The sequence below is a fragment of the Micromonospora sp. RTBAU3-60 genome (genome assembly GCF_054963695.1).
On the sequence record NZ_JBUEGB010000013.1, the window covers coordinates 55942 to 109354 of the forward strand.

The 53413-nt window shown below is 72.6% G+C and carries 60 protein-coding genes and 2 pseudogenes (2 of these 62 running past the window's edge); 28 read left to right on the plus strand and 34 right to left on the minus strand.

What is annotated here, in order from left to right; all coding sequences use genetic code 11:
- Both ACY34I_RS15325 and ACY34I_RS15330 read right to left on the minus strand, forming a co-directional pair.
- On the minus strand, positions 1–118 hold the 5' portion of the coding sequence (locus ACY34I_RS15325) for an alpha/beta hydrolase (RefSeq protein ID WP_462755705.1). The gene continues 521 nt to the left of window position 1, outside the view; only the first 118 of its 639 coding nucleotides appear in the window; its start codon is at positions 116–118; the stop codon falls past the left edge of the window.
- Between the two features lie 14 nt (positions 119–132).
- The gene (locus ACY34I_RS15330; protein ID WP_462755706.1) at positions 133–1251 is read right to left on the minus strand and encodes a hypothetical protein; all 1119 of its coding nucleotides are present in this window, start codon (positions 1249–1251) and stop codon (positions 133–135) included.
- A gap of 70 nt (positions 1252–1321) precedes the next feature.
- Between ACY34I_RS15330 and ACY34I_RS15335 the strand changes: the two genes are divergently transcribed.
- Positions 1322–1831 carry an NUDIX hydrolase gene (locus tag ACY34I_RS15335; protein WP_462755707.1) on the plus strand — a complete coding sequence of 170 codons (510 nt, stop codon included), beginning with the start codon at positions 1322–1324 and terminating at the stop codon, positions 1829–1831.
- A 23-nt stretch (positions 1832–1854) separates the two neighbouring features.
- Here ACY34I_RS15335 and ACY34I_RS15340 read toward each other — a convergent pair whose 3' ends face one another.
- Positions 1855–2505 (minus strand): LysE family translocator, encoded by a 651-nt coding sequence (locus ACY34I_RS15340; RefSeq protein WP_462755708.1) that lies wholly within the window; start codon positions 2503–2505, stop codon positions 1855–1857.
- 191 nt (positions 2506–2696) lie between these two features.
- Between ACY34I_RS15340 and ACY34I_RS15345 the strand changes: the two genes are divergently transcribed.
- On the plus strand, positions 2697–3245 hold the full coding sequence (locus ACY34I_RS15345) for a GNAT family N-acetyltransferase (protein ID WP_148802676.1): 549 nt from the start codon (positions 2697–2699) through the stop codon (positions 3243–3245).
- Between the two features lie 183 nt (positions 3246–3428).
- Here the strand turns inward: ACY34I_RS15345 and ACY34I_RS15350 are convergent, their stop codons facing one another.
- On the minus strand, positions 3429–3872 hold the full coding sequence (locus ACY34I_RS15350; protein ID WP_462755709.1) for a YkvA family protein: 444 nt from the start codon (positions 3870–3872) through the stop codon (positions 3429–3431).
- A gap of 151 nt (positions 3873–4023) precedes the next feature.
- Between ACY34I_RS15350 and ACY34I_RS15355 the strand changes: the two genes are divergently transcribed.
- Complete coding sequence (locus tag ACY34I_RS15355) at positions 4024–4512, plus strand: DnaJ family domain-containing protein (RefSeq protein ID WP_462755710.1); 489 nt, start codon at positions 4024–4026, stop codon at positions 4510–4512.
- Positions 4513–4519: 7 nt separating this feature from the next.
- Here the strand turns inward: ACY34I_RS15355 and ACY34I_RS15360 are convergent, their stop codons facing one another.
- The 3 genes from ACY34I_RS15360 to ACY34I_RS15370 all read right to left on the minus strand — a co-directional run bounded on the left by ACY34I_RS15360 (position 4520) and on the right by ACY34I_RS15370 (position 6788).
- A complete protein-coding gene (locus tag ACY34I_RS15360; RefSeq protein WP_462755821.1) occupies positions 4520–5086 on the minus strand; it encodes a maleylpyruvate isomerase N-terminal domain-containing protein in 567 nt (188 codons plus the stop codon).
- Between the two features lie 14 nt (positions 5087–5100).
- Positions 5101–5496: an SRPBCC family protein gene (locus tag ACY34I_RS15365; protein WP_462755711.1), complete on the minus strand. Its 396-nt coding sequence runs from the start codon at positions 5494–5496 to the stop codon at positions 5101–5103.
- An 89-nt stretch (positions 5497–5585) separates the two neighbouring features.
- A complete protein-coding gene (locus tag ACY34I_RS15370) occupies positions 5586–6788 on the minus strand; it encodes an erythromycin esterase family protein (RefSeq protein ID WP_462755712.1) in 1203 nt (400 codons plus the stop codon).
- Positions 6789–6846: 58 nt separating this feature from the next.
- On the opposite strand from ACY34I_RS15370, the gene ACY34I_RS15375 reads away from it, so the two are divergent.
- From ACY34I_RS15375 to ACY34I_RS15385, 3 genes are all read left to right on the plus strand, one after another.
- Positions 6847–7632, plus strand: coding sequence for a TioE family transcriptional regulator (locus ACY34I_RS15375; protein ID WP_462755713.1), 786 nt, complete (start codon positions 6847–6849; stop codon positions 7630–7632).
- A 240-nt stretch (positions 7633–7872) separates the two neighbouring features.
- Positions 7873–9507: a ribosomal protection-like ABC-F family protein gene (gene abc-f, locus ACY34I_RS15380; RefSeq protein ID WP_462755714.1), complete on the plus strand. Its 1635-nt coding sequence runs from the start codon at positions 7873–7875 to the stop codon at positions 9505–9507.
- 79 nt (positions 9508–9586) lie between these two features.
- Positions 9587–11299: an ABC-F family ATP-binding cassette domain-containing protein gene (locus ACY34I_RS15385; RefSeq protein WP_462755715.1), complete on the plus strand. Its 1713-nt coding sequence runs from the start codon at positions 9587–9589 to the stop codon at positions 11297–11299.
- Positions 11300–11437: 138 nt separating this feature from the next.
- Here the strand turns inward: ACY34I_RS15385 and ACY34I_RS15390 are convergent, their stop codons facing one another.
- A complete protein-coding gene (locus tag ACY34I_RS15390) occupies positions 11438–12127 on the minus strand; it encodes an alpha/beta fold hydrolase (RefSeq protein ID WP_462755716.1) in 690 nt (229 codons plus the stop codon).
- Between the two features lie 51 nt (positions 12128–12178).
- On the opposite strand from ACY34I_RS15390, the gene ACY34I_RS15395 reads away from it, so the two are divergent.
- The 4 genes from ACY34I_RS15395 to ACY34I_RS15410 all read left to right on the plus strand — a co-directional run bounded on the left by ACY34I_RS15395 (position 12179) and on the right by ACY34I_RS15410 (position 15290).
- Positions 12179–12874 (plus strand): helix-turn-helix transcriptional regulator, encoded by a 696-nt coding sequence (locus ACY34I_RS15395; RefSeq protein ID WP_462755717.1) that lies wholly within the window; start codon positions 12179–12181, stop codon positions 12872–12874.
- Positions 12875–13075: 201 nt separating this feature from the next.
- Positions 13076–13684 carry a dihydrofolate reductase family protein gene (locus tag ACY34I_RS15400; RefSeq protein ID WP_462755718.1) on the plus strand — a complete coding sequence of 203 codons (609 nt, stop codon included), beginning with the start codon at positions 13076–13078 and terminating at the stop codon, positions 13682–13684.
- A 53-nt stretch (positions 13685–13737) separates the two neighbouring features.
- Positions 13738–14061: a YciI family protein gene (locus ACY34I_RS15405; RefSeq protein WP_462755719.1), complete on the plus strand. Its 324-nt coding sequence runs from the start codon at positions 13738–13740 to the stop codon at positions 14059–14061.
- Positions 14058–15290, plus strand: coding sequence for an RNA polymerase sigma factor (locus ACY34I_RS15410; RefSeq protein WP_462755720.1), 1233 nt, complete (start codon positions 14058–14060; stop codon positions 15288–15290). Before ACY34I_RS15405 ends, ACY34I_RS15410 begins: the two co-directional genes overlap by 4 nt.
- A gap of 74 nt (positions 15291–15364) precedes the next feature.
- Here the strand turns inward: ACY34I_RS15410 and ACY34I_RS15415 are convergent, their stop codons facing one another.
- Positions 15365–16093: a sulfotransferase family protein gene (locus ACY34I_RS15415; protein ID WP_462755721.1), complete on the minus strand. Its 729-nt coding sequence runs from the start codon at positions 16091–16093 to the stop codon at positions 15365–15367.
- Between the two features lie 27 nt (positions 16094–16120).
- Between ACY34I_RS15415 and ACY34I_RS15420 the strand changes: the two genes are divergently transcribed.
- The 5 genes and pseudogenes from ACY34I_RS15420 to rox all read left to right on the plus strand — a co-directional run bounded on the left by ACY34I_RS15420 (position 16121) and on the right by rox (position 20168).
- Positions 16121–16270, plus strand: a complete 150-nt coding sequence (locus ACY34I_RS15420; RefSeq protein WP_462755722.1) for a hypothetical protein — start codon at positions 16121–16123, stop codon at positions 16268–16270.
- Between the two features lie 220 nt (positions 16271–16490).
- A pseudogene (locus ACY34I_RS15425) lies at positions 16491–16687 on the plus strand (transposase); the annotation flags it as partial.
- Positions 16688–16844: 157 nt separating this feature from the next.
- The gene (locus tag ACY34I_RS15430) at positions 16845–17444 is read left to right on the plus strand and encodes a class I SAM-dependent methyltransferase (protein ID WP_462755723.1); all 600 of its coding nucleotides are present in this window, start codon (positions 16845–16847) and stop codon (positions 17442–17444) included.
- Positions 17445–17579: 135 nt separating this feature from the next.
- Positions 17580–18073, plus strand: a pseudogene (locus tag ACY34I_RS15435) (IS5 family transposase); the annotation flags it as partial.
- Positions 18074–18743: 670 nt separating this feature from the next.
- Positions 18744–20168 (plus strand): rifampin monooxygenase, encoded by a 1425-nt coding sequence (gene rox, locus ACY34I_RS15440; RefSeq protein WP_462755822.1) that lies wholly within the window; start codon positions 18744–18746, stop codon positions 20166–20168.
- Positions 20169–20266: 98 nt separating this feature from the next.
- Here rox and ACY34I_RS15445 read toward each other — a convergent pair whose 3' ends face one another.
- From ACY34I_RS15445 to ACY34I_RS15475, 7 genes are all read right to left on the minus strand, one after another.
- Complete coding sequence (locus ACY34I_RS15445) at positions 20267–21412, minus strand: RNA polymerase sigma factor (RefSeq protein ID WP_462755724.1); 1146 nt, start codon at positions 21410–21412, stop codon at positions 20267–20269.
- Positions 21409–21813, minus strand: a complete 405-nt coding sequence (locus ACY34I_RS15450) for a YciI family protein (protein WP_462755725.1) — start codon at positions 21811–21813, stop codon at positions 21409–21411. Before ACY34I_RS15450 ends, ACY34I_RS15445 begins: the two co-directional genes overlap by 4 nt.
- Before the next feature lie 163 nt (positions 21814–21976).
- Entirely contained in the window at positions 21977–22456 is a 480-nt protein-coding gene (locus tag ACY34I_RS15455; protein ID WP_462755726.1) for a hypothetical protein, read from the minus strand.
- A 24-nt stretch (positions 22457–22480) separates the two neighbouring features.
- A complete protein-coding gene (locus ACY34I_RS15460; protein ID WP_462755727.1) occupies positions 22481–22624 on the minus strand; it encodes a hypothetical protein in 144 nt (47 codons plus the stop codon).
- A 162-nt stretch (positions 22625–22786) separates the two neighbouring features.
- Positions 22787–23071: a hypothetical protein gene (locus ACY34I_RS15465; RefSeq protein ID WP_148800559.1), complete on the minus strand. Its 285-nt coding sequence runs from the start codon at positions 23069–23071 to the stop codon at positions 22787–22789.
- A gap of 44 nt (positions 23072–23115) precedes the next feature.
- Positions 23116–23424: a hypothetical protein gene (locus ACY34I_RS15470; protein WP_462755728.1), complete on the minus strand. Its 309-nt coding sequence runs from the start codon at positions 23422–23424 to the stop codon at positions 23116–23118.
- Between the two features lie 71 nt (positions 23425–23495).
- Positions 23496–24530: a LacI family DNA-binding transcriptional regulator gene (locus ACY34I_RS15475; RefSeq protein ID WP_462755729.1), complete on the minus strand. Its 1035-nt coding sequence runs from the start codon at positions 24528–24530 to the stop codon at positions 23496–23498.
- Positions 24531–24812: 282 nt separating this feature from the next.
- Here ACY34I_RS15475 and ACY34I_RS15480 point away from each other — a divergent pair, with 282 nt between their 5' ends.
- Both ACY34I_RS15480 and ACY34I_RS15485 read left to right on the plus strand, forming a co-directional pair.
- Positions 24813–25763 (plus strand): LamG-like jellyroll fold domain-containing protein, encoded by a 951-nt coding sequence (locus ACY34I_RS15480; protein ID WP_462755730.1) that lies wholly within the window; start codon positions 24813–24815, stop codon positions 25761–25763.
- A gap of 38 nt (positions 25764–25801) precedes the next feature.
- Positions 25802–27910, plus strand: a complete 2109-nt coding sequence (locus ACY34I_RS15485; protein WP_462755731.1) for a PQQ-dependent sugar dehydrogenase — start codon at positions 25802–25804, stop codon at positions 27908–27910.
- Positions 27911–28017: 107 nt separating this feature from the next.
- Here the strand turns inward: ACY34I_RS15485 and ACY34I_RS15490 are convergent, their stop codons facing one another.
- Entirely contained in the window at positions 28018–28446 is a 429-nt protein-coding gene (locus ACY34I_RS15490; RefSeq protein ID WP_462755732.1) for a YybH family protein, read from the minus strand.
- A gap of 66 nt (positions 28447–28512) precedes the next feature.
- Here ACY34I_RS15490 and ACY34I_RS15495 point away from each other — a divergent pair, with 66 nt between their 5' ends.
- Positions 28513–28854, plus strand: a complete 342-nt coding sequence (locus ACY34I_RS15495; RefSeq protein ID WP_462755823.1) for a winged helix-turn-helix transcriptional regulator — start codon at positions 28513–28515, stop codon at positions 28852–28854.
- A gap of 50 nt (positions 28855–28904) precedes the next feature.
- On the opposite strand, the gene ACY34I_RS15500 is transcribed toward ACY34I_RS15495, so the two are convergent.
- Genes ACY34I_RS15500 through ACY34I_RS15530 form a run of 7 tightly spaced genes read right to left on the minus strand, consistent with a single transcriptional unit; the run spans position 28905 to position 35913 of the window.
- On the minus strand, positions 28905–29999 hold the full coding sequence (locus ACY34I_RS15500) for a glycerate kinase (RefSeq protein ID WP_462755733.1): 1095 nt from the start codon (positions 29997–29999) through the stop codon (positions 28905–28907).
- Positions 29999–30838, minus strand: coding sequence for a sugar phosphate isomerase/epimerase family protein (locus ACY34I_RS15505; protein ID WP_462755734.1), 840 nt, complete (start codon positions 30836–30838; stop codon positions 29999–30001). The genes ACY34I_RS15500 and ACY34I_RS15505 overlap by 1 nt, the downstream gene beginning before the upstream one ends.
- Positions 30835–31998, minus strand: coding sequence for a dihydrodipicolinate synthase family protein (locus tag ACY34I_RS15510; RefSeq protein WP_462755735.1), 1164 nt, complete (start codon positions 31996–31998; stop codon positions 30835–30837). The genes ACY34I_RS15505 and ACY34I_RS15510 overlap by 4 nt, the downstream gene beginning before the upstream one ends.
- Positions 31995–33146, minus strand: a complete 1152-nt coding sequence (locus ACY34I_RS15515; RefSeq protein WP_462755736.1) for a Gfo/Idh/MocA family protein — start codon at positions 33144–33146, stop codon at positions 31995–31997. Before ACY34I_RS15515 ends, ACY34I_RS15510 begins: the two co-directional genes overlap by 4 nt.
- 26 nt (positions 33147–33172) lie before the next feature.
- Positions 33173–33994 (minus strand): ABC transporter ATP-binding protein, encoded by an 822-nt coding sequence (locus ACY34I_RS15520; RefSeq protein WP_462755737.1) that lies wholly within the window; start codon positions 33992–33994, stop codon positions 33173–33175.
- Positions 33995–33998: 4 nt separating this feature from the next.
- Entirely contained in the window at positions 33999–35018 is a 1020-nt protein-coding gene (locus ACY34I_RS15525) for an ABC transporter substrate-binding protein (protein ID WP_462755738.1), read from the minus strand.
- A 16-nt stretch (positions 35019–35034) separates the two neighbouring features.
- Entirely contained in the window at positions 35035–35913 is an 879-nt protein-coding gene (locus ACY34I_RS15530) for an ABC transporter permease (RefSeq protein ID WP_462755739.1), read from the minus strand.
- A 195-nt stretch (positions 35914–36108) separates the two neighbouring features.
- Between ACY34I_RS15530 and ACY34I_RS15535 the strand changes: the two genes are divergently transcribed.
- Both ACY34I_RS15535 and ACY34I_RS15540 read left to right on the plus strand, forming a co-directional pair.
- Positions 36109–37137 (plus strand): LacI family DNA-binding transcriptional regulator, encoded by a 1029-nt coding sequence (locus ACY34I_RS15535; protein WP_462755740.1) that lies wholly within the window; start codon positions 36109–36111, stop codon positions 37135–37137.
- Between the two features lie 14 nt (positions 37138–37151).
- Entirely contained in the window at positions 37152–38318 is a 1167-nt protein-coding gene (locus ACY34I_RS15540; RefSeq protein ID WP_462755741.1) for a mandelate racemase/muconate lactonizing enzyme family protein, read from the plus strand.
- A gap of 14 nt (positions 38319–38332) precedes the next feature.
- Here ACY34I_RS15540 and ACY34I_RS15545 read toward each other — a convergent pair whose 3' ends face one another.
- The 4 genes from ACY34I_RS15545 to ACY34I_RS15560 all read right to left on the minus strand — a co-directional run bounded on the left by ACY34I_RS15545 (position 38333) and on the right by ACY34I_RS15560 (position 42353).
- Complete coding sequence (locus ACY34I_RS15545) at positions 38333–39796, minus strand: hypothetical protein (RefSeq protein ID WP_462755742.1); 1464 nt, start codon at positions 39794–39796, stop codon at positions 38333–38335.
- A 123-nt stretch (positions 39797–39919) separates the two neighbouring features.
- Positions 39920–40600, minus strand: a complete 681-nt coding sequence (locus ACY34I_RS15550) for an ankyrin repeat domain-containing protein (protein ID WP_255472302.1) — start codon at positions 40598–40600, stop codon at positions 39920–39922.
- Positions 40597–41229, minus strand: coding sequence for a response regulator (locus tag ACY34I_RS15555; protein ID WP_462755743.1), 633 nt, complete (start codon positions 41227–41229; stop codon positions 40597–40599). The genes ACY34I_RS15550 and ACY34I_RS15555 overlap by 4 nt, the downstream gene beginning before the upstream one ends.
- Positions 41226–42353, minus strand: coding sequence for a sensor histidine kinase (locus ACY34I_RS15560; RefSeq protein WP_462755744.1), 1128 nt, complete (start codon positions 42351–42353; stop codon positions 41226–41228). Before ACY34I_RS15560 ends, ACY34I_RS15555 begins: the two co-directional genes overlap by 4 nt.
- A gap of 183 nt (positions 42354–42536) precedes the next feature.
- Between ACY34I_RS15560 and ACY34I_RS15565 the strand changes: the two genes are divergently transcribed.
- Positions 42537–43079 (plus strand): GlcG/HbpS family heme-binding protein, encoded by a 543-nt coding sequence (locus tag ACY34I_RS15565; protein ID WP_462755745.1) that lies wholly within the window; start codon positions 42537–42539, stop codon positions 43077–43079.
- Positions 43080–43333: 254 nt separating this feature from the next.
- Positions 43334–44800, plus strand: coding sequence for a vWA domain-containing protein (locus tag ACY34I_RS15570; RefSeq protein WP_462755746.1), 1467 nt, complete (start codon positions 43334–43336; stop codon positions 44798–44800).
- A 50-nt stretch (positions 44801–44850) separates the two neighbouring features.
- Here ACY34I_RS15570 and ACY34I_RS15575 read toward each other — a convergent pair whose 3' ends face one another.
- The 5 genes from ACY34I_RS15575 to ACY34I_RS15595 form a co-directional block, all read right to left on the minus strand.
- Complete coding sequence (locus tag ACY34I_RS15575) at positions 44851–45267, minus strand: hypothetical protein (RefSeq protein WP_462755747.1); 417 nt, start codon at positions 45265–45267, stop codon at positions 44851–44853.
- On the minus strand, positions 45267–45557 hold the full coding sequence (locus ACY34I_RS15580) for a hypothetical protein (protein WP_462755748.1): 291 nt from the start codon (positions 45555–45557) through the stop codon (positions 45267–45269). The genes ACY34I_RS15575 and ACY34I_RS15580 overlap by 1 nt, the downstream gene beginning before the upstream one ends.
- 66 nt (positions 45558–45623) lie before the next feature.
- Positions 45624–46439 (minus strand): TIGR04222 domain-containing membrane protein, encoded by an 816-nt coding sequence (locus ACY34I_RS15585; RefSeq protein ID WP_462755749.1) that lies wholly within the window; start codon positions 46437–46439, stop codon positions 45624–45626.
- Positions 46440–46495: 56 nt separating this feature from the next.
- Positions 46496–47329 (minus strand): DUF2785 domain-containing protein, encoded by an 834-nt coding sequence (locus tag ACY34I_RS15590; protein WP_462755750.1) that lies wholly within the window; start codon positions 47327–47329, stop codon positions 46496–46498.
- Positions 47330–47542: 213 nt separating this feature from the next.
- Positions 47543–49084: a glycosyltransferase family 39 protein gene (locus ACY34I_RS15595; RefSeq protein ID WP_462755751.1), complete on the minus strand. Its 1542-nt coding sequence runs from the start codon at positions 49082–49084 to the stop codon at positions 47543–47545.
- Positions 49085–49213: 129 nt separating this feature from the next.
- Between ACY34I_RS15595 and ACY34I_RS15600 the strand changes: the two genes are divergently transcribed.
- Both ACY34I_RS15600 and ACY34I_RS15605 read left to right on the plus strand, forming a co-directional pair.
- Positions 49214–49735 (plus strand): N-acetyltransferase family protein, encoded by a 522-nt coding sequence (locus ACY34I_RS15600; protein ID WP_462755752.1) that lies wholly within the window; start codon positions 49214–49216, stop codon positions 49733–49735.
- Positions 49725–50120: a cupin domain-containing protein gene (locus tag ACY34I_RS15605; protein ID WP_462755753.1), complete on the plus strand. Its 396-nt coding sequence runs from the start codon at positions 49725–49727 to the stop codon at positions 50118–50120. The genes ACY34I_RS15600 and ACY34I_RS15605 overlap by 11 nt, the downstream gene beginning before the upstream one ends.
- A 9-nt stretch (positions 50121–50129) precedes the next feature.
- On the opposite strand, the gene ACY34I_RS15610 is transcribed toward ACY34I_RS15605, so the two are convergent.
- Entirely contained in the window at positions 50130–51365 is a 1236-nt protein-coding gene (locus tag ACY34I_RS15610; RefSeq protein ID WP_462755754.1) for an MFS transporter, read from the minus strand.
- A 68-nt stretch (positions 51366–51433) separates the two neighbouring features.
- On the opposite strand from ACY34I_RS15610, the gene ACY34I_RS15615 reads away from it, so the two are divergent.
- The 4 genes from ACY34I_RS15615 to ACY34I_RS15630 all read left to right on the plus strand — a co-directional run.
- Positions 51434–51937, plus strand: coding sequence for a MarR family winged helix-turn-helix transcriptional regulator (locus tag ACY34I_RS15615; RefSeq protein WP_462755755.1), 504 nt, complete (start codon positions 51434–51436; stop codon positions 51935–51937).
- An 81-nt stretch (positions 51938–52018) separates the two neighbouring features.
- Positions 52019–52585 (plus strand): isochorismatase family protein, encoded by a 567-nt coding sequence (locus tag ACY34I_RS15620; protein WP_462755756.1) that lies wholly within the window; start codon positions 52019–52021, stop codon positions 52583–52585.
- Positions 52586–52768: 183 nt separating this feature from the next.
- Positions 52769–53278, plus strand: a complete 510-nt coding sequence (locus ACY34I_RS15625; protein WP_462755757.1) for a GNAT family N-acetyltransferase — start codon at positions 52769–52771, stop codon at positions 53276–53278.
- A gap of 76 nt (positions 53279–53354) precedes the next feature.
- Positions 53355–53413, plus strand: the beginning of a protein-coding gene (locus ACY34I_RS15630; protein ID WP_148800621.1) for an Hsp20/alpha crystallin family protein. The gene runs 373 nt beyond the window's last position; only the first 59 of its 432 coding nucleotides appear in the window; the start codon lies at positions 53355–53357; its stop codon lies off the right edge, out of view.

Genomic DNA, 53413 nt, shown 5'->3' on the forward strand with positions numbered 1-53413 from the left:
AGAGGATCTCCCGTTCGTGGCTGCCCCGGCCGTGCAGCAGCACGACCAGCGGCGCCGCCGGGTCCGGATTGCCGGCGGTGGCCACCACCGGCGACGGGAACGTCAAGTGGTTGTGCATTCAACCAAAATACGTCAGGTGGCGCGGGTCCCGAGCCTGGCCAGCGCGCTGGCCAGGTCGCTGACCTGGTCGGCCAGCTGGGCGGCCCGCTGCTGCGCCGCGTCGCGGTCGGTCTCGGCGGCACGCAGCCGTACCGTCAGCTCCGCCAGCCGGGCCTCGGCGGCGCCGGCGGCCTCCCGCGCGGCGGCCAGGTCCGCGGCGAGAGCGTCCCGCTCGCCGGCGCGGGCCGCCGCCTCCTGCCGGGCTGTCGCGGCGGCCGCGACGGCCTCCGTCCGGGCGTCCTCGGCCCGCTGCGCGGCGGTCCGCGCCTGCTGTTCGGCCCGGCGTGCCTCGGCGGTCTCCGCGCCGGCCCGTTCGGCGGCCGTGCGGGCCGCGTCGGCGTCGGCCCGCGACCGGTCCGCCTCGGTACGCATCCGCTCGGCGCGCTCCACCGCCTCCGCGGCCGAGCGGGTGGCCCGCTCGGCGTCGCCGCGGGCGGCGTCCCGCTCGGCGGTCAGGTCGGTGACCTGTCGCCGCTGCGCGTCGAGTTCCGTCCGCACGGTGCGCAGCTCGTGGCGGGCGGCGTCGCGGTCCCGTTCGGCCTGCACCCGCAGCGCCTGCGCGGCGCTGGCGTCCCCGCGCGCCTCGTCCCGGGCCGCCTCGGCGTGCCGCGCCCGCTCGCCGGCCTGGGCGGCCTCCGCCTCGGCCCGCTCGGCCCGCTGCCGGGCCGCGTCCCGTTCGGCGGCCGCCGCCTGCGCGTCCTGACGGGCGCGGGCGGCGGCCGCGGCGGCGTCCTCGGCGTCGCGGCGGGCGTCGTCGCGTTCGGTGTGCGCGGCCGCGACCTGAGCGGCCGCCTCGGCGCGGACCTGCGCGACCTGCCGCTCCACCCCGGCCGGCGACAGCTCGGCGTGCAGCGCGTCGGTGAGGGTCTCCACGATCTGGTCGAGCCGGTCCACCGCCTCCCAGGTGCGGGCCACCTGCCCGGGCAGGCCGGGGGCGTTGCGGTGGCGCATCCGGGAGTTGCGGGAGGCCCGCTGGCAGGCGCCGTCGTTGTCCCGGCAGTACCGGAACGGGCGGCCGGCGCCGGCGCGCTGCGGCACCTCCCGCCCACAGTGGGCGCACGGGCGGGTGTCGGGGGTGGGCTGGGCGTCCATCGGGGCCGAAGTCTAGTGGCCGGTCCGGGCGGCGCGGCCGGCCGCGCCGGCGGCGGGTAGGTTGCCGGGCATGCCCGTCTCGCCGTACGTCGCGCGGCTGCGCCAGCACATCGGACACGACCTGCTCATGCTGTACGGGGTCAGCGCGGTGGTGACCGACGACGCCGGGCGGCTGCTGCTGGCCCGCCGCGGCGACAACGGCCGCTGGTCGCTGCCGGCCGGGATGGTCGACCCGGGTGAGCAGCCGGCCGACGCGCTGCTGCGCGAGGTGTACGAGGAGACCGGGGTGCGGGTGGCGATCGAACGGATCGGCGGGGTGGCCACCCATCCGGTGCGCTACCCGAACGGCGACACCTGCGAGTACCTCAACGTGTGGTTCCGCTGCCGGGCCGTCGGCGGCGTCGCCACCGCCGACGGCGACGAGTCCGTCGCCGTCGGCTGGTTCGCCCCGGACGAGCTGCCGGAGCTGGACGGCTGGAGCCGGCTACGGATCGACACGGCGCTGGCCGATCAGGCGCGGGCCTGGTACGCCGCGCCGGGTGAGCGGCACCCGGCGCTCAACCGACCCGACAACCTCTGAGCGTCCGGTCAGCAGCGAGGCGGTCAGGGGGTGGCGACGGCGGCGCGGGACCGGTCCGCGGCGATCCGGACCGCGAGGCCCGCCAGCACGCTGCCCATCACGTACCGCTGCGCCCGCGCCCACGCCGGCCGGCGGGTGAGGAACGCCGACACCGTGCCGGCGGTGAGCACGATCAGCCCGTTCACGGTCAGCGCGATGCTGATCTGGGTCAGCCCCAGCAGCAGGCTCTGCACCGCCACGTGCCCGCGCGCCGGGTCGATGAACTGCGGCAGCAGCGACACGTACAGGATGGCGATCTTCGGGTTGAGCAGGTTGGTGACCAGGCCCATGGTGAACAGCCGCCGGGGGCGGTCCGGCGGCAGCGGCGCCGGCGTGAACGCCGACTGCCCGCCCGGGCGCAGCGTCCGCCACGCCAGCCACAGCAGGTACGCCGCCCCGGCCAGCTTCACCGCCAGGTACAGCGGCGGCACCAGCACGAACACCGTGGCGATCCCGGCGACCGCCGCGACCAGGTAGACCAGGAACCCGACGGCCACCCCGAGCAGCGAGATCAGCCCGGCCCGCCGGCCCTGGGTGACCGACCGGGACACCAGGTAGACCATGTTCGGGCCGGGCGTGAGCACCAGCCCCAACGCCACCAGGCCGATGCCCACCAACGCGCCTGCAGTGACCATGACGCCCCCCGTTCCGGTGAATCTGCCGGCGACCCTACGCCTGGGCGGTCACGGCCTGACCAGGTGGACCATGGCCGTCCCACCCGTCGGGCCGGCGTTCCGTGGCGTCGGGCGGTTCAGGCGCCCAGGAGGCGGAGGAACGGTGATCGCCCCGCTTCCGGCGGGCGGGACCGAGGCGCGAGAATGCGGGAATGTCCATGGTCCTGCGCGCCGCCGCCACGGCCACCGCCCCCGAACTCGTGCTCCGGCCATGGCGCGCCGACGACGCCGACGCGCTGCTGGCGGCGTACCGGGACCCGGTGCTGCGCAGCTGGACCCGGTTTCCGGTCACCACTGCCGCGGACGCCCGGGCGTTCCTGCGCCGGGCCCGGCAGGGCTGGGCGGCCGGCCGGCGGTTCAGCTTCGCGGTGCTGGAGCCGGGGCCGCAGGGGGAGCGGCTGGTGGCGAACGTGGTGCTCAAGGAGGTCACCCCCGGCCGCCCGGACGCCGAGGTGGGCTACTGGACGGCGGCGCCGGCTCGCGGGCGCGGGGTGGCGCCCCGCGCGGTCACCGCGGTCAGCGACTGGGCGTTCGCCCGGTTCGCCGCCGGCGGGCTGACCCGTCTCGAGCTGCTGCACCAGGTGGACAACCTGGCCTCCTGCCGGGTGGCGGAGAAGAGCGGGTACGCCTTCCAGGAGGTGCTGCCCGCCCAGCCGCCGTTCCCCCGCGACGGGCACCGGCACGTGCGCTGGCACCGCTGACCCGGCTCACCAGCCGGCGACGACGAGCGCCCGCGGTGGTGCGGGGCGGCACCGGCACGGCGCCCCGCCGCCCGGACAGGGCGGTGGGCACCGGCAGCAACCGGACCGCACCGCCGAAACCGGTCATCGCGGACGGCAGGGCCGGCTGGAACGCCGCCGCCGCGAGCAGCGCGCCGGGCGCGCTCAGCGACCGGCCAGGTCGCTGCCGGAGCCGGTCGCGGTGGCGTCGTCGGACGCGGCGCCGGCCGGTGCCGGGCCGAGCAGGCGCAGCAGCAGCCGCGGCTCGCCCGGCCACGCGTCGAGCAGCACCTGCCGGGGCACCTGCCGGCCGGCGTACCGCAGGGCGAGGGCCACCACGACGATGTCGTCCAGCGGGCCGATCACCGGCAGGAACTCGGGGATCAGGTCGATCGGGCTGGCCACCCAGAGCCCGGCGAAGACGATCGCGGCCTTCGCCCGCCGGGGGACCCGCGGGTCCTTGCGGAGCCGGCGCACGGTGGTCAGGCAGTCCGGGACGAACGCGGCCAGGTCGCGCAGGATGCCCGGCGCCAGCCGCCGGGCCAGCAGCGCCCAGCTCGCCAGCAGGCAGGCCACCGCGACGCCGAGCCCGGCCAACCAGTCGCGCATCCCGGTGGTCCTTCCCCTCGACGGTACGAGCCCCTGCGGGCCCACCAGGAATGTACGCGGGCCCGCCAGCCGGGTAGGGAATGGTCCACCGCCGGCCGGCGCTGACCTCGTGGATGACCGGCGGATACGGTGGGAGCGGGAGGTGACGGCGGTGACGACCAGCTGGGAGGCGGCGGTCGAGGCGCAGATCCGCTCAGCTCAGGAGCGCGGCGTGTTCGACAACCTGCCCGGCGCCGGCAAGCCGATTCCCGGGCGGGGCCTGCCCTACGACGAGTCGTGGTGGATCAAGAGCTTCCTGGAGCGGGAACGGATTCCGGGCGACCTGCTGCTGCCCACCCCGTTGCAGCTGCGACGCCGGGTGGAGCGGCTGCCCGGCGAGGTGCGGGACCTGCCGACCGAGGAGTCGGTGCGGGCGGTGGTCGCGGCGCTGAACCGGGAGATCGTGGACTTCCTGCGCGCGCCCAGCGGGCCCCGGGTGGCGGTCCGTCCCGTCAACGTCGACGAGACCGTGCGCATCTGGCGGCAGGAACGCCAGCGGGCCGCCGCCGAACGGGTCACGGCCGGCACGGCGGCGGAAACCGCCCCGGCCACGGCACGGGTGCGCCGCCTGCGCTGGCGACTGCCGTGGCGCCGCCGCTGACCCTGCCTCAGCCGAGCGCGGCCCGCCACGTCCACGCGGTACGCCGTGGCCGGTCGCCGAGCGGCGCCCGGCCGGTCATCCAGAGCAGCACCGCGACGGGATCGCCGTCCGGCGCGTCCGGGAACAGCCGGCCGAGCACTCCGGCGCACAGCTGTGCTGGCGGCGACCAGTCCAGCCCGAGGCCGCCGGTGATGTCCCGGGTGTGCAGCAGGATCTCGGCGACGCCCATCGCCGCGAAGCCGCCCGGGTCGCACGGCCCCCAGTGCCAGGCGCGGCTGTCGGGGGCGGCGGTGTCGATGGCGGCGGCGAGCAGCCCGGCGCTCGCGGTGACCACGGTCAGCACGTCGGCCGGTGTCGCGTCGGCGCGTACCCGCAGGTCGAGGGGGAGGTAGCCGCCGGCCGGCAGGCCGGTCAGCTGCGCGGCGTAGGCGAGCAGGTCGTGGGCGACGTGCGCGGCAGCCGTCCAGCAGGTCCACTCCAGGTCTGCCGCCGGCACGGTCCAGTCGCGGTCCACGGCGGGCCGCAGCACCCGGGTCATCTCGGCGGCGGCGCGCCGGACGTCCGCCGCGGTCATCCCCGTCATGCCGTTCACCGCTGGTCGAGGGCGGCAGCGACCTGGTCCAGGTTGCGCCGCCAGTACGCCCGCTGTTGTTCGCGCTCTTCGGCGCTGGCCAGGCGCTCCTGGTGGAAGCGGAGCATCGTCCGGGCTCCGTCGGCGGCGGGGGAGAGGGCGACCTGGATCGTGGTGGTGCCGTTGGTGACCCGGATCCGGTCCGCCGGGCGGTAGCCGCGCACCTCGCCCGTCACGCTGGCGGCCGTCCGATAGGGGGCGCCGCGTTGCGGGGTGAGGACCGCGCCGGGGCCGAGCCAGAGGGCGAGCCCTTCGGGGCCGCTGATGAAGTCCCAGACGACGGGCGCGGGGTGGGCCAGCATGCGGGACACCCCGATCTGCCAGCCGGCGTCCCTGGTGAGTCCGGTGGGCATGACGGTCATCCTTCCTGCAAAGGTGCGGGCGCTGCGCGCCCGCACCTTTGTGGCGGTTGCCGCAGTGCTTCATGGAGCGCTGCAGGGGCCTAGCTCGGCGGGGCGTCCTTGACGAACACGATCCCGTCATAGCTGGCCAGGTGGGCCGGGTCCAGCGGGGCGTAGCCGAACCAGGGGGACACGCGGGAGGCGGACGTCACGCCGCCAAGGACAGCGGCCAGTCGGCGGGCGTCGACGACGTAACGGTCCTCCGGGAGCGCGTACAGGAGCCCTTCGATGGTGTCCGGGGGTGGGGCCTGCACACCGTGGTGGCGGATCGTGCCGAGGGCGGTGGCCAGGAAGGCGTACCCCTCGCCCAGGTGCGCGCTGACGATCGCCCCGGCGCTCCACCACTCCACCGGTCCCTCCCACATCTGCATCGTGCTCTTGTCCCGCTGGAGATGCCCGTTGTGGGCGTGCACCAGCGCCGGGCCCCGTTCCGCGACGGCGAGCAGGTTGGCGGCCATCATCGAATCTCGCACGCCCAGCAGCCGCGCCATGCGGCTCGGGGACGTGTCGGCCATCCAGAAGTGGTAGCGCAGCAGCCCGGTGGCGGTGCGCCCGTACATGCGTGCGCGGTCCCAGTCGTCGCGCGAGGACGCCGCGATCAGGTGGGGCGTCTGCGCGTCGAGCAGGGCCGCCAGGTCGTCGGCGAGCAGCCGCAGCTGTTTGGCCTCGGGCGTCTGCCCGAGGGACTGGGTCGGGTCCATCATCGCGGCGGGGTTGGTCCACCGGTCGTCGGCGCCGAGCAGGCGGTCGAGCGTTTCCGCGGTGCAGGGGAGCAGGCCGGGGTCCACCCGGGCGGTGAGGTAGGCGTGGAGTGCGGTGAGGGCCTGCCGAGGGCTCGCGGCGCCGGTGATCTCCAGCGGGCCGTCGAAACCGGCGAAGCGCAGCCGCTCGGACGCGGGCCGGCCGTCGTTGTACGCGCGCATCCAGCGCACCAGTTCGCGGTTGGCCGCGGACGCGCCGAACCCGTGGCTGAAGCCGCGCTCCATGGCCTCGTCGAGGGTGCCCGTACCCGCCGTGACGTAGTCGTCCACGAGCAGGCCCATCATGCAGTCGCTCTCGATCGTGATCGTCCGGTAGCCCTCCTGCTCGACGAGTTGCCGGAAGAGCTCGTTGCGTACGTCGAGCAGAACGTCCTCGCCGTGGGTGGGCTCACCCAGGGCGAGCAGGCGCGGCCGGGCCGGGAGCAACCCCATGACGACGGCAGCGTCAACGGCGTGGGCGGTGTCTTTGATGCCAACGGTCATGTCATCAACGGTATCGTTGAACCGACGGTTGAAACTTCTGCGCGATAATGGCAGGACAGTGAGACGAAACCTTCAAGACGGTGGGCGGCTCAGGCCGATTGACCTGGCGCGCGGGCACGGTCTGTCCACGCAGGCGATCAGGAACTACGAGGCGGCGGGCATCCTTCCGGGCGCGGAACGCAGCCCCCACGGCTACCGCACCTACACGCCGCTGCACGCGAAGGCCCTGCACGCGTTTCTCGCCCTCGTGCCCGGACACGGCCATCAGACGGCCACGTCGATCATGCAGGCGATCAACCGGGACGCGACCGAGAACGCGCTTCGGCTCATCGACGAGAGCCACGCCCAGCTTCTCGACGACCGCCGCACCCTCCAGGCCGTCGAAGCCGCGCTTGGCGACCTCGAGCCCGTGCCGCAGGAACGCGGCGACACGTTCGTCGGCCCTCTGGCGAGAAGGCTCGGCATCCGCCCGGCCACCCTGCGGAAATGGGAACGCGCCGGTGTGGTCCAGCCGCGCCGCGACCCGCGGACGGGCTACCGGGTCTACAGCGCGGCCGACGTCCGCGACGCCCGGCTGGCCCACCAGCTCAGACGGGGTGGCTACCTGCTCGAGCAGATCGCCCCGCTGATCGCCCAGGTCCGCTCCGCCGGAGGCGTCGCACCGCTTGAGTCGGCACTGCGTGACTGGCGCACCCGCCTCTCGGCCCGCGGCCGCGCCATGCTCAACGGCGCCGCCGCGTTGGACACCTACCTCGGCTGCCGGCCGGCTCCGCCCGCAGGCGAGCCGAGTGCCGCACCAGCGCCGCCGGGCGCCCGGCGGCCGGTCGAGGCCCCGGCCGGGTGACCCGTCGCGTCTCCGGTCCAACGCCCCCTGCTGCTACAGTGGGAGCGGCGTTGATCGTTTGTTGAGGAGCCCAGACATGGTGGTGGACGACGACATCTCCGGGTGATACCCGGACCCGACAGGCCACCGGACCGGCGCGTGGAAGCGCCGCCGCCGTGGCCTCGCTGTCGTCCCCTCTTTTCCCTGTCTGTTGCCGGGGCGGAAGTGTCTTCCCTGCCCCCTCCCCATGAGGTCACCTCCATGTCCGATGCCTGCATCGTCTGCTCGAACCTGTCCTTCACCTGGCCCGACGACACTCCCGTCTTCCAGGACCTGTCCTTCACCGTCGGCTCCGGCCGCACCGGCCTCGTCGCGCCCAACGGCACCGGCAAGAGCACCCTGCTCAAGCTCATCGCCGGTGAACTGCGACCCGACACCGGGTCGGTCTCCGTGGCCGGCACCCTCGGCTACCTCCCGCAGAGCCTGCCCCTGGCCGGCGACCTCACGGTCGCCGAGGTGCTGGGCGTCGCCGCGATCATCCAGGCCATCGACGCCGTGGAGTCCGGGGACGTCGACGAGAAGCACTTCACCACCATCGGCGACGACTGGGACATCGAGGAACGCACCCGCGCCCAGCTCGACCGCCTCGGCCTGGCCGACCTCACCCTGGAGCGCAGCCTGAGCACCCTCAGCGGCGGCCAGGTCATCTCCCTCGGTCTCGCCGCCCAGTTGCTGAAGCGGCCCGACGTGCTGCTGCTCGACGAGCCCACCAACAACCTCGACCTCGAAGCCCGGCACCAGCTCTACGACGTGCTGGAGGACTTCACCGGCTGCCTGCTCCTGGTCAGCCACGACCGCGCCCTGCTCGACCGGATGGAACGCATCGCCGAACTCGACCGCGGCGAACTGCGCTTCTACGGCGGCAACTTCACCGAGTACGAGGCGGCCGTGCGGGCCGAACAGGAAGTCGCCGAGAAGAACGTCCGTAACGCCGAGCAGGAGCTGAAGCGGGAGAAGCGGGAGATGCAGCAGGCCCGCGAGCGCGCCGAACGCCGGCAGAGCAACGCCGCCCGCAACCTGAAGAGCGCCGGTCTGCCTCGTATCTTCGCCGGCACCATGCAGCGGGGCGCGCAGGAGTCCGCGGGCCGGGCTGGCCAGATGCACGCCAGCCGGGTCAGCGAGGCGAAAGCCCGGCTGGACGAGGCCGGGCGCGCGCTGCGCGACGAGCAGCGCATCACGCTGGACCTGCCGGACACCAACGTGCCCGCCGGACGCAACCTGTTCCTCGGCGCGCAGCTCCGCGTCCGCCTCGGCGACAAGGACGTGTTCGCCGGCCAGGGCGTCGACCTGACCGTCCGGGGCCCGGAGCGCATCGCGCTGACCGGTCCCAACGGTGCCGGCAAGAGCACCCTGCTGCGCCTGATCAACGGCGACCTGACACCACAGAGCGGCGAGATCAAGCGGGCCGACGGCCGCATCGCCTACCTCTCGCAGCGCCTCGACCTGCTGGACCCGGACCGTACGGTCGCCGAGAACTTCGCCGACCACGCCCCGCAGCGGCCGGAGGCCGAGCGGATGAACCTGCTCGCCCGCTTCCTCTTCCGGGGGCCGCGCGCCCATCTGCCCGTCGGGGTGCTCTCCGGAGGCGAGCGGCTGCGCGCCACCCTGGCCTGCGTGCTGTGCGCGGAACCAGCTCCGCATCTGCTGCTCCTGGACGAGCCGACGAACAACCTCGACCTGGTCAGCGCGGGCCAGTTGGAGAGCGCCCTGAACTCCTACCAGGGGGCCTTCGTGGTGGTCAGCCACGATGAGCGGTTCCTGCGCGACATCGGCGTGAACCGGTGGCTGCGGCTGGCCGACGGCGAGCTGAAGGAGACGGGGGCCCCTGAGGTGTGAGCCGCCGGCGTGTCGACCTGGCCCGTGTCCGAGGCATGCCGCCCCGCGGGCCGAGCACCGATCACGTTGGACGGACCCCATGCCTCAGCCCGCTCTGCTCGCTCACGACCTCGTCCACACCCTCGGCGACCGGCGGGTGCTCGACGGTGTCTCCCTGACCGCCTCGCCCGGGCACCGCATCGGGCTCATCGGCGAGAACGGCGTCGGCAAGTCGACCCTGCTGCGCCTGCTGGCCGGGACGGACGACCCCGACGCCGGCACCGTCACACGCCCGCCCGACCTGGGCTTTCTTCAGCAGGAGATGCCGTACGACGCCGACGCGACGATCGCTGACGTACTCGACGACGCCCTGCGCGAGGCCAGGGAGGACCTCGCCGAGCTGGAACGGCTCACCGAGCAGCTCGCGCGGACCGCGCAGGACGCGCCCGAGTACGCCGGCCTGCTCGACGCGTACGGCATCCGGCTCGAACAGGCCCAGGAACGGGAGGCCTGGGACGCCGACCGGCGTGCCGCGCTCGTGCTCGACGGCCTCGGCCTCGGCGCCTTCGGACACGACCGCACGCTCGGGTCGCTGTCCGGCGGGCAGCGCGGCCGGCTCGCGCTGGCCGCGCTGCTGGTCCGGCGGCCCTCCGCGCTGCTGCTGGACGAACCGACCAACCATCTCGACGACGGTGCCGCCGCCTTCGTCGAGGAGCAGCTGCGCACCCTGCCCGGGGCCGTCGTGGTGGCCAGCCACGACCGGGCCTTTCTGGACGCCGTGTGCACGGACCTGATCGACCTCGACCCCGCGCTGGACGGCCCGGTCCGCTACGGCGGCAACTACAGCACCTACCTGGCCGAGAAACGCGCCGAGCGGGACCGCTGGGAGCGACGCTGGGCCGAGGAACAGGAGGAACTGGCGGCGCTGCGGGTCAACGCCGGGGTCACCGCGCACCGTGTCGCGCCGGACCGGGGGCCGCGCGACAACGAGAAGATGGGCTACGGCCACCGCGCCGGCCGGGTGCAGAGCCAGATCTCCCGACGGGTACGCAACGCCACCCGCCGCCTGGAGGAGCTGGAGCGCTCGCAGGTCGGCGAGCCGCCGAAGCCCCTGCGGTTCGCGAGCACGGCCCTCGCCGCACCGGCGGGGGAGGGCGACGGTCCGCTGGTGTCCCTGGACGGCGTACGGGTGCCGGGCCGGCTCGCACCGGTGAGCGCGGCGGTGTCGGCGACCGACCGTCTGCTGGTCAGCGGTGGGAACGGGGCTGGGAAGTCGACCCTGCTGGCCGTGCTCGCCGGGCGGCTCGCACCCGAGGGTGAGGTGCGGCGGCGGCGCGGACTGACCGTTGGACTGCTCACCCAGAACACCGTTTTCGACCGGCTGGACCGGTCCGCCCGGGGCACCTATGAGCTGGCGCTGGGCGCCGAGCGGGCCGAGGCGGTGCCGCTGGGCTCGCTGGGTCTGATGCACGAGGCGGATCTGGACAAGCCGGTCGGCCGGCTCTCGGTGGGACAGCGCCGGCGGCTCGCGCTGGCGCTGCTGGTGGCGCGACCGCCGCAGTTGCTGCTGCTCGACGAACCCACCAACCACCTGTCGCCGCGCCTGTGCGACGAGCTGGAGGCGGCGCTGGGCCCCGGCCCCGGCGCGATCGTGCTGGCCAGCCACGACCGCTGGCTGCGGAAACGCTGGCAGGGACGGGAGATCCGGCTCGGCTCCGACCGCGAGCGCTCGGACAGCGCGGGGCACACGCTGTTCGCCAGCGCAACGCCGCCACACGCGCAGGGGGCTGGCCGAGATGACGGCCGGAGCTGACCGAGTTCCATCCGCCCGCCTGCGTACTCGTGAGGGCTGGCCGTCGCTCGCGCAGGTCCCGTCCGTTCCGGGCCTGCGCACCGCGGCTCCTTGCGGGTCTCTTCCTACCGAGGCCTCCTGCCCGTCAGTCGATCGGTGTCACGGCCGTGCGTCGAGGAATCGCGTGATCGCAGCCGCGACGGCTTGGTGGTCTTCGAGCATCGGCAGGTGCCCCGTATTCAGGTCGTTCTGCCAGGCTGCGCCGAGTCGCTGGGCGCATCGTTGTTGCAGCGCCATCGGCAGCTCGTGGTCGTCGGTGGTGCGCAGGTAACCGCGCCACCCGTTCCACGACCGGTGAGCGGTCCGGTCTCGGTAGAGGGCGGGTGACTCGGGGGTGAAATCGGCGATGATGCGGTCGGTGACCTTTTCGTCCAGACCATGGGCGAGGCCCCGTCTGATCGCCGAGTCCGGCGGCCGGGTCCCGGCGACTCGCATCGCGGCGCTGAGCACCCACCGGTTCGGCACCGGCATCGCCGAGATGAAGGATCCTCCCGGCTGCGGGATCACGGCACTGATCGCCAGGAACGCGCTGACGCGTTCGGGCACGAGCCGGGCGACTTCGGCGCCGATCACACCACCGGCCGAGTGCGCGACGATCGCGTACCGACCCGGCGGTGCGGAGTCGATGACCGCCTGGGCGTAGTCGCGCAACCGGGCTCGGCTGCCCTGCGGTCGGGCAGCGACGCAGGTCTGCTGCCCTTCGCCGAGGTCGCGGCGGACGTCATCCCAGATCCAGGCGGGAAGCCCGGCGCCGCTGAGGAACATGATCGGATCGCGTGAACTGCTCATGGACGCCATCGTCACTCGCAGCGATGTCACCGGTATGTCACTATTTATTGGATGAACCGCACCGACCGTCTCTACGCCTTGCGTGAGGAACTGCGGCGCGCGGGGCCCGCCGGCCGCTCGGCGGAACGACTCGCCGCGATCTTCGACGTCAGCGTCCGCACGATCAAACGAGACATTTCGACTCTGCAGCACGGCGGCTTCCCGGTCTGGGCTCGACCCGGACCCGGTGGTGGCTACGTCGTTGACGCCGCCGCGACCCTCCCGCCGGTTAACTTCACCGACGCCGAGGTTTCCGGCCTCGCCGCCGCCGTGGCCGCCCACCGCGGGCAGCCCTTCGACAGCCACGCCCGCGCCGCCCTCGTCAAGGTGCTCGGCGTGATGGACACCCGCGCGCGAGAAAACGCCACCGCGTTGAACGGTCGTGTCTGGATCGACCACACCGACACACCCGGCGATGCCCGGATTCGGCACGCGATCGAGCAGGCACTCCACGCACAGCGCGTCCTCGTCGTGGACTACCGCGACCGGCATGGCACGCCGACCACCCGGCAAGTCGATCCCGTGCTCCTGGCCCGCACCCAAGGACACTGGTACCTCGTCGGGCACTGCCACACTCGTCAAGCGATCCGCTGGCTCCGCCTCGACCGTGTCAGCGCCGCACACCTGACAACCCAGCCCGCCGCTCGTATCCCCGTCGAAGCCGTTGGCACACCGCCCACCACCGCGGAGGCCATCGCCGAACTGTGACGCCACCCGCTGGCAGTACCTCAGCTCACCTGGCGGACGACAGCAGCAGCGGGCGGGGCGCCGGCGGATCGCTGACGACCGGCGTCCTGGAAAGTTCTTCAAAAAAAATCCGGGTGGCGGTGTCGGATCGGGGCGGTGGTGTTCGTAGCAGGGGTGAGGCCGCCCGCAAGGGGGCGGTGCCAAGGTAAAGGAACCGCGATCATGAAGCTGACGACGATGACCCAGGTCACCCTCGATGGAGTGATGCAGGGAAACGGCGCCGTGTCGGATGACCGCAGGAACGGATTCGAGCGCGGCGGATGGGCCCGGGGGGCGGGTGACGACGAGACCAGGACGTTCATCACGCAGACCTACCAGCGCGCCGAGGCGTTCCTGTTCGGCCGGCGCACCTACGAGTTGTTCGCCGGCTCCTGGGGATCAATCGACCAGATGCGCGCACATCCCATCGGCGTGGCCCTGACCGAGGCCCCCAAGTACGTTGCCTCGACCACGCTCACCGCGCCGCTTTGGCAGGACACGACCGTTCTCGGCGGTGACCTCGCGGCGGCCATCAGTGAGCTGAAGGCCAAGCCCGGGGGTGAGCTGCAGGTGCACGGCAGTGGCGCGCTGACCCGGTGGCTGCTGGAGAACGATCTGGTCGACGAGATGACTCTGATCGTGATCCCGGTGATCCTCGGCCAGGGCGCGAGACTGTTCCCGGAGACCGGTCCGGAGCTTGCGCTCGACCTGATCGAGTCGCGGGTCGACTCGAAGGGCGTGACGATCCAGGTCTACCGGCCGGCCGGGCGCCCGCGGTATGCAACGGCCTGAAATCCCTGACCACCGAACCACGTTTTCCCGACACCACAGGAGATGATCTTCAGATGCAATACCTGGTTTCCGTGATCGATGACAAGAGCAATCCTGGCAGCACGGACAGGCAGCCTGCCATCAGCGCGTTCAACGAACGACTGATCGCCGAGGGCTACTGGGTTTTCGCGGGCGGACTGGCGGACACCGACGCGGCCACAGTCATCGACAACCGGGGCGAGCAGGCGGTGTTCAGCGACGGGCCTTTCGTGGAGTCGAAGGAGTACCTCGCCGGCGTCTGGGTGTGGGAGGCCCCCGATCTGGATGTGGCGCTCAAGCTCGCCGCCGAGGCGTCGAAGGTCTGCGATCGGAAGATCGAGGTGCGGCCGTTCCTGTGAACAGGGCCGACGTCCGCGAAGCGGTCACCCGGGCCCACCACGACGAGTGGGCCCGGGTGGTCGCCGCCCTGACCAGGCGCTTCGGTGACCTCGACATCGCCGAGGAGGCAGCGGCCGAGGCGTTCACGACCGCCGTGGAGCGGTGGCCGGCCGACGGCGTACCCCCCAACCCCGGCGCCTGGCTGACCACCACCGCCAACCGCAAGGCCATCGACCGGATCCGGCGCGAGAACATGCGCGACAACAAGCACAAGGAGGCTCAGCTGGTGTACGACAACACCCCACCCGAGCCTCTCGGCGCCATCGACGACGACCGGCTCCGGCTGATCTTCACCTGCTGTCACCCGGCCCTCGCCATGGAAGCCCGCCTGGCGCTGACACTGCGCATGGTCGGCGGCCTGACCGTGCCCGAGATCGCCCGCGCCTTCCTGGTAGCCGAGAGCGCCATGGGGCAGCGGATCACCCGCGCGAAGGCCAAGATCAAAGCGGCGCGCATCCCCTATCGGATGCCGTCCGCCGAGGATCTCCCAGCCCGCGTCACCGGCGTGCTCGCCGTCCTCTTTCTCGTCTTCAACGAGGGCTACCTGGCGACCGGCCCCGACACCGACCCCCTACGGCACGACCTGACCGCCGAGGCGATCCGACTCACCCGCCTGATCCGTGCCCTCCTGCCGCACGACGGCGAGGTGGCCGGGCTGCTGGCGCTGATGCTCCTCATCGAGGCCCGCCGCGCCGCCCGGGTCTCGGCCAACGGCGAACTGGTCGCCCTCGACGAGCAGGACCGCGGCGCCTGGGACAACGCGCTGATCGCCGAGGGCCACCGGCTGGTGCGCGAGCGCCTGGCCGCCGGCGTGGCTCCGGGTCGCTACCAGATCCTCGCCGCGATCAACGCCGTGCACGCCTCCGCCCGCGACATCCGCGACACCGACTGGTCACAGGTCCTCGCCCTCTACGACCAGCTCGTCCGCCTCGACCCCTCCCCGATCATCGCCCTCAACCGGGCCATCGCGGTCGCCGAGCTCGACGGCCCGCAGGTGGCACTGGCGACCATCGACCGCCTTGAGGACAAGCTGGCCGGCTACCACGCCTACCACGCCACCCGCGCCGACCTGCTGCGCCGGCTCGGCCGCAGTCAGCAGTCGCGCGCGGCCTACGACAAAGCTATCGAGCTGGCAGGCAACACCGCCGAGACCGCCTACCTGACCCGTCGCCGCGACCAACTGCGGTAGCGCCCAATCCGTGCGTGCAGCGGCGGCCGACCCGGGGCGCGACGCGGCGTCGTCAAGGCGGAGAGCCAGAGCCGTCACTCATATCCCATGGCCGGGATGATCTTGCCGAATGCTTCTTCGATCAACTCGCGGGTTTCGTCGTCGAAATGGTCGTTGCGGCGCGTCAGCTTGTGCGACTGAAACGTTGAAGGGGTGGCGAAGTCGTCGACGTCGAGCCGTTCGAACAGGGCCTTACGCTGCCCGGGCCAGTCGGATGCGAGATCTTCGGCTTTCACCTCGATGTATCGCCTGCCCGTCAGGTCGACCGTGTTCTTCCAGGTGAGCCATCGGTGGTAGATCGGCTTGAGGTAGGCGAGCGCGCCGTCGACGGTGGGCGGTGCCCATGGCTGGGCCAGGTGGGATGCGAGCACCGAGACCGGGTGACGCTTGATGTGCACGATGGTCGCTTCGGGGACCAGTTCCCAGAGGAAGTCCATGCACAGCAGGTTGAACGGTGTCTTCTCGCACCAGGTCGGCTTGCCCGCGTCGGCGGCTGCTCCGCCGAACATGGTGTCGATCAGGCCCCGCAGGATTCCGAGCAGCTCGCCCCGGTCGCTGAAATACCTGGGAAGTACCCGCCGGCGGCTCAGCGGCTCGAACGGTCCGGCAGGCCGGTCGGCGTTCCCGAAGCCTTCCGCGGGTGCAGGTTCGTCGAATGTGTACGCGATCAACTGCGGCCAGAGCTGTTGCACCGCGTCCCGGTAGCGCCGCTCGCCGACCAGCTCGGGAACGGTTTTGCCGCGATCGTCGCGCCGGCCGGGCACTCGTACGGTGAGGAAGTCACTCAGCCGGTGCAGGGCGTCCTCACCGACGGTGGGGTCGTATCGATCGGTGAGCGCGTCGGCCAGGTCCCGCAGGCCACCCGGGTCGATGAGAAACCGGGTCTCCATCGGAATCCGATGGATCAGCGGATGTTCGCCGATGATGTCGGCGATCCGTGACGTTCCCGAACGACCCGTACCCGCAACGAAGACCGGTGAGGGGATAGGCATGGCGAGCAGTCAAACTCCCAGCCCGCGCCTGTGCAAGCCATTTATCCCCTTCACCCGCTGCTACGGGCCGGACCCGGACCCGCCGCGCCGAGTGCGTGCCGGACGGCCGCCTCCAACAAGCGAGCAACGAATATCGAAGCTTCCCAACGCGGTGGACGTGGTTGAGCCGATGCTGCACGCGCCGGGTCGGCGTTCGGGCCGGTGGGATCACCGGCACTGATCAACGGGATTTCGTGGAAGCTGCGGACCGGGGCGACCGGACTTGCCCGACCGCTATGGACCGTGGAAATCTGCCATGAACGATTGCGGCGGTGGACGGTGGACGGGACGGGGGATCGGATCCTGGCCCACGCGCATGAGCCGGGTCCTTGTTTGTCGCACCCACGCGGCTTTGGCAGGAATGCACCCTCGCTTTTCGTGGGAATGGAGTAACGGTGACAATCACCGACTACGACAACTTTGCGAACGTCTACTCGGCGGAGAACAGTCCGGCCTCTTCAACGCCTACTAGGAGCGACCCGCGATGCTTCGCCTCGCCGGCAACGTCTCGGGCCGCCGGATCCTCGACGCGGGGTGCGGTTCCGGCCCGTTGTCAGCTGCGCTGCCCGCCAAGGGAGCCGTGGTCACCGGCTTCGACGTGAGTGCGGCCATGGTCGACCTGGCCCGTCAGAGGCTGGGTGAAGACGGCGATTTGCACGTGGCGGACCTGAGGGCGCCACTGCCGTTCGCAGACGCCGAGTTCGATGACGTCGTCGCATCCCTGGTCCTGCACTACCTGGAGGACTGGTCCGGCCCCCTCGCCGAGCTGCGTCGCGTGCTGAAGCCAGGCGGTCGCCTGATACTTTCGGTCAACCACCCCGCCGCCTATGCGATCGAGTATCGCAACTACTTTGCGCTTACGAAGTACTCCGAGGACTACATCCTGGACGGCCAGACTGTGTGCCTGACCTTCTGGCACCGGCCGCTGCACGCCATGGCAGATGCTTTTGCTGCTGCTGGGTTCCGCATCGCGACGATCAGCGAGCCGCCCCCTTCACCGGACACTCCTGCCGAGCTGCTTCCACCCGACATGGACTCCGGGTCCTTCATGTGTTTCCTCTTCTTCGTCCTCGAGTCCGCCTAGAACTCCGGGCGTTCCCACGGCCGTCCGGACCTACGGAGGCGAACTGGCCTGGCTCACATGATCGACAGGACAGGCCCTCGGCCTGTCCTGTCGATCTAGGGACGGTTCAGTGTCTGCGCGGTCGGACGTGGTGAGTTGACAGACAAGGCTTGGGCGGTGATCGAGGCGTTGCTGCCCGCGCTCGGACGGGCGTAACGGCAGGTGGCGCGATCACCGCCAGGTCATCAACGGAATCCTGTGGCAGCCGCGGACCGGCGCGCCATGGCATGACCTGCCCGAACGCTACGGGCCGTGGAAGACCTGCCACGAACGACTGACCCGGTGGACCGCGGACGGCACCTGAGACAAATCCTCGCCGCGGCGCAGGTACGCGACGACGGCACTGCGGTGCAGTGGACGGTCAGCGTCGACTCGACGATCGTGCGGGCGCACCAGCACTCGGCCGGGGCCCGTAAAAGGGGGGCTCCAGACGCGCTGCGGCGACAGACGGTGAGGCGCTGGGTCGCTCCCGCGGCGGACTGACCACGAAGATCCATCTCGCTGTCGACGGGCGGGGCCAGCCTTTGTCGATCCTGCTCACGCCCGGTCAGGTCGGAGACAATCAGCAGCTGCTCAACGTCTTGGACGCGGGAAACACAAGAACTGTCATTATGATGTACCGGCAATTTGTCCGGATCTGCCCGTTTATGTTAACGGATTATCGATAACAGCAATCCAATAATTCGGCCGGGGTGTCGGGGAGCGCCGGCGGGCGGGAGTGGCACGACGGCCAAGCGGCGGGCCGCGGGGTGTTCGCCGATCCGCCGCCGTTGATGGGCGGCGCCGAGCGGTTGGATGATCGCTGGCCGCCCTGCCGCAGCGCCTATCGAGATCCGGTCCGCATCGGGGGGCAGCCAGGAGCAGACCCTGACCGCGACCGGGACCAGCCGGGCCGCCACGCCGGATTCGCCCGGCAACCGCACTGGCCCGTTCGGAGTCGTGATCACGTGGCGGGGAAAGGACTGGACGGGATGATGTTCAGCCTTGTAGCTTGCAGTTGCCTGTGACACCGCCCGAGGAGGTGAGACCCATGAACGTTGTATCGATGTGGGTGCTCCCCCTTCCCGTCACGGTCGGGCGATTGACGTAGGTGTCGCCGGGAGCGCCTCGCCAACAAGGCACTCCCGAAAGGCAACACCCATGCACTCTCTGCAGCTCCCCGCCGAGCCGTCGTCGAACGATACGATCGAGCGCGACTTCACCGCGGGCGACGTCCCCGGACTCCCATCGCCGGCCTCCGGCGCCGATCGCGCGCCCCTCATGTTCGACGTGATCATTGCCGGGTGCGGGCCGACTGGCGCGATGCTGGCCGCCGAACTGCGGCTGCACGATGTGCGGGTACTCGTCCTGGAGAAGGAAACCGAGCCCAAGTCGTTCGTCCGCATAGTCGGTCTGCATATTCGCAGTCTCGAGCTGATGGCAATGCGCGGACTGCTGGAGCGCATCCTCGAACACGGAAGACAGCGTCCGGCCGGCGGCTTCTTCGCCGCCATCAACAAACCCGCCCCCAAGGGCCTGGACTCCGCGCACGCCTATCTGCTGGGCATCCCGCAGCCGGTCATCGAACGCCTGCTCGAAGAACATGCGATCGAACTGGGTGCGCAGGTCCGGCGCGGTTGTGCCGTGGCCGGTTTCGAGCAGGACGACGAGGGTGTGACCGTCGAGCTGGCCGACGGGGAACAGCTGCGTTCGCGCTACCTCGTCGGCTGTGACGGCGGGCGCAGTACGGTGCGCAAACTGCTCGGTGTCGGCTTCCCCGGCGAGCCCTCGCGGACCGAGACGCTGATGGGCGAGATGGAAGTGGGTGTGCCGCAGGAGGAGATCACCGCCAAGGTGACCGAAATCCACGAGACCCGTAGGCCGTTCTGGCTCAGGCCCTTCGGCGAAGGCGTCTACAGCGTCGTCGTCCCCGCCACGGGGGTCAGCGATCGCGCGGAACCACCCACCCTCGAGGATTTCAAACAAGCGCTGCGCACCGTCGCCGGAACCGATTTTGGCGTGCACTCCCCGCGCTGGTTGTCCCGCTTCGGGGATGCCACCCGGCTAGCCGAACGTTATCGGGTCGGGCGGGTGCTGCTGGCCGGCGATGCGGCACACATCCATCCACCCACCGGTGGACAGGGCCTCAACCTGGGCGTTCAGGACGCATTCAACCTCGGCTGGAAACTGGCCGCGCAGATCCGCGGCTGGGCGCCGGAAACACTGCTGGACACCTACCAGGCCGAACGTCATCCGGTCGCCGAGGACGTGCTGGACAACACCCGCGCCCAGATGGAACTGCTCTCCACCGAGCCGGGCCCGCAGGCCGTGCGCAGGCTGCTCACCGAACTGATGGACTTCGACGAGGTGAACCGCTATCTGATCGAGAAGATCACCGCGATCGGCATCCGCTACGACTTCGGCGCGGGCCCCGACCTGCTCGGCCGCCGCCTGCGCGACATCGACGTGAAACAGGGCCACCTCTACGGTCTGCTGCATCGCGGCCGCGGCCTGCTGCTGGACCGCACCGAACGCCTGACCGTCGACGGCTGGTCGGACCGGGTCGATTACCTCGCCGATCCCACTGCGGTACTGGATGTTCCGTGCGTCCTGCTACGCCCCGACGGCCACGTCGCCTGGATCGGCCACGATCAGCAGGACTTGGACGACCACCTTTCCCGCTGGTTCGGCAAGCCCGCCAACTAATTTCGCCTGAGCAACCGAAAATGCCTGCGAACACGCCTGTCTCGGATCGAGACCATGACAGGGACTGGTTCGTGTGGTCATGTGGGCGGATGCGGCGCTCACGGACGCAGCAGTTGCCGTACCCGTGCGGCCTCTCGGGTGAGGTGGTCGCGCTCCGGCACGCTGGCAGCGGCGCGGGACGCCTCGGCATACAGTTCGGCGGCGCGATCGAGGTCACCGGCGCGTTCGTGCAGGTATGCCGTCACCGCCGCGTATCGGGGCAGGTCGGGGCTCACGTCAACCAGCGCCGCGAGGCCGGCGTGCGGTCCGTCGGCCTCGCCGACCGCCACTGCGCGGTTGAGCCGCACCACCGGGCTGCCGGTGAGGAGCAGCAGTTCGTCGTACCACTCCACGATCTGCACCCAGTCCGTCTCGGACGTCGTTCGGGCGTCCGCGTGCAGGGCGGCGATCGCGGCCTGTGCCTGGTATTCGCCCAGCCGGTCGCGGGCCAGCGCGGCCTGCAGAATCGTCACCCCCTCGGCGATCAGGACGGTGTCCCAGCGCGACCGGTCCTGGTCAGCAAGCGGCACCAGGCGACCTCCCGGGCCCGTGCGAGACGCGCGGCGCGCATGGTGCAGCAGCATGAGCGCGAGCAGCCCCGCGACCTCGGGCTCGTCGGTCAAGGCGATGAGCTGGCGGGTGAGGCGGATCGCCTCGGCCGCCAGGTCGACGTTTCCGCCGTACCCCTCGTTGAAGACGAGGTAGAGCACGCGCAGCACCGTCCCGAGATCGCCGGGCTGGTCGAGCGGCAGCCCGGCGATCCGCCGCTTGGCCCGGCTGATCCGCTGCGCCATGGTCGCCTCGGGGACGAGGTATGCCGCTGCGATCTGCCGCGTGGTCAGGCCACCGACCGCGCGCAGCGTCAAGGCGACGGCCGAGGTCCGCGGCAGGGTGGGGTGCGCACACAGGAAGTAGAGCCGCAGTGTGTCGTCGGTGGCGGGCGTCGGACCGGCGGGAGGCTCGACCTCTACGGCGAGCTCCCGCCCCCGCCGCGACGCCTCGGCACGGGCGGCGTCGAGGAACCTGCGCCACGCGACCGCGACGAGCCATGCCTTCGGATCGCGCGGCGGATCGTCCGGCCAGGTTTCCAGGGCCCGGATCAGGGCCTCCTGGACGGCATCCTCGGCCGACGCGAAGTCGGCTCCGCGCCGGACGAGGACACCGATCACCGCGGGCACAAGCTCCCGCAGCAGTGACTCGTTCACTCGGTCACCGTGGGCAGCTCGGTGAGAAACGGTCGCACCTCCAGCCACTCGTGGATCGGCTTGCCGCCGGCCCCGGGGGCGGCGGACAGCTCCCCAGCCAGCTGGACCGCGCGATCCCAAGACTCCACTTCGATGACCATCCAGCCGGCGATGAGGTCCTTGGTCTCGGCGAACGGACCGTCGGTCACCGGTGGGCGCCCCTCGCCGTCATACCGCACCCACGCGCCCTCGGGCGCCAGCGCTTGGCCGTCGACGAACTCACCCGTCTCCTCCAGGCGAGCGGCGAAATCCTGCATGAACTGTACGTGCGCGTCGACCTCCTCCGGCGTCCACCGGTCCATCGGCACGTCGTTGACCGAAGCTGGCGCGCCCCGGTAGTGCTTCAGCAGCAGGTACTTCATGCTGGTTCTCCCTCTTCGTCACGCGGCCCGTCGTGGCCACTCCTGTCCCTGGGACGGAGCCGGTGCCACATTCTCGACACTCGACACGACATCCGCGAGTGAACTCACCAAACCCGAACGCGACCGCACCTGCTCGCGGTGATCGGGCCGGCCATCGGCTGCATCACCGTCGGTCGGGATTCCGCGGGGCTCCGCGTCTCCAGCGGCGACCCGCCGCGACCAGCAGCGCGTACAGCGCCCAGGATGCGATGACCCAGCTCGTCACCGGCACCCAGGCGGCGAGCCAGCCCGCCAGGCCCGCCTCGTGCAGTGGGGCGCTCGGCCGGTTCGCCCCGGCCAGCACCGCGTAGGCGACGGCCGCCAGCCCGCACAGCAGCGGCACCGCCACGCGGCGGAACAGCGCCGCCGAGAGCACCGCCGCCGCGAGCCACAACGACGCCCCGGACAGGACGGCGGCGGTGCTGGTGGCCAGGTCTCCCGGGGTGGGCGGCTCGCCGAACAGGGCCGCGGCGGCGATGCCGGCCACGAACATCGACCAGGCGGCACCGGGCAGGGCGAGGAGCAGCACCAGCCACGGCCAGGCCCAGTGGCTCCGGTCGCGGGGCCGGACGTCGTCCGGCTGGAGGTCGGGGGAGCCGGTCATGCCCCGATCCTGGTCGGGGTCGGGTCACCCCGCCTGAGTCGTCGTACTCAGGTGGTCACCGGGGGCCAGCAGCAGCGCTTCCGCCGTGCCCCGGACCTCCGGCCCGTCGCCGCTGCTCTGGTCCAGGTCGGTGGCCGCGAACCGGCGCCGCTGCGGGCCGAAGGCCACCGACCGGCGGCTGACCAGGAAGTCGCGAGGCTCGGGCGTCGTCCGGGGCGAGCTGGTTTGGCAGGCCGAGCGGGCGGCGCAACCGGTCGCGGCCCTGACGTCACGTCCACACGGGACGCGCGAGGGTGGCCTCGCCGCAGCGAGGCCACCCTCGACGCACCCTCACCGTTCGGTGCGGTCCTCGATCTCGGCGCCGGACTCCTCGGGAAGAGCGCCGATCGCCTGCTCGGCGGCCCGGCCGCCGGTGCTCTCGTCGCCCAGGGTGAGGTCGCTGCGGGGCATGCCCTCCACCCCGGTGGCGACGCCGGTGCCGTCGGGTGGGCCGGCGGTGCGGGAATCCCCGGTACGGCCCCGGGTCACACCGCGTTCGTCCAGGCGCTGGTGCGCGGTTTCGCCCCCCAGGTGATCGGCTCGGGACTTCGCCACGCGCTTGATGTCGTCGCTCATGTCGCCTCCCGTGTGCTGGCTGTCGAACTGGCCGGCGGTGCCGGTCAGCGGCCGATGGCCGGCCGGCCGGGCCTCGGCGTGCCCGGTCGTGGCGCCGCCGTCTGGGCAGCCGGACCACCCGAGGACTCGCGTCGGCCCACGCCCTGGCCGTGGTATATGCCCTCGTCCGTCCCCGGATCGCCGGGATCGGCCAGGCTGGTGTCGATGGGCCCGCCGCTCGGTTCGGACAGGCCGGCCCGGCGCAGCGCGGTGACGAGCTGGTCGTGCGACATCCGCTCGCAACCCGGGATTCCGGCGGCGTACGCGATGGCGCGCAGCGTCGCCAGGTCCTCATCCACGAAAGATTCGGCCATGCCGGTGCCTTCCCGGGGCTCGGGCCGGGAAACCCGGCGGCGGCGGTTTCTCGCCGTGTCCGCCGGTCGGCTCAGCGGGCCGGCGCGGGGCCGGTCGAGTCGCGGACGATCAGGGTGTGGCCGGTGGGCCGGCGGCGCGGTCGGGTCGACCGGGGTTTCAGGGCGAGGGTGAGGGCCATCCGTCCCATTTCGGGCATCGGCAGGCGTACCGTGGTGAGGCTCGGGGCGAGGTCGGCGGCGACCGACACGTCGTCGAAGCCGACCACCGACATCCGTTCGGGCACCGGGATGCCCCGGGCTCGCAGAATGGACAGCACGCCGATCGCCATCGCGTCGTTGAGCGCGATGATCGCGGTGCTGTCCGGGTGGTGGTCCAGGATCCGCTCGGCAGCCACCCGGCCGCCGTCACGGGTGAAGTCCGAGTGCACGACGGGCAGCCCGTCGAGGGAGAGCCCGTGCGCGGACAGCGCGGCGGCGACGCCGGCGAGCCGGTCGGCCACTGTGGTCAGTCCGGGCGTGCCTGCCGCGACGGCGATCCGCCGGTGGCCGAGGCCCAGCAGGTGCGTGCCGATCGCCCGGCCGCCCGCCTCGTTGTCGGGCACGACGGCGTCGACGCCCAGCGCGTGCCGGCCGATGACGGCGACGCGGCCGCCGGCGCGCTGGAAGGCGGCGAGTTCGCTGCGGGCCTCGCCCTCCACGCGCGGGTCGTCGTAGCCGGATCCGGCGATCAGGATGATGCCCACCTGCTGGGCGATGAGGTGCCGCAGCTGGCGCAGCTCGTTCTCCGGGTCGCGGCCGGAGTGGGCGATCTGGACCAGCAGCCCCTCCTCGGCGGCGACCTCGATGACACCGCTGGCGATCTCGGAGAAGTAGGGGTCGTCGATCTGGTGGACGATCAGGCCGACCGTGGAGCTGGCGCCGCCGGCGAGGGTGCGGGCGTACGGGTTGGCGACGTAGCCCAGCTCGCGCGAGACCTGCCGGACCCGGTCGGCCACCTCCTCGCTGACGCCCTCGCGGCCGGCCAGGGCGCGGGAGGCGGTCGCCAGCGAGACGCCGGCGCGTTCCGCCACGTCGACGAGGCGCAGCCGGGCACCGGGTCTGGGCATCCACAAACTCCTGACGTCACATTGATCCGCGCCGCGCTCTTGCCTGTGGCGTAAGGCACAGCATAGAGTACGAAAGCGCTTTCGTAAGCGCTTTCGTACGCGCGGCGCCGCCGCTGTCCGACCGCCGTCCGATGCGCCTCACCTGGGGCCGGCCGGCGACCGGGCGGCTCATCAGTCCTGTCCAGACGTACCCTCCGACGCCAGTGACCAGAGCACGGTCCCGCGCATCACGTAAGCGCTTTCGTCCGCGACCACCGCATCGACGAATGGAGCACCGGTCACATGAGAAGATCCAGACGCGCCGCCGTCGCGGTCACCGCCCTGCTGGGGCTGGCCCTGACCGCCAGCGCGAGCCCCGCCCAGGCCGACCGGCCCGGCCCGCACGACGTCCACCCCGCCCTGTGGTCGCACCTGGTCGCCTTCTACGACTTCGACCACCCGGTGCCCGGCGACGTCGCGCTCGAACGGGACCTGGGCCGCTCGGGCACCGAGATCGAGCTGGTCAACGGCGGCGCGGACATGCGGGTGCCCGACCAGGCGTACAAGGGCAGCGGCAACGCGTTGCAGACCCGGCAGGTCAACCCGGAGATCGCCGGCAACGACGACTGGAAGGCCGGGATCTGGTCGTCCAGCGGCATGCGGACAATGCGCGCGTTCAGCGGCGCCGAGGGTACGACGGTGATGGGCTGGTTCAAGCGGGACATGGACGGCCCGGCGCTGAACTCCACCACCGCCAACCCGACCGACCGGTTCAACGCCATCGGCCTGGCCGGCGTGCTGACCGGCGACTCCGACGGCCACGGCGTGCGGGCCCTGCTCGAGCTCATCGACGTGAGCGGCGAGCTGCGCCTGGTCGCGCTCGGCCGGCGCCTCGACGGCGGCAGCTCGCAGACGTTCGCCGCGAGTGAGGACTGGCGCACCCTGCTGCCGAAGGGGGAGTGGGTGCACCTCGCCGCCACCTTCGACTTCACCACCGGAACCATGGCGCTCTACCGCAACGGCGAGCCGATCGACGGCTTCTACACCGTCGCCGGTGACCCGTGGAAGGTGTCCGGGCCCGGCCCGCACGTCACCAGCGCCACCGACTCGCGCGGCATCAAGATCGGCGGGAGCTTCCCGCAGAACACGCTGGAGCGCAACCCCTGCGACTGCCGCATGGACGGCCTCATGTTCCTCGACAGCGTGATCCCGGCGAGCGACATCGCCAAGCAGTACCGCTACATGGCCCGCTGACCGTTCCTCGGTCCGTCCCACCGAGAAGGAGAACCCGCGTGTTCATTCGCGCTGGCAGCACCGGCAGACTCCGCAGAGCCGCCCTGACCGCCGGGGTCACTGCCGCCACCCTCGTCCTGTCCACCCTGGTCGCGGGGCCCGCCCGGGCCGCCGGGGCCGTCTACGACCCGATCCCAGAGACGCCGATCCAGTCCGAGTTGGGACTGGTCCTGCAGGAGTACGCCAGCTTCCCGCAGTCGACCCCGAACCCGGCCCCGGTCGACCAGCGCCTGGTCCGCAAGGCCCGGATCAACACCATCAACGAGCTGCCCGACGGCTCCGGCCGCCGCGCCGTGCCGGACCTCAACGGCAACCTCTACTTCGTCGAGAACGGCGTGCCGCACGTCTACCTGGACGTCGCCGCCACGTTCGCGCCGCAGTTCTTCTCCGGCCGCGGCCTCGGCCAGGGCTTCGGGTACGTCGCGTTCCACCCGGACTTCGCGCACAACGGCCGCTTCTACACCATCCACACCGAACAGGCCTCGCTCGCCACCCGGACGCCGGACTACGCCCAGCCGAACACCATCTACCAGGGCGTCATCACCGAGTGGACCGCCACCGACCCGGCCGCCGACACGTTCTCCGGCACCCACCGCGAGCTGCTGCGCATCGGCTTCGGCGGCCAGATCCACGGCATCCAGGAAATCAACTTCAACCCGACCGCGAAGCCGGACGACGCGGACTACGGCATGCTCTACCTGGCCGTCGGTGACGGCGGGCAGGGCTACCGCAACGGCGACCCGCAGAACATGGGCATGCCACACGGCAAGCTGCTGCGGATCGACCCGCGCGGCACCAACGCGTCCAACGGCCGGTACGGGATCCCGGCCGACAACCCGTTCGTCGGCAAGGACGGCGCGCTCGGCGAGATCTACGCGGTGGGCTTCCGTGACCCGCACCGGTTCAGCTGGGATCGGGCCACCGGCCGGATGTTCCTCGGCCACATCGGCGAGCACGCCATCGAGTCGATCTACGAGGTACGGGCCGGGGACAACTTCGGCTGGAGCGAGCGCGAGGGCTCCTGGGTCTTCGACAAGACGGCGACCAAGCCCTGCGACAAGCTCTACCCGCTGCCGGCCGACGACGCGAAGTACGGCTACACCTACCCGGTCGCCGCGTACGACCACGACCCGGCCCCGGGCTGGAACTGCACCTCCGACGTCGGCGTCGCGGTGGCCGGCGGGTTCGTCTACCGCGGCCACACCCTGCCGGCCCTGATCGGCAAGTACGTCTTCGGTGACCTCGTAGCCGGCACCGTCCTCTACACCGAGGCCAACGAGATGCGCCGCGGCGAGGGCCTCGCTCCGATCCACCGGCTCGCCCTCTACACCACCGGGGGCGACCTGGTACGCATGCAGGACCTGTCCGGCCCGGGCGCGCCCGGCGACCCGAACCGCGTCGACCTGCGCTTCGGCACCGACGCGGCCGGTGAGATCTACATCGTGGCCAAGGCCAACGGGAAGATCTGGAAGGTGGTCGGCACCAAGAAGGTGGCGGAGGGCGACGTGGGCCACACCAAGGTGGTAGACACCGGCGGCGCGCCGAACTGGACGCCGGTGACCCCGTCGAAGTGGCAGTTCGACGGCGACCAGGTGATCCTTGCCGAGGCCGGCGTCAGCCGCCCCGGCCCGCGCCGGCCGTTCGAGTACGCCCTGCTCAACAAGGGCCCGGCGGCCTGGTCGTCGGTGCAGATCGACGCCCGGGTACGCCTCGACACGCCGGTGGAGGTCACCAACCGGGATGTGATCATCGTCTTCGGCTGGCAGTCGGACACGCAGTACTACTACGCGCACCTGTCGACCGACAACACCATCTACCCGCACAACGGCATCTTCAAGGTCAACAACGCCGACCGGGAGCGCATCGACCACCAGTGGAACGGTCGGTCCCGCGGCGCGAACCCGGCGATCACCGACGCCGACTGGCACAAGGTGCGGGTCGTGCACCTGCCCGCCACCGGTGAGATCGCCGTCTATGTCGACAACGACAAGGACCCGCTGCTGACCGCGAAGGACACCACCTTCGGCTCCGGTCGGGTGGGCTTCGGCTCGTTCGACAACATCGGCCGTACCCGCCTGTTCACGGTCACCGGTACGCCGGCGGCCTGACGAGCGGACGCGGTGGGGACGGTGGCCGGGTGCCGCCGTCCCCACCGGCGCTGCCAGGATCGAAGCTGGCGTCCGCCGGGCCGGTGGGACGCGTGGATGCTCCGCTGTCAGCCGTGGTGAACCTGCGGCTCGGCGGTGCCGAACGGGTTGTCGATGACGTATCGCCAGAGACCGTCGGGACCGCGGCGGGCGACATCGGTGGCGGTGCCCTCGATGTGCACGGCCCGGCCGTCACGGTCGGTGCCCTCGATGACCCAGTCCACGATGAGCAGGGCGATGTCGTCGGCCACGTAGACGTGACGCGGCCGCACCTCGATGGGGAGCCCGAGAGCGAGGAACCGCCGATTGGCCGCGATCCGGGCGGCGCCGGTGAGGGGCTGACCCGGGACGGTGACGAGCACACCTGCGGGTTCGTAGACCTGCTCGACCGCCGTCACATCGCCGGTGTTGAAGGCCCGGGCGAAGACCGACGGATGGTGGGCCGGGCTGTCGCTCAGGGGGATACTGTCGGAGTGGGTGTTGCGGTCGGGAGACATGCCGACAGTCAAGGCGCTGCCGGCGAAGGTAACCAAACGGTGAGCAGCGGCTGGGACCCTGACCTGGTGCCGGACCAGCGCGGCGCGACCCGTCGGCCGGAGTCGAGTTGCCCCGTCGAGGTCGCGCTGGCCGCCGTGAGCGGCCGATGGACCACCCTGGTGCTGCGGGAACTGATGCACGGGCCCAGATCCTTCGGCCAGCTGCAGTCCGCGCTGCCGGGCCTGAGTGCCAAGGTGCTCAGCGAACGGCTCGCGGCGTTGACGCGGCAGCGCCTGGTCGTGTGCGAACGCTCCGCTACCTTCCCGCCGCGTACCTGCTACCGGCTCACCCACGCGGGCACGCAGCTGCGCCCGCTGCTGGTCGAGCTCTATCGGGCCGGGGACGCGCTGCTGCGCGAACAGGCGTGAGGCCCGAGGCGGGTAGCGCTCCTGCGGATCATCCTCGACATCCGGCGGGCTCAGCCAGTGGTCAGCCGGTCGGCCAGCACGTCACCGGCCTTGACCAGCCACCGCTTCGGATCGTGCAGCGCCGCGTCGACCGAGCCGGCGAGTTCCACCAGGGACACCGCCGCCGACACCGTGCCGGGCAGCTGCCCGGTGACCTGCCCGGCCGCCACCCCCACCGGCACGGCGGCGGACGCGGCCTGATCCAGCAGCGAGCCGACCACCTTGCCGGTCAGCGAGGTCTCGTCGAAGCGCCCCTCACCGGTGAGCAGCAGGTCCGCGCCGGCGAGCGCGTCCGCCAGCCCGACCAGTGCGGCGATGGTCGTCGCGCCCGGCACGATCGTTGCCCCCCACAACGCGGCCAGACCGTAGGCGGTGCCGCCCGCCGCGCCGGCCCCCGGCTCGTCGAGGTGACCGCCGGCCAGCTCGGCGAGCCGGTGCAGCGCCGCGTCCAGCAGCGCCACGTCCGCCGGCTCCGCGCCTTTCTGCGGTCCGTACAAGGCGGCGGCACCGGCCGGGCCGGTCAGCGGGGCGGTCACGTCGACCAGCAGCTGCACGCCACCGAGCGGCGGGGGAAGCAGATCGCTGGTGTCGACGTGGGCCAGATCGGCCAGCGCGGCACCGCCCAGCGGCAGGTCCCGGCCCCGGGCGTCGCGCAGCCGCAGGCCGAGGGCGCGCAGCGCGCCGGTGCCGCCGTCGGTCGACGCCGACCCGCCGAGGCCGATGACCAGGCGGGTGGCCCCGGCATCGAGGGCGGCCCGGGCGACCGCGCCGAGCCCGTACGTGTGCGCGCCGAGCGGATCCGGGGCGCGCATCAGCGGCAGCCCGCTTGACTGGGCGAGTTCCAGCACGGCCGCCCCGTCGGGCAGCAGCAGCCAGGCGGCGGTCACCGCGCGGCCGTCGGGCCCGGGCACGGTCACGATGCGGCGTTGCGCGTCCGGCAGGGCGGCGGCGAAGGCGTCGACCGTGCCTTCGCCGCCGTCGGCCAGGGGGAGCAGCCGTACGTCGTCATCCGGTCGGTGGGCGAGCCAGCCGCGGGCCAGCGCGCGGGCGGCATCGTCGGCGGTGATGCTGCCCTTGAACGAGTCCGGCGCGACGACGACCCGCATCAGTCGGCCAGGACGAGGTGGAGGTAGCGGTCCTTCATGGTCGCGAGGACCTCGTCCGGGTCGGTCGCCCACACCTCGGCGTTGAAGATCTCCACCTCGGTGTCGCCGGTGTAGCCGGCCTGCTCGACGGCCCGCCGGAACGGCGGGAAGTCGATGTGGCCGTCGCCCATCATGCCCCGGCCGAGCAGCACGTCGGCCGGCAGCGGGGTGAGGAAGTCGCAGACCTGGAAGCTGGCGATCCGGTCGCCGGCCCGGGCGATCTGCCGCCACACGTCCGGGTCCCACCAGATGTGGAAGGTGTCGACCACGACGCCGACCTGCTCGACCGGGAACGGTTCGGCGAGGTCGAGCGCCTGCCCGAGGGTGGACAGGACGGCCCGGTCGGCGCAGTACATCGGGTGCAGCGGTTCCAGCGCGAGCCGTACGCCGCGTTCGCCCGCGTACGGGGCCAGCTCGGCGAGCGCGTCGGCCACCCGCTGCCGGGCGCCGCGCAGGTCGCGGGAGCCGGGCGGTAGGCCGCCGACCACCATGACCAGGCAGTCGGTGCCCAGTCCGGCCGCCTCGTCAATGGCGCGCCGGTTGTCCTCCACCGCCGCTCGGCCGGCCTCGCCGGTGGCGGTGAGGAAGCCGCCGCGGCACAGCGACGACACCCGCAGCCCGGCGTCGGCGACGAGCTTCGCGGCGGCGGCCACGCCGATCTCGGCCACCGGTTCGCGCCAAAGGCCGATGGCCGGGATGCCGGCGCGGACGCAGCCCTCGACGGCCTCGCGGACCGACCACCGTTCGGTGGTGCGTTGGTTGAGCGACAACCGCGCCAGCCGCGGGTCCACGGCGTTCATGCGCTCACCCCGGCGACCGAGAGGTAGCGGCGCATCCGCTCGATTGCCAGGTCGGGGTCGAGCAGCAGGCCGGCGGTGTCGGCGAGGCGGAACGCCCGCACCAGGTGCGGCACGCTGCGCCCGCTGTGCAGCCCGCCGACCATGGTGAAGCCGGGCTGGAAGCCGTTGAGCCAGGACAGGAACGCGATGCCGGTCTTGTAGTACTGGGTGGGCGGGGCGAAGACGTGCCGGGACAGCGGCACGGTCGGGTCGAGGATCTCCCGGAAGCCCGCGGTGTCGCCGGCGTCGAGGCGTTGCAGCGCCGCCGACGCGGCGGGGGCGATGGCCGCGAACGCGCCGAGCAGGGCGTGGCTGAACTGCCGGCCGTCACCGGCGATCAGCTCGGGGTAGTGGTAGTCGTCGCCGGTGTAGACCCGGACGGTCGGCGGCAGCAGTTCGCGCAGCCGGACCTCCCGCTCGGCGTCGAGCAGGGACACCTTCACCCCGTCGATGACGTCGGCGTGGGCGTGCACCAGCGACACGAACGTCTTGGTCGCCTCGTCGAGGTCGGTCGAGCCCCAGTAGCCGGCGAGGGCCGGGTCGAACATGTCGCCGAGCCAGTGCAGCACGACCGGCGCCGTCGTGGCGGACAGCACCTGGTCGTAGACGCGCAGGTAGTCGTCGGGGCCGGTGGCCAGCGCGGCGAGCTGCCGGCTGGCCATCACCACGGCGGTGGCGCCGCACTCCTGGACGAAGGCGACCTGCTCGATGTACGCGGTGACGACCTCGTCGAGGGTGTCGGGGACGCCGGTGAGCTGGTCGGTGGCGGCCCCGGCGACGATGCGCCCGCCGCAGGCGGCGGCCTCGGCGGCGCTGCGCCGGATCAGCTCGCGGGTGGCGGCCCAGTCCAACCCCATGCCGCGCTGGGCGGTGTCCATCGCCTCGGCGACGCCGAGCCCCCAGGACCACAGGTTGCGCCGCACGCCCAGGGTGGCGTCCCAGTCCAGCCGGGCGGGCTGGCCGGGGGCGTTGTCGGCGTACGGGTCGGCGACCACGTGGGCCGCGGCGTACGCGATCCGGCTGGCCGGCGGGCCGGCCGGCCGCTGCCAGCCGGCCGGCTCGCGCAGGGTCAGCACCTCGCTCCCGCCCGCCGGGTTGGGCAGGGTGATCCGGGCGGTCACAGGGTGATCTCCTCGATCTCGATCCGCCGCCCCTCCCGGGCCGAGCGCAGCCCGGCCTCGGCGAGCTGCACGCCGCGGGCGCCGGCCAGGAAGTCCCACGGGAACGGCTCGTTGTCGACGACGTGGCGCAGGAACGCCTCCCACTGGACCTTGAACCCGTTGTCGAAGTCCTCGTTGTCGGGGACGGTCTGCCACTGGCCGCGGAAGTTCTCGGTGACCGGCAGGTCCGGGTTCCACACCGGCATCGGGGTGGCGCCGCGGTGCTGGATGCGGCACTCGCGCAGCCCGGCCACGGCGCTGCCGTGGGTGCCGTCGACCTGGAACTCGACCAGCTCGTCGCGGTAGACCCGCACCGCCCAGGAGGAGTTGATCTGGGCGGTGATGCCGCCGGCCAGCTCGAAGATGCCGTAGGCGGCGTCGTCGGCGGTGGCCCGGTAGGCCTGGCCGGTCTCGTCGACCCGCTCGGGGATGTGGGTGGCGATGTGCGCGGTCACCGCGGTGACCGGGGCGAAGATCTGCTCCAGCACGTAGTGCCAGTGCGGGAACATGTCGACGACGATGCCGCCGCCGTCCTCGGCGCGGTAGTTCCAGCTCGGCCGCTGGGCGTCCTGCCAGTCGCCTTCGAACACCCAGTAGCCGAACTCGCCGCGTACGGACAGGATGCGGCCGAAGAACCCGCCGTCGACCAGCCGCTTGAGCTTGCGCAGGCCGGGCAGGAACAGCTTGTCCTGCACGACGCCGTTCTTGATGCCCTTGGCGGCGGCGAGCCGGGCCAGTTCCAGGGAGCCGGTCAGGCCCTCGGCGAGCGGCTTCTCGGTGTAGACGTGCTTGCCCGCGTCGATCGCCGCCCGGATGGCCTTCTCCCGCTGGGCGGTGACCTGCGCGTCGAAGTAGATCTGGTGGGAGTCGTCGGCGAGCGCGGCGTCCAGGTCCGTCGTGTACGACGTCAGCCCGTGCCGGGCGGCGATCTCGGCGAGCTTGGCCTCGTTGCGGCCCACCAGGGTCAGCTCCGGCCAGATGCGGCTGCCGTCGCGGGCGGGCAGTCCGCCCTGCTCGCGGATGGCGAGCAGGGACCGGACGAGGTGCTGGCGATAGCCCATCCGTCCGGTCACGCCGTTGAGGATGATCCCGATAGACGTGCGCTCCACGTGTGTTTCCTTCCCAGGTCCGGTGGTTATTCGGCGGTCGTCGTCGCACCCAGGAGGTCCCGGATGCGTCCCGTGGCGCGCGCGAATTCGGGCTCCGACATCGTCTGGCCGTAGTCACGCTCGACGGGGAGGTCGACGTCGATGACCTCGGCGACGGTGCCGGGTCGAGGGGTCATGACGATCACCCGGTTGGCCAGGTAGACCGCCTCGGCGATGGAGTGGGTGACGAGCAGGACGGTGGTGCCGGTCTCCCGCCAGATGCGCCGCAGCTCGACGTTCATCTGCTCGCGGGTGAGGGCATCGAGGGCCCCGAACGGCTCGTCCATGAGCAGGACCGGGGGGCGGTGCAGCAGCGCGCGGCACAGGGCCACCCGCTGCTGCATCCCGCCGGACAGTTCGTTCGGGTACGCGTCCTCGAAGCCGGTCAGGCCGGTCATCTCGATCAGCTCGTCGACGCGCTGGCGTACCTGTGCCTTGGGTAGGCGGCGCATCTCGGCCTGGAGCAGGATGTTCTTGCGGGCCGTGCGCCACTCGAGCAGGGCGGCGCGCTGGAAGACGTACCCGATGTCGCGCCGCGGCCCCCGCACGTCCTCGCCGTGCAGGCGGACCTGGCCGGACGAGGGCCGCAGCAGGCCGGACACCAGCTTCAGCAGCGTCGACTTGCCGCAGCCGGAGGCGCCGACGATCGAGACGAACTCGCCGGGCTCGATCCGCAGCGAGACGTCGCGCAGCGCGGTGACGTCCTTCTTCTTGGTACGGAAGCGGACCGCGACCTGGTCGATCTCGACCGCGGCGCCGGTCGCCGTGGCGTCGGCGGGCCGCTGCGTGGTGGTGTTGCCGACCGTCATCGGTTCATCCCTTCGGCGCGAAGCTCGCGTCCCAGTAGGCCGACGGGGACTCGGCCTTGGTGATCACGCCGGCCTCGGCGAACACGTTGATCGTCTTCGTCCAGTCGGCTTCGTCGTTGATGCCGGGGGCCTGGCCCTTGGTGGCGTCGGTGTGCAGCAGCTGCAGGGTGGCGTTGAACTGGTCGGTGAGCACCTTCTCCGACGGCAGCTGCTGGGAGGCGCCCGCCATCGCCGCGACGGCGCCGGCGGCGTCCTTCTCGGCGGCGGACCAGGCTTCGCTGCTGGCCGCGACCATCCGCTTGACCAGGTCCTGCTTGTTCTTGATGGTGTCGGTGGAGGCGAGCAGGCCGTTGCTGTAGAAGGTCAGGCCGTGCTCGGCGAACTTGAGGTAGGAGACCGGCTTGCCGGCCTTCTCCTGCATGGTCGGGCCCTGGTCGGTGGCGAAGCCGAGCAGCGCGTCGGTCTTGCCCGACATGACGGCGGCCATCTTGCCGGCCGGGTCGGTGTTCTGCAGGGTCACGTCCGAGGCGGCGAGGCCGTTGGCCTTGAGGAAGGCCGGGAAGGTCTTGCTCAGCGCGTCGCCGGCGGTGGAGGCGATGGTCTTGCCCTTGAGGTCGGCGGGGGAGTTGATGTTCTTGTCGGCGAAGAACTGCACCGACGACGGGGTGGTCTGCAGGAAGACGCCGACGCTCTTGACCTCCATGCCCTGGCCGACGGCGGAGAGCAGGGCGGGGGTGTCCGCCCAGCCGAAGTCGGTCTGCCCGGCGGCGGTGGCCTGGACGGTCTTCTGCGAGCCCTGGCCGGCCTGGATGGTCAGGTCGATGCCGTGCTTGGCGAAGATGCCCTGCTTCTTGCCGAAGTAGAACGGGGCGTGCTCACCGTACGGGTACCAGTTGAGGGTCAGGGTGACCTTGTCGAGGCCCTGGGCGGTCTTGGCCTGCTCGTCGGAGGACGAGCCGCAGCCGGTGGTGGCGGCCAGTATCAGCGCCGGCACGAGCGCGGCGGCGAGGGTGCGCAACTTCATGGGACGGGTCTCCTATTCAGAGCGACGTCGTAGCGGCGTCGGTACGGCGGCTGGCGTGCCATGGAAGGACGAAGTACTCGAGCAGTTCCACGACCACGAACAGGACCACGCCGAGCAGCGACATGATGAGCAGCCCGGCGAACAGCGTCGGGGTGTCGAGGTTGCCGTTGGCCTGCAGGATCACGTAGCCGAGGCCCTCGTTGGCGCCGACGAACTCGCCCACCACGGCGCCGGTGACGGCCATCGTGGCGGCGACCTTGAGGCCGGCGAACAGGTGCGGCAGGGCGGCCGGGAACCGGATCTTCCGGAAGGTCTGGCCGGGGCCCGCGCCCATGGTCGCCGACAGTTGCAGCATCTCCGGGTCGATGGACTTGAGGCCGGTGACCGTGGAGATGACGATCGGGAAGAAGGCCATCAGGACCGCGACGACGACCTTCGGGGTGAGCCCGAAGCCGAGCCACACGATGAACAGCGGCGCGATGGCGATCTTCGGGATGACCTGGGCGAACAGCAGCAGCGGGTAGAGGCTCTTCTCGACCGTCGGGGAGTAGACCATCACGACGGCGGAGAGCACGCCGACCACGATGGCGATGGCGAAACCGAAGATCGTCTCGTAGGTGGTGATCCAGGTGTGGTGGGCGAAGTAGCCGGTCTGGGCGAGGACGACGTCCAGCGTGGTGCCCGGCGAGGGCACCAGGTACGGCTTGACCAGGCCCGCCGCGGTGACCGCCCACCAGACGACGAAGATCGCCGCGAGGACCGCGGCGGGACGCCAGGTGTGCTGGACGAACCGGAGCAGGCCGCCGCCGGTCCGACCCGGGCGGCGGGCGGCCGGCGCGGGGGTGCGGGCGGGAGCGGTCGGCTCCCGTTGCTCGATGGCGCTCTGCGCGGCCATGACCCTCCGTTCTCCCTGGCTGGCCGGCGGTTCCGGGTTCTCAGCCGCTGGGTAGGCGCGTGCCGTCGGCAGGGCCGTAGACGTCCGGAAACTCCAGGTCTCGGCCCTGAATGCGCTTTCAGTAAGCGCTTTCAGGGTGCTACGGTAACCACGCCGAAATAACCCGGTCAAGAACTTCCGCAGGGGGAAAAGTCCATGCAGCCACGGACGCACGTGACCCTGGAAGACGTGGCCAGAGCCGCCGATGTCTCGCTGGCCACGGCCTCCCGGGCACTCAACGGCATGCGGGTCACCCCGCAGCTGCGGGACCGGGTGCTGGCGGCGGCCGAACAGCTGGCGTACACGCCGAACGCGCACGCCCGCGCCCTGGCCGGCGCCTCCCACCGCACGGTCGGCGTGATCTGCCACGACGTCAGCGACCCCTACTTCGCCGCGGTCGCTGGCGGCGTCATGCGCATCGCCGGCGACAACGACCTGCTGGTGATGCTGGCCAGCACGTTCCGGGACCCGGAGCGGGAGATCGCGTACGTGTCGATGCTGCGCGCCGAGCGGGCCCCGGCCATCCTGCTCATCGGTTCCGGGTTCGAGGACGCCCGCTGGGAACGGGCCCTGGACGCCGAGCTGAAGCCCTACCTGGACGGCGGCGGCCGGGTCGCCGTGGTCAGCCGGCACCGCAGCCTGAAGGTCGACAGTGTGCTGCCGGAGAACCGGGCCGGGGCGGCCGCCATGGCCCGCGCCCTGCTCGACCTGGGCCACCGCCGGTTCGCCGTGCTCACCGGACCGGCGGCGCTGACCACCGTCGCCGACCGGCTCGGCGGCTTCCGCGATGAGCTGACGAAGGCAGGCGTGTCGCTGGACCCGGCCGACATCATGGAGGGCCCGTTCACCCGCGACGGCGGGTACCGCGCGATGACCGAACTGCTGGCCCGCGGCCTGACCGCCACCTGCGTGTTCGCGCTGACCGACGTGATGGCCATCGGCGCCTGCGCGGCGCTGCGCGACCACGGCCTGTCCGTGCCGGACGACGTCTCCGTCGCCGGCTTCGACGACATACCGATCGTCCGCGACCTCACCCCGCCGCTGACCACCGTCGCGCTGCCGTTGCAGCAGCTCGGCGAGAAGGCGATGGAGCTGGCGCTGACCGAGAACACCGGGCGACGCCGCCGGATCCTGCGGATGGGCGGCGAGGTCGTCGTCCGGGCCAGCACCGCCAAGCTGAACTGACCGAAAGGGACACCGTGACCCCGCTCGCCACCGCCCTGGCAGGGCTGACCATCGACTCGGTCGAGACGTACGCCGTCGCGCTGCCCACCGTGCGCTCGTTCGGGGTGTCCGGCGGGTCGGTCGCCGTCGCCGGCAAGCCCAGCATCCGCGTCCTGGTCAAGGTCAGCGCCGACGGTGTCACCGGCTGGGGCGAGGCGACCCCGATCCCGGCCTGGACCTACGAGACGGCGGAATCCATCGTCACCACCGTCGACCGGTACCTCGCCCCGGCGATCCTCGGCCGCCCCGCCTGGGACCTCGACGGGGTGACCGCCGCGTTCGACCGGGCCGTCAACCGGGGCTTCACCATCGGCGCGCCGCTGGCCAAGTGCGCCGTCGACGTGGCGCTGCACGACCTGCTCGGCCGGGCGCTCGGCGTCTCCGTCGGGGTGCTGTGGGGGCAACGCCGCCGGGAGAGCATCGAGCTGGGCTGGATCGTCTCCGGGCAGACCGCCGGCGAGGTGGCCGACGCGGTGGCGGAGGGACACGCCCTCGGCTACCGGGCGTTCAAGGTGAAGGTCGGCCTGCACCGCGAGGCCGAGGACGCCGCCGTGGTGCGGGCGGTACGCGAGGCCGCGCCCGACGCCGCGCTGTGGGTGGACGCCAACCAGGCGTACACGGTGGACGCCGCGCTGCGGATGGCCCGCCGGCTGGCCGACCTCGACATCACCGCGTTCGAGCAGCCGCTGCCCGCCAACGACCTCGCCGGGCTGCGCCGGCTGCGGGAGGCGTCCCCGGTGCCGGTCGCCCTCGACGAAAGCCTGCGCCACCCCAGCGACCTGGCCACCTTCGTCAAGCTCGACGCGGTGGACGTGGCCATCGCCAAGGTGCAGCGCAGCGGCGGGTTGACCCTGTCGCGGCGGCTGTGCGCCCTGGCCGAGGACGCCGGCGTGCGGCTGATGGGCTCCGGGCTCACCGACTCCGACCTGGGCCTGGCCGCCTCGGTGCACCTGTTCGCCGCGTACGGCATCGACACGCCGGTCGACCTCAACGGGCGGCAGTTCCTGGAGTCGTCGTACGCCACCGGGGCGACCGTGCAGGTGCGCGACGGCGTCGCGCAGGTGCCGACCGGGCCGGGGCTCGGCGTGGACGTCGACGAGTCGGTGGTGAAGGAACTCGCCGTGGACGTGCTCGCCGAGTAGCCGGCCGGCGCGGGTCAGCCGCGGGCGGCCCCGAGACCGAGCAGGACGGCCAGCCCGAGCGCGCTGCGCGGGGCATACGGCACCCGCCAGAGCCCGCCGTGCGCCGCCCCGTACGCCTCGTCCCGCCACGGATGGTCCTGAGCCGGGCCGCCACCGGTGCGCAGGTCGTGCACGAGCAGCGCGGCCATCAGGGTGTTGCTGGTGGCCGGGTCGAACACCTCGATGCCGAACCGGTGCGCGCCCGCGTACGCGGCGGCGAGCGCCCGGTTGCGCAGCACCGAACGGGTCCGCGTCGGCGGGGCCACCGTGAACGAGACGGTCGTCCCGGCGTCGCGCGCCACCGCCGCCCGCCACCGTTGCAGCCGCTTCGCGAGGGCGTAGTTCGGGCCCTGCTGCGGCACGAGGCTGTCGTTGACGCCCGGGTCGGCGCCGGGCGGGTAGTTGCGGTGCAGCAGCCGTCCGCCGGAGAGCACCCGCAGCGACCGGCGGGCCAGTCCGCGTGCGGCGTATCCCCGCTCGGCGTGCGCGACCGCCTCGGCGGGGACGGCGTACACGTCGGTGGGGGTGGCGAGGAAGGCCAGCGCCACGTCGTCGCGGCGCTGCTGCAGGTGGCGGGTGAGCGCGTCGACGGCCATGGCGACCCGGACGTTGGTGGCGCCGTCGGCGTAGACGTAGTTGCCGAGCACGAGCCGGCCGTCGACGCCGAGCAGCCACTGCGCGGCCTGCGGCAGCCGGTGCAGCAAGTCCGCCCCGGCGCCGGCGGCGAGGGCCTGGTCGTCGTCGCCGGTGCCCTGGCGCACCGGCAGGTGCAGCCGCCCGCCGGTACGGCGGGCGGTGTGCAGCAGCCGCCGCCAGATGTCCGGCCGCGGCAGGTCGACCGCGACGACGTCGCCGCCCCAGCGCAGCACCGACGGCAGCGGGCCCATCTCGGCGCCGGCGCCGAGCACCACCACCCGCTGGTCGCGCAGGTCGAGCCAGTCCGGGTTGACCATGACCGCGCGGACCGCCTCGGCGCAGGACGGCTCGATCACCCCGGCGGTGACCCAGGCGTCGAGCCGGCGGCGCAGCTGGTCGCCGCGCAGCCGCTGCCCGCGGTACGGCAGCGACAGTTCCCGTTCGGGCTCGCCGCTGCCGGTGACGGTGGCCGTGTCCAGCGGCGGCTGCCCGGCGGCGGTGGTGAACACCTCGTCCAGCGGAAGCTCCGCGCCGCCGTCGGCGACCACCCGCATCCGGGCGTGCAGGGCGGTGAGGCCGTCGCGGGCGATGGTGACCGCGGCGTCGCGGGAGAGCAGCCCCGCCTCGACCAGCCGGCGGAAGTGGACCAGGTAGCCGTGCCGCCAGTTGGTCTCGTGCTCGGCCGAGCGCGCACCGACCGGGTCGACCGCGCGCAGCGCGTCGGCGACGACGGCCCGACCGAGCGCGCTGGTGCTGCGCGTGCCGTCGGTCAGGGGAAACACCACCCCGGTCGGACCCTCCACCGGCCACCGCCCTTCTCGTACCGGCCGCACGCCGGCCGCTGGTGCCACTGTGCCGCATGCGCCAGCGGGCCGCAGCGGCGCGGCACCCGGGTGGACCGCCGTCGTGGAGCCCGGGCGGCGCCCTCAGCGGGACAGGATGGCCACCATCTCCTGGTATCCGCGGTCGCGGGCGTGCCGCAGCGCGTCGACGCCGTCCTTGTCGGGCAGGTGCACGTCCGCGCCGGCGGCCACCAGGATCTCCGCGATCTGCTGGTACGGCCTCGTGCCGTCGCCGAGGATGACGCACTCCAGCAGGGCGGTCCAGCCGAGGTTGTTGACGTGGTTGACGTTGATGCCTGTACGGACGACGCGGCGCACGTAGTCGACGTGGCCTCGCTCGCTGGCCGGGATGACCGAGATGCCGCCGTACCGGTTCACGATCGTCATGTCCGGCCCCGCGGGCAGCAGCACCTCGAGCATCGCGACGCTGCCGGTCACGCCCGTCACCAGCCACGGGGTGTCGTGCTGGTCGTCGAGCGCGTTCGGGTCCGCGCCGGCGTCGACGAGCACGCGGGCGGCCTCGACGTGGTCGTTCGCGGCGGCCAGCAGCAGCGGCGTGCGCCGCCGCGCGTCGCGGGTTTCCCGGTCGGCGCCGGCCGCCAGCGCGGCGCGTACGCCGGCCGGGTCGCCGGCGCTGGCCGCGGCGAGCAGAGCCTGGTCTGCGGGGGTGGTCATGCGGTCCTCCGAGGGTCGGGTCGTGCCGGGCGACGTGCAGCCGCCGGCGGCCACGGCGAGGGTGAGGGTGAGCAGGGCACGACGTTTCACAGCCGGATCAGCTTCCGTTCGACGGCGGCGTGCACCGCCGCGGTACGGGAGTCGACGCCGAGCTTGGCGTAGATGTGCACCAGGTGGGTCTTGACGGTGGCCTCGCTGATGAACAGCCGCCGGCTGATCTCCTTGTTGGCGTGGCCCCGGGCGAGCAGCGTGAGGATCTCCACCTCGCGGGTGCTGAGCGTGGTGCGTGGCGCGCGCATCCGGTCCATCAGCCGGGCGGCGACCGGCGGGGAGAGGACGGTCTGTCCGGCCGCGGCGGCGTGCACGGCGCGGAAGAGTTCCTCGGGCGGGCAGTCCTTGAGCAGGTATCCGGTCGCGCCGGCCTCGATCGCGCGGATGATGTCGTCCTCGGTGTCGTAGGTGGTCAACACCAGGACGCGCGGCGGGTCCGGCAGGGCGAGGAGACGCTCGGTGGCCGCGACCCCGTCGGCTCCGGTGCCGAGTTGCAGGTCCATCAGCACCACGTCGGGACGCAGGGCGGCGGCCTGCCGGACGGCGTCGTCGGCGGTGGCGGCGTCGGCCACCACGGCCATGTCCGGCCGGCCGCCGAGCAGTGCGCGGAGGCCGGCGCGGACCACCGGATGGTCGTCGACCAGGATCAGTCGCAGCGGGGTGGTCATCGTGCCTCCCGCAGCGGCAGGCTCACGGCGAGCGCCGTGCCCTCACCGGGGGCGCTCTCGATGGTGACCGTGCCGCCGAGGTGCGCGATCCGTTCCCGAATCCCGGTCAGCCCGAACCCGCTGGCGACCGCGGGGTCGAAGCCTGTTCCGTCGTCGTACACGTCGAGCATCACCTCCTCGTCGCCGTAGGTCAGCGTCACCGCGCTCCGGTGTGCGCGTGCGTGGCGGCGGACGTTGGCCAGGGCGCCCTGCGCGACCCGCAGCAGCGCGATCTCGTTGTCGACGCCGAGCGGCACGACCCTGCCCGCCACGGTGAATCGGACCGGGATGCCGGTGTCGCGCTCGGTCGCGGTGCACAACCGGCGCAGGGCGTCGGTCAGCGAGGCGTTGTCGAGGGCCGGCGAGGCCAGCCCGCGGACGAAACGGCGCGCCTCGGCCAGGTTCTCCCGGGCGGTCGCCGCGGCCTGCCGCACGTGCCCGCGTGCCTGGGTGGGCGTGCTGTCCCATTCCTGGTCGGCTGCCTGCAGCAGCAGGTTCATGCTCGACAGGCCCTGGGCGAGGGTGTCGTGGATCTCCCGGGACAGCCGGGCCCGTTCCGCCAGCGCCCCGGCCTCGTGTTGGCTGCGGTTCAGCTGGTCACGGGTGGCCAGCAGGTCGTCGAGCGCGCGTTGCCGGGCCCGGTTCTGCCGGTCCAGTTCGAGGAAGACGGTGGTGGTGATGGCCGCGATGCCCACCGGCCCGAGCAGGAGGCTGGGGTCGAACCGGTCGGCCAGCCGGATCTGCGCGAGCACGACCGCGGCGGTCAGCAGCCCGACCAGTGGCCAGACCGCGCGTTGCGGCAGTTGGCGCAGGCCCAGGAAGAACAGTGGGATCGCGCACCAGGCGAAGCTCGGCGCGACGAGCACCAGCGCGAGGAACGCGACGATCACCGCCGCGAAGCGGACTCCCGGTGCGAACCGCCCCAGCTCGTTCACCGCGTACGCGGTCAGCAGCACCCCGGCCAGCGCCAGCACGCCGACGGCGGCGGCTCCGCCGCCGTGGTATGCCACATAGCGGGACGCGGAGGCGGCCAGCAGGAGCAGAAACCCCCACCGCATCACCGAACGCAGCCGGTCCTCCCGCATCGCGCACCTCCCTCACGCATCCCGCCTGATCTTGACAAAAACCCAGCGTACGGCAGGTCTGCGAAAGGCGAATCAACCATCTGATGTATCGCGGTTGGATCCGGCGGGCCATGCCCGTACCGCCGGGCCCGACCAGGCTGGACGCGTCACCTCGACTCTCACCCGAACAAGAGGAGCACTGCGATGATCAACGTCCGCCGCCGGGCCACGCTCGGTCTGATCGCCGGCGCCGTAGGTGTGGCCGCCGTCACCGGCGTCACCGTCAACGCCAACGCCGCCGAGTCCGCGGCGCCCCGCGCCGCGGTTGCCAGCAAGGGCGACGTGGTCGCCAATCCGTCGCTCGACATCGACGCGGCACTGCGCGCGGCTGAGGCGACGCTCAAGGCGGCCGAGAAGGGCGGTCACCGGGTCACCGTCGTGGTCCTCGACCGATCGGGCGACGTCCAGGTGCAGCTCAAGGGCGACGGCGCCGGCCCGCAGACGGCCGAGTCCGCCACGCGCAAGGCGTTCACGGCCGTCTCCTTCGGCCAGCCGACCTCGGCGCTCTCCGGCCGGGTCACCGGCCCGGGGGCCACGCTGCGGGACATGCCGGGGACGCTGTTCCTGGCCGGTGGCGTGCCGGTGAGCGTCGACGGTCAGGTCGTCGGGGCCATCGGGGTCGGCGGCGCACCCTCGGGCGACCTCGACGAACAGTACGCCAACGCCGGGGCGAACACCCTGCGCTGACGCCCCACCGGCCGGCGCAGGGTTGGGTTCCGGACCAGCCCAGCCCTGCGCCGGCCCGCCCGTCGGCATCGGGGCGCGGTCGGCCCCGGCAGGTCACGTCTTGCATACGGGACGGTCACGACGTTCACGCTTGCGTATCGGCTCGGCTACGACGGGATCCGCCGGACTGTCCAACTGCGTCAATGACCGGGACGGATCCGACGCGCTGCGCCGGATCGCCCGCCCAGCCTGCCCGGGAGGAACCAATGGTCCACATGCGACGATTGCTGCCGCTGGCGGCGCTCGCCCTCACGATGACGGTCACCGCCTGCTCCGCCGGAGGCGTGCAGCGCAGCGACTCCGCGCACGGGCCGGTCCGCCAGCACGACGGCACACCCCGGTCGGGTGGGAACGAAACGACGACGGAGGACGACCCGCGCTCCACCTTCGGCGTCGACGTCGACACCGCCTCCTACGGCTACGCCCGCCGGCTCATCATGGACGGGCAACTTCCCGAGCGCACCGCGGTGCGGCCCGAGGAGTTCGTGAACTCCTTCCGACAGGACTACGCCGAACCCGCGGGCGACGGCTTCGCCGTACACGTCGACGGCGCCCGACTGCCCGACACCCACGAGGCGGCCGGGGCGGTCCGATTGATGCGGGTCGGACTGCAGACCCGCGCGGAGGACGAGGAGAGCCGCCCGGACGCCGCCCTCACCTTCGTCGTCGACGTCTCCGGCTCGATGGGCGAACCCGGCCGGCTCGATCTGGTGAAGGACGCGCTGCACACCCTCGTGGACCAGTTACGTCGCACCGACTCCATCGCGATCGTCGAGTTCAGCGACGAGGCCCGGGTGATCCGGGAGATGACCCGGGTCTCCGACGCCGACGAGCTGCACGACGCCGTCGACTCCCTCCGTACGCGGGACAGCACGAACCTGGAGGCCGGCCTGGTGCTCGGCTACCGGGTGGCCCGCGACGGGTTCCGGTCCGGCGCGACGAACCGGGTGATCGTGCTCTCCGACGGGCTCGCCAACGCCGGCCGGACCGAAGCGGAGCCGATCCTGCGCCGGGTACGCGACGAGGCGGCGAAGCAGATCGCCCTGCTCGGCGTGGGCGTCGGCAGCGAGTACGGCGACGAGTTGATGGAGCAGTTGGCCGACAAGGGCGACGGATTCGTGGTGTACGCCAGCGAGCGCGCCCAGGCCCGGAAGGTGTTCGTCCGGCAACTGCCGGCGACGTTGAGCGTCCGGGCCTTGGACGCGAAGGTGCAGGTGAGCTTCGAACCGAGCGTGGTGCGGTCCTACCGACTCATCGGGTACGACAACCGGGCGATCAACGACGAGGACTTCCGCGACGACCGGGTCGACGGCGGAGAGGTCGGCCCCGGACACAGCGTCACGGCGCTGTACGCGGTGCGGCTGGCCGACGAGGCGTCCCCGTCCGCGCGGGTCGCCCGGGTGCAGGTGCGCTGGACCGATCCGCACGACCGCAAGGCCGCCGAGACGTACGGGTCGGTGACCGTCGGCGACCTGAACCGGGCGTTCGGCGCGGCGTCGCCACGGTTGCGGACCTGCTACGCGGCGGCCTACTTCGCCCAGGCGCTGCAGGGCGGCCCGTACGGCCGGGAGGTGCGCCTGGGTGACCTGGCGACGATCGCCGAGGAGGCGGCCGCCGCCAGCGAGGACGCGGAGGTGAAGGAGCTGGCGCGGGTGATCCGGCTCGCCGACGAACTGCGCTGATCGGTGGCGAGGCACGCGGCAGCGCCCGGCGCCCGCCAGAGACCGGCCGGTCAGGCGTCGTCGACGGGGATGTGATGGACCAGTTCGGCAGCGATGACCGCCGGAACCAGGTGCGGCTCGCAGGTGAGGTAGTAGGCGTCGTGCTTCAGCGCCGCCCACACGGCGTGGGCGCGGGCCAGGTCGCCCTTGGTCAGGCGCACCGTGGTGGCGGCCTGGGCCGCATCGGGGGCGGACAGCGGCAGCACCGTCACGCCGGGCAGGGTGGCCAGGACGCCGAGCCGGGCGGCGGCAGGCCGATCACTGGTCTGCGCGTACGCCTCGAGCAGCGCGACGGTGGGCAGGCCGACGTAGGCACCCTCGTCGGCGATGTCGACCAGCAGCTCACCGACGTGCACGTGGCCGCGGGAGTAGGACAGCATGGCGGAGGCGTCCAGGATCGCCCGGATCTCGATCTCGCCGGCGGGCATCAGGCAGCGGTGGTGGAATCCGCGTCGGGCCAGGTACCGTCCCGGAGCATGTCCCGGCGCCGGGCGTTCTCCGCCCGCTGCTCAGCGGTGAGGGGAGAAAGCTTGCCGCGTACGCCTGCGACGCCGTCGTCCGTCACGTCGATGCCGACCGCCCGCAGCATCGCCGCGGTCGCGGCGGCCCGGTCCATCCGAGCGCGCAACGCGTCGGTGACCGCCGCCGAGGCGTTCTCTTCCCGCTCCAGGTAGGCCGCGACGTCGTCCGGCAGACTGACCGTCACACGCTTCGTCATACTCAGATCATACTGCCGGGCGGGCGAGCCGGAAGACGTGCCGCGCGGGTCCGGCCGCGGCCAGGGTCAGCGTGCGGTCTTCGCGTATTCCCGCGGTCGGGTGCGCTCGGGGTCGACCCCGACCAGCTCCGCGAAGCGCGGGTCGACGGCGAGCAGCGGGCGGGGCCCGAACACCGCCATCGCGGTCAGCAGCTCCTCGGTGCCCCGCTCACTCCACGCGGGCCGCCGCTCCGGCGCCAGCTCGGCGTACGTGCGACGGTGCCGGCGCAGCAGCCGGCGTGCGGCCGCCCCGGTCTCCGGCACCTCGCACAGCCACCAGCCGCCGAGCACCGTGGCCAGACAACACAACAGCAGGCCCACCACGGACGCCGGCCCGCCGGCCGTGCGCCCCTCGACCGCGCTGTCCACCAGCCGGATCACCCCGACCGCGGCGACCGCGAACAGCGGCAAGGTGCCCAGCGCCAGGCGCCGCCGCTGCCCCGGGGTCAGCAGCCAGCCGTCGCGGACCAGCCGGCCCACCAGCCGGCGCAGCGCGCGGGCCACGCCGGGGTCGGCGAGCACGGCGGCCCAGGTCTGCGGCCGGCGCAGCGCGGCGTGCAGGGCACGCACCAGCGGGGCGGACCCGGACGGGGGCGGCCCGTCCACCGACAGGGTGGCCAGCTCACCGAGGTGCACCACTCCGGCCCGGCGCAACGCCGCCACGCCCACCTGGCAGGCCAGCCCCGCCCGGTCGCTGAGATAGGCCAGGTCGACGGCCGACAGCGGCTCGCCCCGGGTCCGCCACCCGACCAGCGCCCGCACGGACAGGGCGATCGCGAGGGCTCCAGCCACCCCCGCCACGTAGTCGAGGAGGAAGATCGGACCGCTGACACCCCAGAGCATGCCGACAAGTATTCACCGCCGTCCCGGTCCGGCCTCGATCCCCCGGGCGGGCGGCGTCAGTCGGCCCGGAAGCTGTTCACCCGCGCCTCGGCGGCGAGGACGGCGGCGGCGAGCGGCCCGGTTCGGGGTCGCCGGAAGTGCAGGCTGCGCAGCAGATTCTTCGTATTGGTCCGGGCCACCATCTGGGCGCGGCTGCGCGGCTGGTCGGCGCAGTCGGCCAGGCCGCCGAGCCACTCGGCGATCTCCTGCGCGGGCAGCAAGGACTGCTCGATGAGCGCATCCAGGACCGTGGCGATCCGCTCGTCCTCCTCGTCGGCGAAGATCGTCGCGCCGTTGTGCAGCAGGCCGCGCAGCGCGTCCAGCACGGCGCGGCAGGTGGCCGGGTCGGCCTCCGGGCAGCGGACCAGTTCGTCGAGGGCGTCCGCGCCGTGCGCGGCGGCGTGCGCCCAACCGCCCTCGTCGACGAGCCCGCGCAGATCCTGTTCCTGGCCGTGGTAGCGCAGCAGGGCGTCGCGTACCCGGGCGAACTGGTCGGCGGCGAGGAACGGGCGGCGGCGGTGCCGCTCCAGCACCAGCGCGACCACCAGCATGCTGAAGGTGCGGGTGAACACGCTCGGGTCACCCAAGCCGCCGATGCCGTGGAAGAGGTGCCGGTCGTCGATCAGCGTGTCGAGCAGGGTACGCAGCTCCTCCTCGGTGAGCCGGCCATCCGTGATGAAGGCGCGGAAGGTCGGGTACACGAGCTCGTCGCGCAGCTCCGGCGCGGGATCGCCGAGGTGGGCCAGCAGCGCCGGGACGAGGTCCGCCTCCCGCTCACCGGGGCGCAGCCGGTAGTCGTCGTCCTCGATCCGCCGCAGGTCCGTCAGCAGTCTGGTTCTGGTGTCGGTCAATCCCGGATCCCTCTCAGCATCGTCGTGATCTCCTCCGCCGCGAGGTCGGGTTCGTCGTGGCGGATGTCGTGGCCGCTGCGTCGCCGGGATCGCCGAGCCCGGCGACGAACACCACGGTCGGGGAGCCGGCCCGGGTGAACCGGTGGGCGACGGGGGCGGCGGTCACGGGCCGCAACTGTAGCGATCATGCTCGGCGAGCGCGTCGGAATATGATCAGCCCGCGTGGCGTACCTCGGCGTCCCAGATCTGCGACCACGGCCGCCGCAGCCCCCGGCAGACGTAGACGGGCAGGCCGTTCTCGTCGTTGTCGACGTCGACCCGCTGGTCGATCCGGCCGGTCTCGGCGACCTCGGTGAACCAGCGCCGGAGCTGGTCGGGGCGGGCCCAGCCGACCGCGATCACCACGTCGGCGTCCTCCGGTGGGCGGCCGAATCCGGCCATGCTGTTGTGCCCCGAGTAGGCCCGCGGCAGGCCGCGCTGCGGCCCGTACCGGGCCACCGCGCCCGCCTCGCCGTAGTTGGCGGTCAGGATCACCACCCGCGTCCGCTGCTCCGGTGGCAGGCCGCGGTGGACCGCGGCGAGCGAATCGGCGAACGCCGGCCAGCCGATGGTCTCGCCGGCGTCGTAGTTGACGTCGACCACGAAGCCGGGCAGCCGATCGGCCGGCAGGGTGGGCAGCAGCAGGACCGCGCTGCCGGTCACCGCCACGGCGGCGCCGGAGGCGACCAGCGCCCGCCGGGCGGGCACGGCGCCGCGGCCGGCCCACTCGGCGGTGACGACCGCGCCGGCGGCGGTGACCACCAGCAGCAGCGGGGCGTCGTAGTAGCCCTTGCCGCCGGCGAGCAGCACGACGGCGAACACCACCAGCCAGGCCCAGCCGATCGCCCGGTACGCCCGCCAGGCCGGGCGGCGCAGCAGCGCCACCAGCCCGGCGATCCAGACCGGCACCGCGACCGGGCTGATGATGACCAGTTGCAACTGCAGCACGTCGAGACGGCCGCTGTAGGAACTGTCGCCGCCGGCGATCGAGGACGCCACGGACAGCTGGGGGAAACCGTGCGTGGCCTGCCAGAGCAGGTACGGCGCGGCGAGCACGACGACGATGCCGGCGGCGGCGTACACCCACCGGTCGCGCAGCAGCCGGCGCGGCCCGCCGACGGCCACCCCGGCCAGCAGACCCACGGCGAGCAGGGCGGGCAGCAGCTTGTTCAGCATGCCGACGCCGAGCGCCAGGCCGACGCCAAGGGCCCAACGGGTGTCGCCGGTACGCAGCATGCGCACCGCACACCAGGCCGCGACGAGCCAGACCAGCAGGTCGACGGTGGTGGTGCTGAGCAGGTGCCCGGGGGCGAGCACGATGCCCGCCACCGCGGCGAGGAAGGCGGCGAACAGCTGCCCGCCCCGACCGCCGCCGAACTCCCGGGCGATCGCCGCGACCACCACGACCGCCGCGCCGGCGATCAGCGCCGACGGCGTACGCAGCAGCACCAGGTTGCCCGGCGCGACGGTGTCCATCAGCCGGGCCAGGGCCGGCACCAGCGGGCCCTGGTCGACGTATCCCCAGTCGAGGTGCCGGCCGCAGAGCAGGAAGTACAGCTCGTCGCGGTGGTAGCCGTAGCGGCCGGCGAGCAGCAGCAGCACGGCGCTGACGGCGCCGCCGACCAGCCACGGCCCGACGGTGCGGGGCCCGCGCGGCGGCGCGGGCGACACCGGGGGCGCGTCGCGGGAATCCAGGTCGGTGGCGGATTCGACCATGCGTCCATGATGGGCGCGGCCGGCGCCGCGCGGGGTCCCGCCCGGGCGGCCGGCGGGTCACAGTTCGGGTACGGGTGATGCCGGAAACCGGGTCGCCGCGGGGCGGACCGGCCGGTTAGCGTGCGCGGCATGCGGATCCGCGAGTTCACCGAGGCCGACTGGGCGCAGGTGTGGCCGATCGTCGAGGACGTCATCACCGCCGGGGAGACCTTCCCGTACGACCCGGCGTGGCCCGCGGAGGTCGCGTACGACGTGTGGGTGGAGCGGCCGCCCGGCCGGACGGTGGTTGCCGAGGACGACGGGAAGATCCTCGGCACCGCGAAGATGGGCACCAACCGACCCGGGCCCGGCGCGCACGTGGCCACCGCCAGCTTCATGGTCGCCGCCCACGCGCGGGGCCGCGGCGTCGGCCGGGCCCTGGCCGAGTACGCCCTGGACTGGGCCCGCCACCGGGGCTACGCCGCGATGCAGTTCAACGCCGTGGTGGAGAGCAACGAGGCGGCCGTGCAGCTGTACCGGCGGCTCGGCTTCGCGGTGATCGGCACGGTGCCGGAGGCGTTCGCGCACCCGAGCCTGGGCCGGGTGGGACTGCACGTCATGCACCGCGCCTGTGACCGGGCCGATGCGCGACGATGGGCCGATGAGAGCTGAGCCGATCGAGCTGGCCGCCGCCCTGGGGCGCTTCGACCAGTTGTGGAGTCCGCGCATCGTCACCACCGTCAACGACTACGACGTCCGGATCGCCAAGGTGGCCGGCGAGCACGTCTGGCACTCCCACGACCACACCGACGAGTTCTTCCTGGTGCTCGACGGGGAGCTGCGCATCGCCCTACGCGACGGCGCGGACGACACCGAGCGGGAGGTGGTGCTGCCGCGCGGCGCGGTGTTCGTGGTGCCACGCGGGGTGGCGCACCGGCCGTCCGCGCCGGACGGCGCCTCGATCCTCATGTTCGAGCCGTCCGGCACGTCCAGCGTGGGGGACCGGCACGACGAGGTGCCCGGTCACGTGGACGCCACGACCGGGCACCGGCTCTGACCACTCGGGTCAGCGCCCCGCCGGCACCTGCTCAACGGGCCCCGACGGGGCGTCGACCGGCCAGCGCAGCCGGCGTACGCCGGGCACGGCGGCGGTGCCGGCGCAGGCGAGCAGCACCAGCACGCCGGCCACGGCGAGCGGCGTCGACGGGCCCCAGGCGCGGGCGGCGAGCGGGGCGAGGGCGTACCCGAGTGGCATGGCGCCCAGCGACATCAGCCAGTCGTACGAGGTGACCCGGGCGAGCACGTCGGGCCGGAACTGGCCCTGCACCACGGTCTCCCAGACCGGGTTGAGGAAACCCAGCGCCACCAGCGCGAGGCAGTACGCGGCGACGCTCACCGGGGCGGGCGCGGCGACGGCAAGCAGGAGCAGCGGCGCCGCGTACGTGGCCAGGGCCAGGTTGCCGAGCAGCACCGGCCGGGCGGGGCGTACCCGGGCGGCGAGCAGCGACCCGAGCAGCAGGCCGACCGCGCCGCCCTGCTGCAGCAGCACCCAGACGCCCTCCCCGCCGAGGCGGTCGACGGCGACCACCGGGCCGACGGTGAGCAGCACGGCGGCGGCGCCGTTCCACACGCCGTGTGCGAGCAGGCTGCTCCAGTACCAGTCGCGGGAGCGGACCTCCCGCCAGCCGAGCAGCAGGTCGGCGCGGAGCGACCGATGCGGGACGGCCACGTGCCGGACCCGGATGACCGACAGCACGGCGGCGCTGACCGCGAACGAGGCGGCGTCGAGGACGAAGGCCCAGCCCGGGCCCGCGGTCCAGATCAGCAGGCCGGCCAGGGCGGGCCCGGCGAGCCGGCTGGCGTTGGCGGTGACGCCCATCAGGGCGTTGGCCCGCTGCCGCCCCTCGGCGTCGACGGTGCCGGCGACGAGCGGGGACGCGGTGGGGATGGCGAAGGCCGAGGCCGCGCCGCCGACGGCGGAGGCGACCGCGAGGTGGGCCAGCGCGGGGGCGTCGCCGAGCAGTTCGACGCCGACGACCAGTTGGGCGGCGCAGCGCACCAGGTCGGTCACGATGGCCACCCGGCGGGCGTCGAACCGGTCGGCGACCACGCCGCCGAGGGGGAGCAGCAGCAGCCGCGGCACCATGGCGCAGCCGAGGACGACGGCGAGGGCGGCGGTCGAGCCGGTGGCGCGGAGCACGGCCAGGGCCAGGGCGGTGGGGACGACGGCGTCGCCGAGGGCCGAGACGGTACGGCCGAGGAAGAGCAGGCGGAAGGCGCGGAGCCGGAGGGGATGTGTCACTCCGGCAGGATACTTTGACGTCGAACCTTTCGACAACGAATATTTTGTTGACGGCGTACCGTGGACGGGTGATCGACCGCGACCGCACCGATGAGCACGTGGCGCGCTGGCTGCCCGTCCTGCCCGACCTGGATCCCGACGTGGAGGGCGCGGTCACCCGGATGTCGGTCCTCACCCGGCACCTGCGCGAGGTGAAGGACCGGGCCCTGGCCGAGCTGGACCTGCAGGAGAAGGAGTACGGCACCCTGCACGCCCTGGCCGGGCGCGGCGGCCGGGCCGCCCCCTCCGAGATCGCCAGCGACCTGCGCATGGCGCCCGCCTCGATCACCGCCCGGGTGGACGCGCTGGTCCGCCGCGACTTCGTCCGGCGGATCCCCTCCCCGGTGGACCGGCGGCGGGTCGACGTCGAGCTGACCGACGCCGGCCGGGCGGCCTGGCGGCGCGCGCTGGGGGTGGTCGGCGACGAGGAGCACCGGGTGCTCGGCGCGCTGACGCCGCAGGAACGGCGGTTGCTGTCGGACCTGCTGCGCCGCGTCGCCCTCGCCGCCGAGGGTCCGCCGGCCCGGCCCTGATCCACGCCCCCTGTCGGTGGGGCTGTCTAGGGTGGCCCGCAGATCAGCACACGCAGGCCCTGCGCATGTCCGGGAGGCCCCATGACCACGCTCAACGACCGACCGCACACCGCCCTGCTCGTCGTCGACGTGCAGAACGGCGTCGTGCGGCACGCGTACGACCGGAACCGGGTCGTCGCGAACATCGCCACGCTGGTCGACAAGGCGCGCGCCGCCGACGTCGATGTCGTCTGGGTGCAGCACAACAGCGAGCAGTTACCCACCGGCAGCAAGACGTGGCAGTACGTGCCGGAGCTCGTGCGGCGCGACTCCGAGCCGCTGGTGCAGAAGACGTACGGCGACTCCTTCGAAGACACCGACCTGGAGGCGGTGCTCGCCGAGCGCGGCATCGGCCTGCTCTTCGTGGCCGGGGCGCAGACCGACGCGTGCATCCGCTCGACGCTGCACGGCGGGCTCACCCGCGGCTACGACGTGACCCTGGTCGGCGACGCCCACACGACCGAGGACCTCTCGCCGTACGGCGCGCCCACGCCCGACAAGGTCATCGCCCACACGAACCTGTACTGGCAGTACCAGACGGCGCCCGGCCGGACCGCGGGCATCGTCGACACCGCCGACGTCGACTTCGCCGCCGCCGTGCCCGCCTGAGGCCGGGCGCAAACTGCCGTCGTCGCGGGAACTGGCGACGCCGCCCCAGCAGCACAGGCAGACCAGCCCGACGACCCGACAAGCCTCGACCCGGGGCGGCGCTTCGACGTCCCGACCCGCTCCCCGCCGGTGCGCCGGCTCCGGCCCCCGAAAGCCGGTTGACGGCGCGGTGAGGATCGAGCGGTGACGACCTGGACGACCTGCCCCACCCCACCCGACATCCCCGAAGCCGCGACCGTGCTGCGCGAGTACATGGCGGAGATGGTGCGCCGCTGGCACGGCCGCCCGGAACGGCCGGCGGAGGTGACCGAGGCGCTGGCCGACATGCCCAGCGACGACCTGGCTCCGCCCACCGGGCTGCTCCTGCTGGCCCGCCACGACGGGCAGCTCGCCGGGTGCGCCGGCCTGCGCTGGCGCCCCCGCTGGGCGGAACTCACCCGGGTCTACGTCCGCCCCGCCTACCGCGGCACCGGCGGCGGGGCCGCGCTGCTGGCCGCCGTGGAGGTGCACGCCCGGGCGGCCGGGGCGGACCGGATCCGGCTGGACACCCGCACCGACCTGGTCGAGGCCCGCGCCCTCTACGCCCGTCACGGCTACGTCGAGATTCCCGCCTTCACCGGGGGCCCGTACGCCCAGCACTGGTTCGAGAAGCTCCTGCCGGCCCGGGTTGACGAGGCCGTCGCCCCGCGCTAAAACAAGAAATCGAGGACTTGAGTCAGCTCGACTCAACTTGAACATCTTCGGCTAGGAGAACCGAGGAGGCACGGCCATGTTGATGCGTACCGACCCGTTCCGTGAGATCGACCGGCTCGCCGAGCAGTTCTTCGG

What these genes read in the sequence shown, in the direction of transcription:
- ACY34I_RS15520 (WP_462755737.1), bottom strand. Translation starts at nt 33,994, where the DNA reads ATGACGGTCGGCAACACCACCACGCAGCGGCCCGCCGACGCCACGGCG.
- ACY34I_RS15345 (WP_148802676.1), top strand. Translation starts at nt 2,697, where the DNA reads ATGTCCATGGTCCTGCGCGCCGCCGCCACGGCCACCGCCCCCGAACTC.
- ACY34I_RS15585 (WP_462755749.1), bottom strand. Translation starts at nt 46,439, where the DNA reads ATGCTCTGGGGTGTCAGCGGTCCGATCTTCCTCCTCGACTACGTGGCG.
- ACY34I_RS15400 (WP_462755718.1), top strand. Translation starts at nt 13,076, where the DNA reads ATGAAGCTGACGACGATGACCCAGGTCACCCTCGATGGAGTGATGCAG.
- ACY34I_RS15565 (WP_462755745.1), top strand. Translation starts at nt 42,537, where the DNA reads ATGATCAACGTCCGCCGCCGGGCCACGCTCGGTCTGATCGCCGGCGCC.
- rox (WP_462755822.1), top strand. Translation starts at nt 18,744, where the DNA reads ATGTTCGACGTGATCATTGCCGGGTGCGGGCCGACTGGCGCGATGCTG.
- ACY34I_RS15390 (WP_462755716.1), bottom strand. Translation starts at nt 12,127, where the DNA reads ATGAGCAGTTCACGCGATCCGATCATGTTCCTCAGCGGCGCCGGGCTT.
- ACY34I_RS15620 (WP_462755756.1), top strand. Translation starts at nt 52,019, where the DNA reads ATGACCACGCTCAACGACCGACCGCACACCGCCCTGCTCGTCGTCGAC.
- ACY34I_RS15350 (WP_462755709.1), bottom strand. Translation starts at nt 3,872, where the DNA reads ATGCGCGACTGGTTGGCCGGGCTCGGCGTCGCGGTGGCCTGCCTGCTG.
- ACY34I_RS15525 (WP_462755738.1), bottom strand. Translation starts at nt 35,018, where the DNA reads ATGAAGTTGCGCACCCTCGCCGCCGCGCTCGTGCCGGCGCTGATACTG.
- ACY34I_RS15575 (WP_462755747.1), bottom strand. Translation starts at nt 45,267, where the DNA reads ATGCCCGCCGGCGAGATCGAGATCCGGGCGATCCTGGACGCCTCCGCC.
- ACY34I_RS15450 (WP_462755725.1), bottom strand. Translation starts at nt 21,813, where the DNA reads ATGAAGTACCTGCTGCTGAAGCACTACCGGGGCGCGCCAGCTTCGGTC.
- ACY34I_RS15560 (WP_462755744.1), bottom strand. Translation starts at nt 42,353, where the DNA reads ATGCGGGAGGACCGGCTGCGTTCGGTGATGCGGTGGGGGTTTCTGCTC.
- ACY34I_RS15530 (WP_462755739.1), bottom strand. Translation starts at nt 35,913, where the DNA reads ATGGCCGCGCAGAGCGCCATCGAGCAACGGGAGCCGACCGCTCCCGCC.
- ACY34I_RS15475 (WP_462755729.1), bottom strand. Translation starts at nt 24,530, where the DNA reads ATGCCCAGACCCGGTGCCCGGCTGCGCCTCGTCGACGTGGCGGAACGC.
- ACY34I_RS15335 (WP_462755707.1), top strand. Translation starts at nt 1,322, where the DNA reads ATGCCCGTCTCGCCGTACGTCGCGCGGCTGCGCCAGCACATCGGACAC.
- ACY34I_RS15570 (WP_462755746.1), top strand. Translation starts at nt 43,334, where the DNA reads ATGCGACGATTGCTGCCGCTGGCGGCGCTCGCCCTCACGATGACGGTC.
- ACY34I_RS15385 (WP_462755715.1), top strand. Translation starts at nt 9,587, where the DNA reads ATGCCTCAGCCCGCTCTGCTCGCTCACGACCTCGTCCACACCCTCGGC.
- abc-f (WP_462755714.1), top strand. Translation starts at nt 7,873, where the DNA reads ATGTCCGATGCCTGCATCGTCTGCTCGAACCTGTCCTTCACCTGGCCC.
- ACY34I_RS15340 (WP_462755708.1), bottom strand. Translation starts at nt 2,505, where the DNA reads ATGGTCACTGCAGGCGCGTTGGTGGGCATCGGCCTGGTGGCGTTGGGG.
- ACY34I_RS15490 (WP_462755732.1), bottom strand. Translation starts at nt 28,446, where the DNA reads ATGTCTCCCGACCGCAACACCCACTCCGACAGTATCCCCCTGAGCGAC.
- ACY34I_RS15470 (WP_462755728.1), bottom strand. Translation starts at nt 23,424, where the DNA reads ATGGCCGAATCTTTCGTGGATGAGGACCTGGCGACGCTGCGCGCCATC.
- ACY34I_RS15595 (WP_462755751.1), bottom strand. Translation starts at nt 49,084, where the DNA reads ATGGTCGAATCCGCCACCGACCTGGATTCCCGCGACGCGCCCCCGGTG.
- ACY34I_RS15370 (WP_462755712.1), bottom strand. Translation starts at nt 6,788, where the DNA reads ATGACCGTTGGCATCAAAGACACCGCCCACGCCGTTGACGCTGCCGTC.
- ACY34I_RS15465 (WP_148800559.1), bottom strand. Translation starts at nt 23,071, where the DNA reads ATGAGCGACGACATCAAGCGCGTGGCGAAGTCCCGAGCCGATCACCTG.
- ACY34I_RS15505 (WP_462755734.1), bottom strand. Translation starts at nt 30,838, where the DNA reads ATGAACGCCGTGGACCCGCGGCTGGCGCGGTTGTCGCTCAACCAACGC.
- ACY34I_RS15360 (WP_462755821.1), bottom strand. Translation starts at nt 5,086, where the DNA reads ATGACCGCGGCGGACGTCCGGCGCGCCGCCGCCGAGATGACCCGGGTG.
- ACY34I_RS15480 (WP_462755730.1), top strand. Translation starts at nt 24,813, where the DNA reads ATGAGAAGATCCAGACGCGCCGCCGTCGCGGTCACCGCCCTGCTGGGG.
- ACY34I_RS15365 (WP_462755711.1), bottom strand. Translation starts at nt 5,496, where the DNA reads ATGCCCACCGGACTCACCAGGGACGCCGGCTGGCAGATCGGGGTGTCC.
- ACY34I_RS15535 (WP_462755740.1), top strand. Translation starts at nt 36,109, where the DNA reads ATGCAGCCACGGACGCACGTGACCCTGGAAGACGTGGCCAGAGCCGCC.
- ACY34I_RS15430 (WP_462755723.1), top strand. Translation starts at nt 16,845, where the DNA reads ATGCTTCGCCTCGCCGGCAACGTCTCGGGCCGCCGGATCCTCGACGCG.
- ACY34I_RS15500 (WP_462755733.1), bottom strand. Translation starts at nt 29,999, where the DNA reads ATGCGGGTCGTCGTCGCGCCGGACTCGTTCAAGGGCAGCATCACCGCC.
- ACY34I_RS15555 (WP_462755743.1), bottom strand. Translation starts at nt 41,229, where the DNA reads ATGACCACCCCGCTGCGACTGATCCTGGTCGACGACCATCCGGTGGTC.
- ACY34I_RS15405 (WP_462755719.1), top strand. Translation starts at nt 13,738, where the DNA reads ATGCAATACCTGGTTTCCGTGATCGATGACAAGAGCAATCCTGGCAGC.
- ACY34I_RS15580 (WP_462755748.1), bottom strand. Translation starts at nt 45,557, where the DNA reads ATGACGAAGCGTGTGACGGTCAGTCTGCCGGACGACGTCGCGGCCTAC.
- ACY34I_RS15600 (WP_462755752.1), top strand. Translation starts at nt 49,214, where the DNA reads ATGCGGATCCGCGAGTTCACCGAGGCCGACTGGGCGCAGGTGTGGCCG.
- ACY34I_RS15395 (WP_462755717.1), top strand. Translation starts at nt 12,179, where the DNA reads ATGAACCGCACCGACCGTCTCTACGCCTTGCGTGAGGAACTGCGGCGC.
- ACY34I_RS15455 (WP_462755726.1), bottom strand. Translation starts at nt 22,456, where the DNA reads ATGACCGGCTCCCCCGACCTCCAGCCGGACGACGTCCGGCCCCGCGAC.
- ACY34I_RS15330 (WP_462755706.1), bottom strand. Translation starts at nt 1,251, where the DNA reads ATGGACGCCCAGCCCACCCCCGACACCCGCCCGTGCGCCCACTGTGGG.
- ACY34I_RS15605 (WP_462755753.1), top strand. Translation starts at nt 49,725, where the DNA reads ATGAGAGCTGAGCCGATCGAGCTGGCCGCCGCCCTGGGGCGCTTCGAC.